General features: G+C 41.0%; 46 protein-coding genes and 1 pseudogene. 36 read left to right on the top strand and 11 right to left on the bottom strand.

All coding sequences use genetic code 11. The features are described 5' to 3' along the window. Positions 1-287 precede the first annotated feature (287 nt). The 3 genes from JJE29_03580 to JJE29_03570 are packed head-to-tail and all read right to left on the bottom strand — an operon-like array spanning position 288 to position 1,524. On the bottom strand, positions 288-518 hold the full coding sequence (locus tag JJE29_03580; protein MBK5251699.1) for a sulfurtransferase TusA family protein: 231 nt from the start codon (positions 516-518) through the stop codon (positions 288-290). 49 nt (positions 519-567) lie between these two features. Beyond that, positions 568-798, bottom strand: coding sequence for a sulfurtransferase TusA family protein (locus tag JJE29_03575; GenBank protein ID MBK5251698.1), 231 nt, complete (start codon positions 796-798; stop codon positions 568-570). 24 nt (positions 799-822) lie between these two features. Next, on the bottom strand, positions 823-1,524 hold the full coding sequence (locus JJE29_03570; GenBank protein MBK5251697.1) for a YeeE/YedE family protein: 702 nt from the start codon (positions 1,522-1,524) through the stop codon (positions 823-825). Positions 1,525-1,820: 296 nt separating this feature from the next. On the opposite strand from JJE29_03570, the gene JJE29_03565 reads away from it, so the two are divergent. Further along, on the top strand, positions 1,821-2,717 hold the full coding sequence (locus tag JJE29_03565) for a LysR family transcriptional regulator (protein MBK5251696.1): 897 nt from the start codon (positions 1,821-1,823) through the stop codon (positions 2,715-2,717). Positions 2,718-2,721: 4 nt separating this feature from the next. On the opposite strand, the gene JJE29_03560 is transcribed toward JJE29_03565, so the two are convergent. Further along, complete coding sequence (locus JJE29_03560) at positions 2,722-2,940, bottom strand: sulfurtransferase TusA family protein (GenBank protein ID MBK5251695.1); 219 nt, start codon at positions 2,938-2,940, stop codon at positions 2,722-2,724. Positions 2,941-3,000: 60 nt separating this feature from the next. Here JJE29_03560 and JJE29_03555 point away from each other — a divergent pair, with 60 nt between their 5' ends. The 7 genes from JJE29_03555 (at position 3,001) to JJE29_03525 (ending at position 9,634) form a co-directional block, all read left to right on the top strand. Continuing rightward, on the top strand, positions 3,001-4,014 hold the full coding sequence (locus JJE29_03555) for a dTDP-glucose 4,6-dehydratase (protein MBK5251694.1): 1,014 nt from the start codon (positions 3,001-3,003) through the stop codon (positions 4,012-4,014). Continuing rightward, positions 3,998-5,158: a dTDP-4-amino-4,6-dideoxygalactose transaminase gene (rffA, locus tag JJE29_03550; protein MBK5251693.1), complete on the top strand. Its 1,161-nt coding sequence runs from the start codon at positions 3,998-4,000 to the stop codon at positions 5,156-5,158. The genes JJE29_03555 and rffA overlap by 17 nt, the downstream gene beginning before the upstream one ends. Beyond that, complete coding sequence (locus tag JJE29_03545; GenBank protein ID MBK5251692.1) at positions 5,159-5,917, top strand: glycosyltransferase; 759 nt, start codon at positions 5,159-5,161, stop codon at positions 5,915-5,917. Beyond that, positions 5,917-7,158, top strand: coding sequence for an ATP-grasp domain-containing protein (locus tag JJE29_03540; protein MBK5251691.1), 1,242 nt, complete (start codon positions 5,917-5,919; stop codon positions 7,156-7,158). Before JJE29_03545 ends, JJE29_03540 begins: the two co-directional genes overlap by 1 nt. A gap of 30 nt (positions 7,159-7,188) precedes the next feature. Next, positions 7,189-8,121: an ABC transporter substrate-binding protein gene (locus JJE29_03535; protein ID MBK5251690.1), complete on the top strand. Its 933-nt coding sequence runs from the start codon at positions 7,189-7,191 to the stop codon at positions 8,119-8,121. Between the two features lie 83 nt (positions 8,122-8,204). Further along, positions 8,205-8,885: an ABC transporter permease subunit gene (locus JJE29_03530; GenBank protein MBK5251689.1), complete on the top strand. Its 681-nt coding sequence runs from the start codon at positions 8,205-8,207 to the stop codon at positions 8,883-8,885. Further along, positions 8,882-9,634 carry an ABC transporter ATP-binding protein gene (locus JJE29_03525; protein ID MBK5251688.1) on the top strand — a complete coding sequence of 251 codons (753 nt, stop codon included), beginning with the start codon at positions 8,882-8,884 and terminating at the stop codon, positions 9,632-9,634. The genes JJE29_03530 and JJE29_03525 overlap by 4 nt, the downstream gene beginning before the upstream one ends. A 25-nt stretch (positions 9,635-9,659) precedes the next feature. On the opposite strand, the gene JJE29_03520 is transcribed toward JJE29_03525, so the two are convergent. Beyond that, the gene (locus tag JJE29_03520; GenBank protein MBK5251687.1) at positions 9,660-11,207 is read right to left on the bottom strand and encodes a glycosyltransferase family 39 protein; all 1,548 of its coding nucleotides are present in this window, start codon (positions 11,205-11,207) and stop codon (positions 9,660-9,662) included. Positions 11,208-11,395: 188 nt separating this feature from the next. On the opposite strand from JJE29_03520, the gene JJE29_03515 reads away from it, so the two are divergent. The 7 genes from JJE29_03515 to JJE29_03485 all read left to right on the top strand — a co-directional run bounded on the left by JJE29_03515 (position 11,396) and on the right by JJE29_03485 (position 17,833). Next, positions 11,396-12,307 carry a sulfurtransferase gene (locus tag JJE29_03515; GenBank protein ID MBK5251686.1) on the top strand — a complete coding sequence of 304 codons (912 nt, stop codon included), beginning with the start codon at positions 11,396-11,398 and terminating at the stop codon, positions 12,305-12,307. A 188-nt stretch (positions 12,308-12,495) separates the two neighbouring features. Then, complete coding sequence (locus tag JJE29_03510; protein MBK5251685.1) at positions 12,496-13,470, top strand: rhodanese-like domain-containing protein; 975 nt, start codon at positions 12,496-12,498, stop codon at positions 13,468-13,470. A 264-nt stretch (positions 13,471-13,734) separates the two neighbouring features. Then, on the top strand, positions 13,735-13,962 hold the full coding sequence (locus JJE29_03505; protein ID MBK5251684.1) for a ferrous iron transport protein A: 228 nt from the start codon (positions 13,735-13,737) through the stop codon (positions 13,960-13,962). 10 nt (positions 13,963-13,972) lie between these two features. Next, positions 13,973-15,979, top strand: coding sequence for a ferrous iron transport protein B (gene feoB / locus JJE29_03500; GenBank protein ID MBK5251683.1), 2,007 nt, complete (start codon positions 13,973-13,975; stop codon positions 15,977-15,979). Positions 15,980-15,989: 10 nt separating this feature from the next. Then, positions 15,990-16,175 (top strand): FeoB-associated Cys-rich membrane protein, encoded by a 186-nt coding sequence (locus JJE29_03495; protein ID MBK5251682.1) that lies wholly within the window; start codon positions 15,990-15,992, stop codon positions 16,173-16,175. 79 nt (positions 16,176-16,254) lie between these two features. Continuing rightward, positions 16,255-17,127 (top strand): alpha/beta fold hydrolase, encoded by an 873-nt coding sequence (locus tag JJE29_03490; protein MBK5251681.1) that lies wholly within the window; start codon positions 16,255-16,257, stop codon positions 17,125-17,127. 85 nt (positions 17,128-17,212) lie between these two features. Beyond that, positions 17,213-17,833, top strand: a complete 621-nt coding sequence (locus tag JJE29_03485; GenBank protein MBK5251680.1) for a TVP38/TMEM64 family protein — start codon at positions 17,213-17,215, stop codon at positions 17,831-17,833. Positions 17,834-17,940: 107 nt separating this feature from the next. On the opposite strand, the gene JJE29_03480 is transcribed toward JJE29_03485, so the two are convergent. Next, positions 17,941-18,846, bottom strand: a complete 906-nt coding sequence (locus JJE29_03480) for a LysR family transcriptional regulator (GenBank protein MBK5251679.1) — start codon at positions 18,844-18,846, stop codon at positions 17,941-17,943. Positions 18,847-19,052: 206 nt separating this feature from the next. Between JJE29_03480 and JJE29_03475 the strand changes: the two genes are divergently transcribed. The 6 genes from JJE29_03475 to JJE29_03450 all read left to right on the top strand — a co-directional run bounded on the left by JJE29_03475 (position 19,053) and on the right by JJE29_03450 (position 22,829). Next, positions 19,053-19,400 (top strand): cupin domain-containing protein, encoded by a 348-nt coding sequence (locus JJE29_03475; GenBank protein MBK5251678.1) that lies wholly within the window; start codon positions 19,053-19,055, stop codon positions 19,398-19,400. Positions 19,401-19,415: 15 nt separating this feature from the next. Continuing rightward, positions 19,416-19,703: a hypothetical protein gene (locus JJE29_03470; protein MBK5251677.1), complete on the top strand. Its 288-nt coding sequence runs from the start codon at positions 19,416-19,418 to the stop codon at positions 19,701-19,703. A gap of 123 nt (positions 19,704-19,826) precedes the next feature. After that, a complete protein-coding gene (locus JJE29_03465) occupies positions 19,827-20,642 on the top strand; it encodes an amino acid ABC transporter substrate-binding protein (protein MBK5251676.1) in 816 nt (271 codons plus the stop codon). A 3-nt stretch (positions 20,643-20,645) separates the two neighbouring features. After that, positions 20,646-21,299, top strand: coding sequence for an amino acid ABC transporter permease (locus tag JJE29_03460; GenBank protein ID MBK5251675.1), 654 nt, complete (start codon positions 20,646-20,648; stop codon positions 21,297-21,299). A gap of 14 nt (positions 21,300-21,313) precedes the next feature. Further along, positions 21,314-22,069, top strand: a complete 756-nt coding sequence (locus JJE29_03455) for an amino acid ABC transporter ATP-binding protein (GenBank protein MBK5251674.1) — start codon at positions 21,314-21,316, stop codon at positions 22,067-22,069. A 208-nt stretch (positions 22,070-22,277) separates the two neighbouring features. Continuing rightward, the gene (locus JJE29_03450; protein MBK5251673.1) at positions 22,278-22,829 is read left to right on the top strand and encodes a helix-turn-helix transcriptional regulator; all 552 of its coding nucleotides are present in this window, start codon (positions 22,278-22,280) and stop codon (positions 22,827-22,829) included. Positions 22,830-22,880: 51 nt separating this feature from the next. Here JJE29_03450 and JJE29_03445 read toward each other — a convergent pair whose 3' ends face one another. After that, on the bottom strand, positions 22,881-24,635 hold the full coding sequence (locus JJE29_03445; GenBank protein ID MBK5251672.1) for a sigma 54-interacting transcriptional regulator: 1,755 nt from the start codon (positions 24,633-24,635) through the stop codon (positions 22,881-22,883). Positions 24,636-25,537: 902 nt separating this feature from the next. On the opposite strand from JJE29_03445, the gene JJE29_03440 reads away from it, so the two are divergent. The 14 genes from JJE29_03440 (at position 25,538) to JJE29_03375 (ending at position 43,345) form a co-directional block, all read left to right on the top strand. Further along, positions 25,538-25,852 carry a YhdT family protein gene (locus JJE29_03440; protein MBK5251671.1) on the top strand — a complete coding sequence of 105 codons (315 nt, stop codon included), beginning with the start codon at positions 25,538-25,540 and terminating at the stop codon, positions 25,850-25,852. A gap of 52 nt (positions 25,853-25,904) precedes the next feature. After that, entirely contained in the window at positions 25,905-27,407 is a 1,503-nt protein-coding gene (panF, locus tag JJE29_03435) for a sodium/panthothenate symporter (GenBank protein MBK5251670.1), read from the top strand. A 38-nt stretch (positions 27,408-27,445) separates the two neighbouring features. Beyond that, entirely contained in the window at positions 27,446-29,044 is a 1,599-nt protein-coding gene (locus JJE29_03430; protein ID MBK5251669.1) for a D-aminoacylase, read from the top strand. A gap of 856 nt (positions 29,045-29,900) precedes the next feature. Further along, positions 29,901-30,989, top strand: a complete 1,089-nt coding sequence (locus JJE29_03425) for a histidinol-phosphate aminotransferase family protein (GenBank protein MBK5251668.1) — start codon at positions 29,901-29,903, stop codon at positions 30,987-30,989. Positions 30,990-31,004: 15 nt separating this feature from the next. Next, positions 31,005-32,357 carry an aspartate aminotransferase family protein gene (locus JJE29_03420; protein MBK5251667.1) on the top strand — a complete coding sequence of 451 codons (1,353 nt, stop codon included), beginning with the start codon at positions 31,005-31,007 and terminating at the stop codon, positions 32,355-32,357. A 63-nt stretch (positions 32,358-32,420) separates the two neighbouring features. Further along, on the top strand, positions 32,421-33,536 hold the full coding sequence (locus JJE29_03415; GenBank protein ID MBK5251666.1) for a hypothetical protein: 1,116 nt from the start codon (positions 32,421-32,423) through the stop codon (positions 33,534-33,536). A gap of 226 nt (positions 33,537-33,762) precedes the next feature. After that, positions 33,763-34,338, top strand: coding sequence for a hypothetical protein (locus JJE29_03410; protein MBK5251665.1), 576 nt, complete (start codon positions 33,763-33,765; stop codon positions 34,336-34,338). Positions 34,339-34,463: 125 nt separating this feature from the next. Beyond that, complete coding sequence (locus JJE29_03405; GenBank protein ID MBK5251664.1) at positions 34,464-35,207, top strand: peptidylprolyl isomerase; 744 nt, start codon at positions 34,464-34,466, stop codon at positions 35,205-35,207. 80 nt (positions 35,208-35,287) lie between these two features. Next, positions 35,288-36,622, top strand: a complete 1,335-nt coding sequence (locus tag JJE29_03400; protein MBK5251663.1) for a Na+/H+ antiporter NhaC family protein — start codon at positions 35,288-35,290, stop codon at positions 36,620-36,622. Further along, positions 36,591-37,826 (top strand): NAD(P)/FAD-dependent oxidoreductase, encoded by a 1,236-nt coding sequence (locus JJE29_03395; GenBank protein MBK5251662.1) that lies wholly within the window; start codon positions 36,591-36,593, stop codon positions 37,824-37,826. The genes JJE29_03400 and JJE29_03395 overlap by 32 nt, the downstream gene beginning before the upstream one ends. Positions 37,827-37,906: 80 nt before the next feature. Then, complete coding sequence (locus JJE29_03390) at positions 37,907-38,443, top strand: cob(I)yrinic acid a,c-diamide adenosyltransferase (protein MBK5251661.1); 537 nt, start codon at positions 37,907-37,909, stop codon at positions 38,441-38,443. Between the two features lie 14 nt (positions 38,444-38,457). Continuing rightward, positions 38,458-39,027, top strand: a complete 570-nt coding sequence (locus JJE29_03385) for a nitroreductase family protein (GenBank protein MBK5251660.1) — start codon at positions 38,458-38,460, stop codon at positions 39,025-39,027. Positions 39,028-39,272: 245 nt separating this feature from the next. After that, entirely contained in the window at positions 39,273-40,115 is an 843-nt protein-coding gene (locus tag JJE29_03380; protein ID MBK5251659.1) for an MBL fold metallo-hydrolase, read from the top strand. A gap of 56 nt (positions 40,116-40,171) precedes the next feature. Beyond that, positions 40,172-43,345, top strand: coding sequence for a PAS domain S-box protein (locus JJE29_03375; GenBank protein ID MBK5251658.1), 3,174 nt, complete (start codon positions 40,172-40,174; stop codon positions 43,343-43,345). Positions 43,346-43,390: 45 nt separating this feature from the next. Here JJE29_03375 and JJE29_03370 read toward each other — a convergent pair whose 3' ends face one another. Genes JJE29_03370 through JJE29_03360 form a run of 3 tightly spaced genes read right to left on the bottom strand, consistent with a single transcriptional unit; the run spans position 43,391 to position 44,905 of the window. After that, positions 43,391-43,627: a DUF3343 domain-containing protein gene (locus JJE29_03370; protein MBK5251657.1), complete on the bottom strand. Its 237-nt coding sequence runs from the start codon at positions 43,625-43,627 to the stop codon at positions 43,391-43,393. A 1-nt stretch (position 43,628) separates the two neighbouring features. Further along, positions 43,629-43,835: a sulfurtransferase TusA family protein gene (locus tag JJE29_03365; protein ID MBK5251656.1), complete on the bottom strand. Its 207-nt coding sequence runs from the start codon at positions 43,833-43,835 to the stop codon at positions 43,629-43,631. Next, complete coding sequence (locus tag JJE29_03360) at positions 43,832-44,905, bottom strand: YedE-related selenium metabolism membrane protein (protein ID MBK5251655.1); 1,074 nt, start codon at positions 44,903-44,905, stop codon at positions 43,832-43,834. The genes JJE29_03365 and JJE29_03360 overlap by 4 nt, the downstream gene beginning before the upstream one ends. 181 nt (positions 44,906-45,086) lie before the next feature. Between JJE29_03360 and JJE29_03355 the strand changes: the two genes are divergently transcribed. After that, complete coding sequence (locus JJE29_03355) at positions 45,087-46,244, top strand: aminotransferase class V-fold PLP-dependent enzyme (GenBank protein ID MBK5251654.1); 1,158 nt, start codon at positions 45,087-45,089, stop codon at positions 46,242-46,244. A gap of 45 nt (positions 46,245-46,289) precedes the next feature. Here JJE29_03355 and JJE29_03350 read toward each other — a convergent pair. Further along, a pseudogene (locus JJE29_03350) lies at positions 46,290-46,475 on the bottom strand (asparaginase). Positions 46,476-46,700: the final 225 nt, after the last annotated feature.

Below are 46,700 nucleotides of genomic sequence, written 5' to 3'. Positions count from 1 at the left end.
GCAAATATGAAAAGAATAATTAAATTGATGGGGAAATAGGCATCTTTTTCTAGCGAAAATTTATATACAAAACGAATAATTGTAATTGGATTTTTGCAACAAAAAATTTACGCTAAAATAGGGTGCTTTTTCAGTGGCCTCTGGATTACCAGTGGATGCCAAGGTCACTATCTGCAGAATAGACAAGAGAACGGCGCCTGTTATATAGGTATAGGAATTTTTGAACCATTTTTTATAAAACTCATTATTTTTGATATCCAAAGCGATACCTCCCGATATGGATTTGATTAAACGGCTTTTTCAACAAATACTTCCCATTCGCCGTCGTCTACTTCTTCGATTTCAACGTTGTGCCCTTGCTTTCTTGCCCACTCGGGAACATTTTTCATTGCGCAGCTGTGGTCGATTTGAACGATTACGAGATCACCGATTTCGAGCTCATTCAACTTGTTTTCCAATTTTATCAAAGGCACTGGGCACGCTTCGCCCATGCAATCCAATTCATATTCTTTAGCCATGTATAAATCCTCCTATTGTTATGTTTTTGATATTCGCAGGCAAATATGTTTATACTGCTTTTTCTACGAATACTTCCCATTCGCCGTCGTCTACTTCTTCGATTTCAACGTTGTGGCCTTGCTTTCTTGCCCACTCGGGAACATTTTTCATTGCGCAGCTGTGGTCGATTTGAACGATTACGAGATCACCGATTTCGAGTTCGTTCAACTTGTTTTCCAATTTAATCAAAGGCACCGGGCACGCTTCACCCATGCAATCCAATTCGTATTCTTTAGCCATTTATAAATCCTCCTTTAGTGTGTTTTAGAGAGCTTCGTCGTTTCTGTGTTCCCATTTTTCAGCAGCTATATATAGAGCTGCCAAAAGAAGCAATTGAATTACAACCGCTCCGAACCATCCGAAAACATCCGGAAGGAATACTGCTTTTCCTTTGGAGATGACGTTTAATTTCCACCATCCGAAGTCATGTGCGCCCCATAGGGAGCCTATAATGAAGAAGATAAGAGACAAGACTTGCATGGCAAAACCTTCGCCGACTCTCATAAGAGTTCCGGAGGCGCAACCGCCTGCTATGACCATGCCAATCCCAAAGATGAATGCGCCTGCTGCAGTAGCAAAGCTGATAGGTACAACGTAGCTCATGCCGGGAATCGGCAAGCCTTTAATGAAGTAGCCGTATTTGATGGCAGTAAAGCCGACGGTCGTTATTGCGAAAGCAATTAAGACGGCGCGGGTTACACTTGTGCTGCCGGTCAGATAGGGGTCTCTCATGGATGCTGTGAAACAGAATTTAGCTTTTTGAAGTACGAAGCCAAAGCCTAATCCTATGATCCAGAATAATGCAAGCGTCTCAGATATGAAACTGAGCCCCAAACCAATCGCTATGACTACCCCTAAGGTTATATAAGCCTTTGGAAGCTGGCTTTTTTTGGGTTTTCTAGTACGAGTGGGTCTTGAGGATCTTCTGCTGCTCAACGAAGATTGGGTGTTGTTAGTTTCTGTCATTGGATCACTCTCCTCAACTAATTAGATATATAATTAACAATGGTACATGAAAAGAATAGCATAGGAAAGAGGTTACCTATTAATGGATATGGTGATATAACATTACAATAATTTATGAGGAGAGCCGGAAGGCCCGTGACTTTAGTCGTGGGAGGTTCAAATCTAGCTGTGTTGATTATAGGAAGGCCAGAAGGGTAGAATATTAAAAATATGCAAATTTAAGCAACGAATCCTTAAATCTGTTACAATGGTGTAAATATTAATAGTTATTAAATGAGGAATAGGGGGGTTTGGAAATGCATATAGAGAGTTTGAAGTATTTTTATGAAGTGGTTAGAATAAAGAGCATTTCGAAAGCGGCAAGCAATGCACATATTTCCCAGTCTGCATTGAGCCAACAAATTCAGAAGTTGGAAGATAGTATGGGACACAAGCTTTTGATAAGAAGCAACAAGGGTGTTGAACTTACACCAATGGGGAATATTGTTTTAAAATATGCCGAAAACATATTCAGGACATATGAAAAGATGCAGGAGGAAATGAAAAACGCCGAAAAATCCGATCAGCTGATCAAGATAGAGGCGTGCTGGTCCATTTCCGATTATGCACTTCCCTGCGCGCTTTATGTTATAAAAAAGAAATTCCCATACCACAACTATGAAATGGTATCGAACTCGTCTTTTAACATAGAGGAAGAGGTAATGAATGACTTGTGTGATTTCGGATTCATGTGTACAGAGCCTTTGCTTGAAGAGTTGGAAGTAATGAAGGTTGGCAATGACGAATTGGTTTTGGTTGCACTCAATTCGGATCAATTTCCCGATTCCGTTTCAATCAAGGATGTGGTCAAACTGCCGTTCATAATGCTTACTGAAAAATTCAACATAAGAAGAAAAATTTTGGACGAGTTCAAGAAGGCGGGATTTGGCTTTAACGATTTAAATACAGTATTTAGCCTTGATTCAATGGAATCAGTAAAAGCTTCGGTCCAAAAGGGTTATGGGGTATCGGTTGTGCCGTATATGGCTGTAAAGAAGGAATTGTATACAAAGAAGCTTAAAGTCATTGATATCGTGGATAGAGATTTGAAATATGACATATTCTTCATACACAAGAAGGGTACGGATTCCAACACCGTTGAGAAGGAGTTTATGGAAAGATTTAAGGAATTAGGGAAGAAAAGCTTCTGCTGATTTGTTAAATTCGCGTAAAAGTAATCTCCCATATGCCGTTCATAACCTCGTCAACGGACAATGATACTGATTTATTTTTGAAATGGTCCTGCACGGATTCAACCACGCAGCTGTGGTCGCTTACGAGCATGAATGATTCTCCGGGAGAGGATTCGTCGTATGCCTTTTGTGACCTGAGAATTGGTATTGGGCACATGTCTCCCAAGCAGTCAATTTTTTTCAATAGAACCTCTTCCTTTCAACTTTAATTTTCAATAATTATAACATAAAAAAGGATGGTTATATGAAGACCTATTTTATTACAGGGGGGGCTGGTTTCGTAGGCTCCCATTTTGTACACTATTTACATGAGACAGACCCAGGTGCCATGATTTGCATTATTGACAAGATGACCTATGCTGGAAGCATGGCCAATATTGAAAGCTTTGCAGCTTCCCCAAGGCATTTGTTTTACCATGGAGACATATGCTCGGAAGAAGTTATGGAAATGCTTTATGAGCGCCATAGGCCTTACGCCGTAATCAATTTTGCGGCTGAATCGCATGTTGACAGAAGCATTGAAAACAGCAGGGAATTCATAAGGACAAATGTGGAAGGCTTGCGGAATATGCTTGACATTTCTGTAAAGTATGGTGTTAAAAGATTTATGCAGATTTCAACGGATGAGGTCTATGGATCAATCGCTAATGGGTCCTTTACGGAAAAAGCATGCCTTAATCCTAAAAATCCATATGCCGCTTCGAAGGCGGCAGGAGACCTATTGGCATTGTCATATGGGTATACCCATGGATTGCCGGTGCTTGTTACTCGCTCGGCGAACAACTTTGGAGAAAGCCAGCACAGCGAAAAACTTATTCCCAAAATCATCGAAAACGCATTTAAACTGAAGAAAATTCCCATTTATGGAGACGGAAGGCAGAAGCGAGAATGGATCTATGTTAAGGACCATTGCTCAGCAATTGGTAAATTGCTTGAAAACTTTAAATCGGGCCAGATATACAATATCTCATCAGGTTTGGAATTGAAAAACATAGAATTGGCGAAAAGGCTTATACGGGAAACGGCATCGAGGCTAAAAGCTGGAGACCCAAGAATAAAAAGCATGAATGACAATCTAATAGAATTTGCCCCGGACAGAAAGGGCCATGACTTCAGATATTCGGTTCAGTGGGACAAGCTGAGAGAAGATACTGGATGGAAGCCTTCATATAGTTTTGAAAAAGCGATTGCAAAAACCGTAGATTGGCATGTGGAGCGTGAAAGACTAAGAGATGATAAATATGAAAATTCCCTTTAATAGGACTATTATTGGAAGAAAAGAAAAAGAGGCGGTCTTATCGGCATTGGAAAAAGGATCGATATCCGGAGGGGGTATCTTTACCCGGCATGTGGAAAAAAAGCTTAAAAGACTCCTAGGAGGAAGAACGGTCCTTGCAACTACATCAGGAACCCATTCGCTCGAAATGGCGGCCCGCCTTTCCGGCCTAAAGCCGAGAGATGAGGTTGTAATGCCTTCATACACATATCCTTCAACTGCAAACTGTATTCTTAAAGTAGGCGCGAAACCAATCTTTGCAGATGTCGCGGCGGAAGGCATGAACGTCGGTTTCGATGAAATTAAAGAAAAGATTACAGGAAGAACGAGGGCAATACTTGCGGTCCATTATGGAGGGATTTCGAGGGATGTAAAAGCTCTTCGTGAATTGGCAGATAGCCAAGGGCTCATGCTGATTGAGGATGCTGCCCAGGCGTTGGGGTCGGAAGAAAGCGGTCGCCAATTGGGAACATGGGGAGATTTTGGCTGCTTTAGTTTCCACGCCACAAAAAACTTCAAAGCGGGAGAGGGCGGAGCACTGGTCATAGGGAAAAGCCATGAAAACCTATTAAGCAGAGCCGAAGCCATAAGAAATGGGGGAACCGACAAGGCGCGTTTCCTTCGAGGCGAAACAATCAACTACCAATGGGTGGAAGAGGGATCCATGTATCTTCCTTCTGATTTGCTTATGGCATTACTTGGACCTCAATTGGATGAAATGGATTCGATAATCAGAAAACGCATATTCGTTTTTGAGGCATATGAAAGGCTTCTTGAAAAATATAGAGGCTGCAAATTTATAATAGAGCATTCGCAAAGCCCTGCTGATGGGAGAGCCTTCAACGCACATCTGTTTTTCATAGTGTTTGAATCACGGGAAGCAAGAAGGTTTTTTCAAGGCGAAATGGAGAAGGCTTCGATTCAAGCGTTCTCGCATTTTTGGCCGCTGCATTCTTCGTCCATGGGTATAGCCATGGGGTATAAGGACGAAGATCTTCCAAGGACATCCGAGAAGGCGGCGGGACTCGTGAGACTTCCGCTATATGAAAACCTCCGCGCGGATGAGCTTGAATATGTAATTTCAAAGGCAGATAGAATTCTAAATGAAATGGCAAGGGGTGAATGAATGAAGCCTAAAGAAAAGTTATCCGTCGTTGTTCCGGTTTACAATGGGTCGAAATCTTTAAAAACACTATGTAAAAATATTTTTCATACGGGAAGAAAAGGTTTTGAATCTGTAGAAATTATACTTGTTGATGATGCAAGCGTGGACGACAGCTACAGTGTGATGAGGGAGCTTAGAAACTCGGATAACAGAATAAAACTGATAAAGCTGAGGCAAAATGTAGGTCAGCAAAACGCTACCTTTTGCGGGATGCAATATGCTGCAGGAGATTTGATTGCAACACTGGACGATGACCTTCAACACCCGCCCAAAATACTTTTGTCAATGAAGAAGGAAATCGACAAGGGTGCCGAATTGGTTTTTGCGGTCCCGAACCAGCAGATGCAGAAGAGATACAGGCGTCTCGGATCTAGATTGACTTACCTTGCCTTCAATTTTATATTAAAGAGGAATAAGCCTGTCCGAATAAGCAGCTGCAGGATGTTTGCAGCCGGCCTAAAACCGGAACAGTTAAATGGAAATACGGCCTTTGTATATGTGTCCGCAGAATTGATGAAAAAAACTGACAGTATAGCTTGGGTGCCCTTTGGCCAAGAGGAAAGGGTTCACGGACAGTCCAACTATACATTTTCTAAGCTGCTTAAAATTTTCGCGAATCTGATAATTTACTATTCGGAGTTCAAGATTCTGAGAAGATTTCGCAAGCGTGGCAAGCTATATGAGATTGAAAGATTGGAAATGGAAGGAGATGCGGAATAATGAGAGTAATGATGCTGGGAGCCGGTCCGTGCCAGGCAAACGCAATCAATAGGCTTGAAAACGAAATGGGCCACGAAGTTGTAGCCGTCGACTACTACCCAAACGCCCCCGGAAAGGCCTTTAGCACTTTCAAGAGCGATGCGAGCACATTTGACACCGAGGCCTGCCTGGAAGTGGCAGGCAGGTATAATGTTGACGGCGTAATGACTACGGGTACAGACCAACCGGTATATACGGCTGCCGCAGTATCGGAAGCATTGGGACTCCGGTTTTTTTTTAATCCTGAAAAAGCTCTCGATGCTACGGATAAAAGAAGAATGAAAACAATCATGGCATCAGGTGGCGTTCCGACGCTGCCGCATGCGTTCATAGGCAAAAGATTCAAGGACAGCGAAATCGCACACCTTAAGGCTCCCTATGTCATAAAGCCACTTGATAGCCAAGGGCAGAGAGGGGTGTTCCGTTTGGACTCCGTTGAAGCTGTACGGAGCAGTATAATGGAAACGCTGAGCTACTCAAGGCAGTCGGAGGTTCTCATAGAAAACTATTATCCAAACGACGAAATAACTGTGAGCGGCTGGGTTGTTGACGGCAGGGCCAAGATTCTTACTGTTGTTGACCGCATAGTCATGGAAAGAGGCATACACATAGGCATCTGCACAGCTCACCAATTTCCGTCAAGGCATATGTTTTCCCGGGAAAAGGAAATACGAGAATTGACTGATATTACGACAAGGATTTTTGGTATAAGGAACGGTCCCATTTACTATCAGATGCTTGTGGGGTCGGAAGGTATAATGATAAACGAAATTGCTTGCAGAATAGGAGGCGCCTATGAGGATATGACAATACCCGAATTGACTGGAGTGGACATACTTAAGCTGCAGACCGATTTTATACTTGGCAGCCCCATTTCATATGAAAAACTTTTGAATCACGATGCCTGGAAAATAAAAGAGCATCTTTCAGCCCAGCTTTTTTTTGCATTGCCGGGAAGGATTTGCGGACAAACTCCCCAGGAGGAGCTACTCCAAATAGAAGGCGTGTTCAAGGCTGGATACCATTTACAAGATGGAGAGAGGTTGGGCAGTATTGAAAATGCAACCCAACGGGCCGGTTACTTCCTTGCAAAGGGCATGGACAGGGACGCCTTAAAGGCAAGCGTGGATGAAGTATACGAAAGGCTCAAATTCTTTGACGAAAGTGGAAAAAACATGATAATAAAGGGACCGTTTCTGTAGAGTGAAAGGATTGATGTTGTGAAAAGATATATGGTTAAAGAAATCATTGTGGCATTTGTTGTTCTTATTCTTCTTGCAGGATGTTCGCAGGAAAGAAAAGGTTTTTCGGTTGCAGAGCAATACGGACTGGCATATGCGCCGGTGACAATAATGAAGGAAAAAGGATTTCTAAAAGACTCTTTGCCGGGCGTGGAGATAGAATGGAAGCAGATGGCAAATACAACATCCATAAGGGAATCCATGGTAGCAGGAGACCTTGATATAGGATTCATGGCGCTTCCGCCATTTTTTATAGGAGCGGACAAGGGCATGGAATGGAAAATACTATCAGGGTTATCCGAGGTTCCGCTTGCCCTGGTTAGCCTTGATGAGGACATACAATCACTTTCGGATTTCGACGAATCGGATCGCATAGCACTCCCACAGCCGGGAAGCATTCAGCACATGCTTCTATCCATGGCTGCGGAAAGAGAGCTTGGGGACGCGAGGTATTTCGATGACAGGATTGTTTCAATGACGCATCCGGACGGAATGCACGCACTGCTTGCGAACATAGACATAGCAGGCCATTTTACGAGTCCCCCGTACATTTTCATGGAGCTTGAAAATCCAAAGGCTCATGTAGTTTTGACAGGAAAAGAGGCCATGGAGGAAAGGTTCACCTTTGTGGTAGGAGTTTCTACGGACAAATTTTCAATGACGAATCCGCTCTGGGAGGATGCATTTAAGGATGCATTGGCCGAGGCGGTATCATTCATAGAAAAAAATCCATATGAGGCGTCTCAGATTCTATCGAAATCCTATGGTTTGGATGAAGAAAAAATTTACGAGTACATCACAAGAGAAGACATGTTGTATACCCTGGAAATCAATGGTATGAAAAAAATCCATGATTTTATGAAAGGCGAGGGATATATAGATGATCTCGGAGAAATCGATAAGCTTGTTAGGGGCGAGGGATAATGAAGGGAATGAAAGGAATAGGAATAATTATTGCATTGATTGCACTGTGGCAGGCGTGTTCTGTATCAGGATGGTTGAATCCGATGGTTTTTCCCTCGGCTTTTGAGGTTGCAGAAAGCCTCAGAGAGGGTATTTTTGAGGGAAATCTAATTGTTCAGATACTCTATTCTCTTGAGCTTATTGGAAAGGGGCTTTTAATCAGCGTTTTTTTGGCCATGTGTGTCGGTTATGTTTGTCTCAAGGCCTCAGGCTTCAAGAAAATATTTGAAACTATAGTCGCACTTCTTCACCCATTGCCGGGTGTTGCGCTTCTTCCCCTCGTAATACTCTGGGTGGGGACCGGCAAGACTGCAATTACTATAATAATAGTGCATGGAGCCTTTTGGCCTCTAATGCAGAATGTTCTTTCCGGCATGGCATCGATCCCGGATATCTACTTTAAGGTTGGTGACAACTATGGCTTTTCAACGAGTGAAAAAATCATCCGTATTTTAATCCCGGCTTCGGCTCCATTCTTGATTGCAGGACTAAAGATAGCCTGGGCGAGAGCTTGGAGAGCCCTAATAAGCGCCGAAATGATTTTTGGAGCAGCCGGCCTGGCGGGAGGAATCGGCTGGGCAATATACAGAAGCAGGGTGTTTATGGATGTTGCGGGAATAGTTTCGGGTCTTGCCGTCATAATAATAATTGGTATAGCAGTCGAAAAATTTGTATTTGGATTCATAGAGAACAGGACAGTCAAGAAATGGGGAATGACCGAATGAAGGCGGTATTGGAAGCCAGAAACATCGTAAAGCATTATATGAAGGATGGAGTTTCAAAACTGATTCTTAAGGATTTTTCGCTGGAGGTTGACAAGGGTGAGATAATTTCAATACTTGGTGCGTCTGGTTGCGGAAAGACCACGGCACTGAACATACTCGGAGGATTCGAGGATACAAAGTCGGGGGAGGTTCTGCTTTATGGGAAACCAATAAAAGGGCCCAGCTTTTACGCGGTAATGGTTTTTCAGGATAACCACCAATTGTTTCCGTGGCTAAGGCTTGGAGACAATGTGGCTATGCCGATCAGAAAACGCCATGAAAAGCGTTCAGAGGCTTTCTACGATGAAAAGACTTCGGATATCTTATCTCAGGTTGGCCTTAAAGGCTACGGCAATTATTTTCCACATGAATTGTCGGGAGGGATGCGCCAAAGGGGCGCCATCGCAAGGGCCCTTGCCTCCGAGCCTGACATACTTCTTATGGATGAACCATTTGCCAGTGTTGACGCCATAACGAGGGAGTCATTGCAGGAATTGCTGCTTGCAATATGGAATGAAAAAGGCTTGACCGTAGTATTCGTAACCCATGATATTGAAGAGGCGCTTTACATCTCGGATAGGATTCTGATAATGGGTAAGGAATCCGGCATAGTAAAGCGAATAATAAATAATAGATGGAAGGGTCTCAGGAAGACTGGGGAAGCCTATTTCGACGAGAAGGAAAAAATCAAAAAAGACATAACCGCTTGACTTAAGTCATTATTTACTCGGCAAGCTATCGATCAAGGACCTTGTAAATGCGTAGGGTCCTTTCCTTTTGTCCCATAAGCCTTACTATTCGAACTGGATAGGTGTCGTCTGTAAAGGTTCCAACAAGCATGCAGTCTTCTTCGAGGAAGGTTTTCATAGATTCATAATAATCCGCAGGGTTTCCATAGAGGCTGTTGTAGACTGGACGGGTATTCCATATGATATCCATTTCCTCGGGGTAGAGTATAAATTCTATCTGATTCATATCTATGTAATCCTCGAAGCTGAGCGAGTTTTCTTTAAGATGCGCAAGGTTCCTGTAATCGCGAAGATTGTCCGGGTTGAAATAGTATCCTGTGTTAAGATTTGCGAGCACCCTAGCATCTTTGGGAACCTGGCTCGATATTTTTTCTAGGTAAGAAGAATAGTCTTTTCCGGGGTGTGCGGCTATTTGAAAACAACTTATCGAGAGTGTTGCCGCAACAAGAATCCCAAGTAATGCATTGCGCTGTTTCGTAAGCGGGTACAAAAGCTCTGCCGTCAGCAAATAGAACCATGGAAAAAGAAAAACTATGCTCGTCTGGTTGTAACGGCCGACAAGCAAATACCCAAGATTTATTCCCAAAAGACCCAATAGGGGATATGCCTCACCGGAGGTTCCTTTTGATTTTACAAGCCTCGCTATGCCCCAAAGAGAAGCCGGAATCATGAGCAGAAGCTGAAGCCTTATGTCCGGTGTGTAGTATGTTCCGCTCACCTGAAGAAAAAGCTTCTGGTAGAACAGTTTAATCTGTAGAAGCTTGGAAACAAGACTTTCGGCAACGCCCAGGGTTTCGCCGTAGGCTGCGTAGTTCCCTATGAAGCCGGGGTCCATGCGAAGACTCAGGGCTATGAAAAAGGCGGCTGCAGCGCCAAGTACGACCGTGAAGGCCAGAAGGTCTACGCCCCTAGCCCTGTTATTCAAAAATCGATAAAAAAGCATTAAGCCGAAAGGGATTGAAATGATGAAGCTGTTTGGATGAATACCTATGCCCAGAGCCAGTATGACTGCAAGCATGGCGGCGCTCCTTGTTGTCGGCGGATTTTTTCTAATGAAATAATCGTATGCAGCGAGACTTATGAGCAGCAAAATGCTTTCCTGCCTTGCCAAATGCGATGCATATATGAATTGTATGTCAACGGCCAGAAGACCTGTGGCAAGCAATGCGAATTTACTGTTCCCGAATCGTGTCATGACAATTCTGTAGAAAAGACAAAGCGAAAATAGGCCGGAAACCAGTGAAATCATTCTCATATTAAATAGGCTGTGACCGAATAGATTGATTACAAATGCTTGAATGGCCACAAAAAATATTTTAATGGCATGTGGATTTCTAGGATAAAGATTGAAGAAGGGTTCAGTTAAATCAAAGCGCCCTTCCTTCAATACAGTTTGGGAAAACCCGCTGAGCCAAGATTCGTCTGAATGCATAAAGGGGAATTGCTCAAGAAAAAACACATTGGCTATGGCGTATACAAAAAGCATCAATATGAATATGCCGTGTTTTTTTATAAAAGAATTGGATCTTTCCATTTGATGTTCCCCTCCTTTGGAATTTCTGTGATTATTATACCATTACATTCAAAAAACATTTTGCATTTAATAATCAGATGCAATATTAAAGAAATGGATACCGGATATCTGGATGCGTCTTGTATACTATCAGTGATGTTTGTTGTTAAATTAACAATCATATTATAGAAAAGGATGGAGGATTATACATGAAAAAATACGCAAAAGCGGCAGTGCTTTTAACCTTGGTCTTGGCTTTGGGAGCTCTTTCAGGATGTTTGGGAACTACAGGACAGGCAGAAGGACCGTATATAATTGAAGCGGAGCGGGCCATTTCAATGGTAAAAGACGGAGCGGTTCTGGTTGACGCCCAAATGGCGGATGCCTACGAAGCGGCTCATATTGAAGGCGCCGTGAATATTACACGAGGAGACATAGTAGTCAATGAACCTTTTCCCAACATGGTTGGAGGAAAGGATCAGATCGAGAAAATACTTGGAGAAAGCGGAATCGACAACGGAGTGCAGATAATTGTATATGACGATAACAATCACATGGATGCTGCAAGATTCTGGTGGACGCTGAAAGCCTACGGCAATGATCAGGTTAAGGTCGTTAGTGGGGGTTTGAAAGCTTTGGAGGCATCCGGAATGAATAGTTCAACGGAAGTTCCCAATGTGAAAAGTGTTTCTTATGAAGCCGGAGAATTTGACGAGACAATGATTGCGACTGTGGACACCGTAATAGAACAATTAAATTATCCCGATCCCGATACCTTCTTGATAGATACAAGAACAATTGAGGAATATGAAGAGGGAACAATCCCTAGTTCGATTCATATTAATTATGTTGAAAACCAATACAGCGACGGAACCTACAAGTCGGCTCAGGACATTGCAATAATGTACATGGAAAATGGAATAGAAAAGGATTCAACCGTAATAATGTATTGCAAGACATCCATAAGAGGGGCGCAAACCTATCTTGCGCTTGCAAATGCAGGGTATGAAAACCTCAAGCTTTACGACGGAGCATGGTTGGAATGGTCTTCCGACAAGGCCCTTCCGGTTCAGCTGCCAAGTGGCGAAAAAGTTGAATTTAACGAACAGGATGCATCATAAAAAGTTATTAAACTCCTTCATATATTAAAAGCCAAGCCGCTTACAAGTGACTTGGCTTTTAATAATAAAGAATTGGCTAATAAGTTTTCTAATGTTGCATTAGCAAATTGTTTTATTGAGACCGTATAAAAATTGGTATAATAAATTTGTTAATTAAATAACACAAAATATGAGGAGGAATTCTATTTATGTTTAAAAAGAATAAATTAATACTTGTGATTGTGACAATGCTTATATTAGCTCTTGTTGCAGGATGCGGCACTCCGGCACCGGAGACTCAAACCGAGCCGGCAGAAAAAATCGAAAAAACTGCACCCGTCGAGGTTTCTGTTTCGAGCGAGACGGGTGCCATGGAGCTGGCTGTTGAAAATTATTTCGCAGACAAGCCTGCCCATAACTACAAAATCGCGCAGGATGCTTTTGTAGAAAAGGTTAAAAATGAAGAGGACATGTTTGTACTCGACATCAGACAGCCTGACGTTTACGCTGAAGGCCACATCAAGGGAGCTATAAACGCACCTTGGGGCGTTGCAATAAGCGACAATCTTGACAAGCTCCCAATGGACAAACCCGTTTATGTATATTGCTACACGGGTCAAACTGCAGGACAGACTGTTGCGCTTCTCAATTTTGCGGGATTCGAGGCATACTCGGTAAACCTCGGTTGGAATCTTGGAATCAGCAAGGTTGCAGGAGTTGAATCCGTTACTGTAACGGAAGCTTCCGATTTTGATTCTGCTGTAAATACGGAAATAGATAAAGATATGATGACTGCAATAGCTTCATACTATGAAGGTTTGGCTGATGTAAGCGATACCATCTACAAGAACTACAAGATAAGCGAAGACAACCTCAAGAAACTGATTGACGAGAAAGACGACAGCATATACATTCTTTCAGTAAGAGGCGCAGATGCCTTTGAAAGCGGTCATATAGCCAGGGCATTCAATATACCTTGGGCTGCCGGAATGCAGGAATCCTTCAATACAATCCCTAAAGACAAAACTGTAGTTGTTTATTGCTACACGGGTCAAACCGCGGGTCAGACGGTGGCCGCGCTTAGAATGCTTGGATACGATGCCGTTTCATTAAATGGTGGAATGGGAATGGAGGCTAATGCTCCTTCCGGTTGGAGCAACAAAGGCTATGAAACAGTAAAATAATTTTTTAAAATAAAAGCGCATTGCCTTAGAGGCAATGCGCTTTTATTTTTGAGAAGTGCCAGAATACCCGTGACTTTAGTCATAGGATGTTCAAAAGTTTAATCATAAAGAAAAAGGTATTATGGACATATGTTCAAAATGGTGGCATAATATTAAGGAACATTATTTTAAGAGAGGTATTTACAACCATCGAAAAGGGTGGTAAAATTGTCTATATACAATGATAATGATTATCAATATCAAAATAGAACAGGAGGCAGACTTATGGTTATTGCAGAAGCGGAAGCCAATTCCTTTGTGATAATTGATTGCATACATTCGGGGAGAAATCTTAAGATGAGGCTTTACAACATGGGTTTGACACCAGGGGTTAAAGTAAAGGTGCTTTCCAGCGAGAAAAACAACGCAATTGTCATTAGCGTAAGGGGATCAAGGTTGGTTCTTGGAAGAGGAATCAGCGAAAAAGTAGAAGTGAGAAATTTGGGGAAATAGGGGTAAGTAAATGGATAAACAGATAAAGGTGGCGCTTGCAGGCAATCCCAACAGTGGCAAAACGACTCTTTTCAATGAGCTGACAGGTGCACGCCATTATGTTGGGAACTGGCCTGGAGTTACCGTTGAAAAGAAGGAAGGCCGTTTTGAACACGGTGAAGAAAATATTCTTTTGACCGACTTGCCGGGAATTTACAGCATATCTCCATATACAATGGAAGAGATAGTAACAAGAAAGTACATCATAGACGAAAAACCCGATGTAATACTCAATATAGTGGATGCGTCCAATCTCGAGAGGAATCTGTATCTCACCATACAACTCATAGAAATGGGAAGGCCAGTGATAATCGCCCTTAACATGATGGATGTGGTTGAGAAAAAAGGGATAGGAATAGATATTGATGCTCTTTCAAAAAGGCTTAACACACCCGTTATTCCGATAACAGCATCGAAGATGGGTGACAAGGATAGGCTGCTTGATGCAGTAGTAGAAACGGCGAAGAGCTCGTACATGTATTTGCCCATAGAAGTAGACTATGGAGAGGATATTGAGGATAGGATAGAGGACACGCATTCTCTCATTGACCACTTGGCATGTCTCAACAAGTTTAACCACAGGTGGCTGTCTCTCCGAGTTATAGAGGAAGATCTTGAAATAATGAACTTGATGGGAAAGGGTCAAAAGGCCTATCTCAATCCTGAAAACCGTCATGGGGAAAGATACGAAGAATTGATTGTCAAAAAGAAATACGAACTCATTAACGATATTGTCGACGAAATCCTAATTGACAAGGAACGCGACATGGAAACGGTTTCCGACAAGATAGACAAAATAGTAATGAACAAGTATCTTGGAATGCCGCTTTTTATATTGATAATGCTCGGCGTTTTTGCATTTACATTCGATGTGGTGGGAAATAGGCTTTTGACATTGGTTGATGTGTTTTTTTCCGACATACTTGCAAACGCGGTATTTGGGTGGCTTGCGAGTGCGGGCGTATCGGACTGGCTCATATCTTTGATAGTGGAAGGAATCATCGGAGGGGTCGGGGGTATATTGGTATTTTTGCCAAACATAGCAACGCTTTTCTTTGCGATATCTATCCTTGAAGATAGCGGATATATGGCAAGGGTCGCCTTTATAATGGACAGAACCATGAGGCGCATAGGTTTGTCGGGCAGGGCTTTTATTCCGATGATTCTTGGTTTCGGTTGCAATGTGCCTGCAATAATGAGCACGCGCACGCTTGAGAACAGACAGGACAGGATGACGGCGATACTCATAAATCCTTTCATATCCTGTTCGGCAAGACTGCCGGTTTACACACTCTTCGCATCTGCTTTTTTTCCTAGGAGCAAGGTTATGGTAGTATTTTCGCTCTATTTCTTGGGAATAGCAGTAGCGGTTATGGTGGCATTCGTATTCAAGAGAACAATCTTTAAAAGCGAACCGAATCCTCTATTGATAGAATTGCCGCCCTACAGGATTCCAACCGCAAAGGGAATAGGGATACATGTATGGGAAAGAGTCAAGGAGTTCATAGTTAAGGCTGGAACTCTAATATTTGCGGCTTCCATAGTTATTTGGTTTTTACTTAACTACAATCTTGGAGGACCGGCCGCCTTTGCGGACAGTTTTGCAGCATCTATAGGTAAGCTCATAGCTCCAATATATGCTCCACTTGGTTTTGGGAATTGGAGGGCATCGCTTTCGCTTCTGACGGGAATTGTTGCTAAGGAAGTAATTGTAAGCAACATGTCCATTGCATATGGCGCCGGGGCAGGCAGCGGGGTAAGCCTTATGGAGGCTCTTTCCGGTTCTTTTACATCGCTTAGCGCCTACAGCTTCATGGTGTATGTCTTGCTTTACATCCCTTGCATAGGGGTTATTAGCGTAATCAAAAAAGAAACTGGTTCATGGAAATGGACTGGCTTTTCAGTTGCATATCAATTGATAATAGCTTGGGTTATCTCTTTTGGAGTGTATCAAATCGGCAGCTTGTTTGTCGGATAGGAGGCTTTAAATGGGTCAGATACTTACATTCATAATAGCCGGTGCAATTCTCATATATGCCTCTTATATAATATGGAAAAATTTTGTGAGGGTAAAAAAGGGACAGTGCCCGGGAGGCTGCGGAACATGCGGCAAGAGCTGCGCATACAGAGACGAGGATATTAAAGATGGCCATGCAAAAGATGATGAAATATAGACCGCAGCGCTTTTTTGAAAACGCTCATTTTAATACTATTTACCATTCTCAGATCCGAAGTATTTCGGATCTGAGCTATGTGCGGAAAAGGCTTGAATTGGACGACGGTGATTTTATGGATCTGGATTGGTCTATTGTGGGAGGAACGACGCTTGCCGTTATTCTCCATGGACTCGAATCGAGTGCAGATAGACCGTATATGAAAGGCATGGCTAAAACCCTGAATGATTCGGGGATGGATACATTGTGCATGAACTTCAGGGGCTGCGGAGGACAGACTAACCGTCTATTGCGTTTTTACCATAGCGGGGATACAAATGATGTGAGACAGCTGCTTCAATATGTTTTGAATGAAACTGATTATAAAAATATTTTTATGGTCGGGTTTAGCCTAGGAGCCAATGTTCTACTCAAGTTTTTGGGAGAGGAAGGGGCAAATGCTAGGGATAGCTATTTGATATCGAAGGCGGCTGCTGTTTCCGCGCCCTATGACCTTGCGTCAGCCTCGATAGCTTTGGATTTGCCAAAAAACCTTTTTTATAGAAAGCGTTTTCTGAGGAAACTCGGCGAGACCCTTAAAAGGAAGAAAACTACTTATCCCGATGAAATCGACCTAAGCGGTTTTCGAAACATACATACAATAAAGGGTTATGATGACAGATATACAGCACCGATTCATGGGTTTAGGGATGCGATGGATTATTATGAAAAGGCAAGCTCCAAGCCGTATCTGTCGGAGATTTCAGTGCCTGTAATGATAATTAATGCATTGGATGATCCTTTCCTAGGACATGAATGTTATCCGGATGAAGAGGAAATGAAGGTAAACGATTGCATAGACTGGGTTATTACCGAATTTGGAGGGCATGTGGGTTTTTCCCACACAGGGAAAGGTGCATTTTGGCATGAAAAAAGCATATGCAAGTATTTTATTGACGGGCAGGGTCAATAATCGATTTACCCATGGCGAACAGGTTTCCCGGATGAACTTTTGTGGTATATTCATCATATAAGACTTATTTGGAGGATTTGCCGTAATGGATTCGTTGGTCGGTTTAATAAAGGAAGTAATGACATACATTAACGAAGAAAACCTCGTGGCGGCTATAGGGTACTTGAGGGAATTCGGATTCATTTTGGGTATTGGACTTGTTTCAATAGAGGCCTTTTTACCTTTCCTTCCGTTGGTTATTTTTGTGACAGTAAATGTATTTGTTTTTGGATTTTTCTTCGGGTATATCTATTCTTGGGTTGGAACATCGATAGGAACAATACTGGTTTTCATGCTGCTTAGAAACTTTGGAAGCCATGGCCTGTTCAATAAAATCTACGCAAATGATAAAATGGCCCATAGGTTAGAGAGATTAAAGGAAAGAGGCTTCACTCCTTTTTTCTTGTTGTATTGCTTTCCGTTTACTCCAAGTTTCCTTGTTTCATTCATAGCCGCATTGTCAGATCTTTCGACCGAGCGATTTGTGGCTGCAACACTTGCCGGGAAGCTGGTGATGATTCTTTTCCTAAGCATCATAGGGTATAATTTCAAGGCGATGTATGACAATCCTGTTCGTTCTATCCTTGTAATTACGCTTATGGTTTTTGTGGGATATGTTTCAAAGGTTTTTCTTGAAGGGTATGAAAAGAAGCATTTTAAATCGTGAAACTTTAACAAAAGCTCCCTAAAAGGCAATTGCCTTTTAGGGAGCTTTTGTGTTAAGAACCAATCACATTATTGCCATTTATGAGAAGCGCCAAAATACCCGTGACTTTAGTCGTGAGATGAATGGCAGCACCTGTTGATGACGAAGGTCTTAAAAGCTTCTGCCAAGGGTGAAAGCGCTATTGTCCGGTTGTAGACAAAATAGAAATCTCTGAAGATATGCATGTCCTTTACCGGAATTATTATAAGAGAGCCTTCGTTCAGGTCCTTAAGGACGGCGTGCCTCGAAATGAAAGTCAGCCCCATATTTTTCTTGAGGCATTGCACAATCGTTCTGTTGTTTTCGATGAAGGCTCGTATGGTTAGATCTGAAATGAAAATGCCTTGCTTTGAAAGTGCTTCCTCAAGAGCTTTTCTTGAGCCGGAGCCTTTTTCACGCAAGATGAATTTAAAGTTTTTCAATTCATCAGGAGTAATCTCTACCGATGAATACATATCTAATGGTGGAGCTGCCAATATGATTTCATCGCTCATAATCTTCAGATATTCCAGTTTTTTGGAATCTATTTTCGAACCCACTATGCCAAAATTGATTTCTCCCTGAAGAATTTTGTCAATAACAATGCCCGAATCGTACTTGAAAATCTTGTAGTTTACATCGGGGAAAATCTCATTGAACGACATAAGCATATCCGGCAGCAAATACTCCTCCGGCACCGAACTGGCCGAAATCTCCAGAAGACCTTCTATTCTACCGTTATAGTCATTCAGTGAATATATTGCATAATCGCGACTATTCAAGATATCCACGGCGTATTTGTAAAGGATATCTCCCGCCTGCGTAAGATAAATTTTCTTAGATGACCTATCAATAAGGGTAGCATTCAATTCATATTCAAGATTTTTGATATGAGTGCTAATTGTGGGTTGGGTAATGTAAAGGGATTCAGCGGCTTTGGAAAAACTCTTGAGCTTTGCGATTGCTACAAAAGCCTCCAATTGTTTGATATCCATGTGCAAGGTTCCTCCTAAATGCGTCGCTATAAGTATATCACGGGGTTTGAATCAATTGAATACTTTCAAGCTTGTTTTATTAGTTGCGGGGTAAAAAAAGCATAGGACCCCGCGGAGGCGGCGCCGGCCCGAGCGTTGCTGATAAAAGATTTTACGGAATGGACTGAAATGGTATATAATAAAGAAAAAACTGAGAGGTGATATTAATGATTGTTGCAAATATGGATTCGGTAAAAGAGATTAAGGTTACAAATCCTGAGGCTAAAGATGCCTTCATGAAGGTCTTGATAGGCGCTGATGAAGGTTGGTCGGATTATGTTATGAGGGAATTTGAATTGGGTGTGGACGGCTTTTCGCCAAAGCATGTGCATGACTGGCCCCATATAAACTATATAATTGCAGGGAATGGAGAGCTCCAAGTAGGCGACAAGGTTTATGCCATAGAGTCCGGCGGATACGCGTATGTTCCTTCAGGAGAACTTCATCAATTCAGAAACATAGGAAAAGACAGATTGAAATTCATTTGTATAGTACCTAAAGAAGGCCATAAATAGAAAGGGAAGTGACATATGACTGGTAGGGATTTGGCCATATTGGTTGTTCCAATGCTGCTCTCTCTGATAATCAGCTTGGGATATGCCAAAAGCATGGCGGAAAAAAAGATGGAATTTCCCAAGATTTTCACAAAAGCGCTAAGCATCCATGGGCGTATAATGCTTTTTTCAGCAATAGGATGGGCTTTATATGCTAAGGAATGGAACACTAAAATGATTGGTGCCTTGTATCTAGGAATAGGATTTCTGATTATAGGAATGATAGAATATGTGTCCATAAATAAAATGACTAAGAAAATATGAGAAAGACCCAAGGGCCTTTCTCATATTTTCTTTTTCGCATTAATGCTTTACAAATTTAGTTCGCTAAAGTATAATACTTTTGTGCTATAATTCGAAACAATAAAAAGTAAAGGGGAAATTAATTTGAAAAAAATTCTAGTATTGTTGATGGTATTGGCCATGGTCATGGCTGCCTTTAGTGGATGTACACCAAAGGAAGAGCCTGAGGTCGTTGAAGCGCCGGATTCTTTGCAGGCAATAATGGATAAAGGTGAATTTGTTCTTGGTTTGGATGACAGTTTCCCACCAATGGGATTCAGGGACGACAATGGAGAAATTGTTGGCTTTGACATCGATTTGGCTAAAGAGGTTGCAAGCAGAATGGGCATTGAAGTTGTTTTAAAACCGGTAGACTGGGATGGAATCGCTCTTAGCCTTAAAAATGGCGATATTGATGTAATATGGAACGGACTCACGATTACCGACGAGCGCAAAGAAACAATGGGCTTCACAAAGCCTTATCTTAATAATAGACAGATCATCATAGTTAGACTTGACTCCGACATAGCGGCAAAAGCGGACCTTGAAGACAAGGTTGTCGGTGTTCAATTGGGAAGCAGCTCCGATATTGCATTAAACGATGAGGCTGCAGTTGCCGAAAAACTCAAAGACATAAGAAAATATTCAAATAATGTTGAAGCGCTTCTTGACCTTGCCAATGAGGGAACTGACGCTGTAGTTGTAGATGAGATTGTTGGAAGATACTATATCGCCAAGAAACCTGACATGTATAAAGTTTTGGATGACTACTTCACAGACGAGGAGTACGGAGTTGCATATCGCAAGGAAGACACTGCCTTCGGCGAAGAGCTCGATAGAATCTTGGATGAAATGAAAGCCGATGGAGCAGCCGATGCCATTTCAGAGGAATGGTTTGGGGAAGCGATAGTAGTCAAATAGGAGCTGGAGAATTTGGATAAGCTTTTAAGCATAACCTTATATATACTGAAAGGCAGCGGGGTCACCTTGGGGCTTTATGCCGCAACGGCGGTTTTCTCACTGCCTCTTGGGCTTATGTTTGCTTTAGGAAAAATTTCAAAGAACAAGATTTTAAGCAGTGCGGTAGGCATATACACTTGGGTTTTCAGAGGGACTCCCCTTCTGCTCCAACTATTTTTCACTTACTATGGCTTGCCGGTATTTGGAGTGCGCTGGAGCGGACCGTTTATTCCGGCTGCATTGACATTCATAGTCAATTACGCGGCATACCTGACGGAAATTTTTAGGGCGGGAATACAATCCATTGACAAGGGACAGTATGAAGCAGCAAAGGTTCTTGGAATGAATTACAGCCAGACAATGCGAAAAATAATCATACCGCAGACGATAAAAAGGATTCTTCCTCCTTTGGGCAATGAGGCCATAACTCTAGTCAAGGACACCGCGCTTGTTTCGGTAATCGCATTGGCGGAAATATTGAGAAATGCCAAGGAAATTGTTACCAGGGAGTTTATAATCACGCCTTTTTTCATAGCGGCAGCGATTTACCTCGTTTTTACATCGGTGATTGTTTTGACATTCAGCCGCATGGAAAAAAAATATTCGTACTATGAGTAGGTGTATTCATGAAAATGATTGAAATAAAAAATGTTTCGAAAAATTTCGGACCATTAAAGGTGCTTGATGGAATCAATTTGGAAGTAGATCGTGGAGAAATCATATCGATCATAGGCCCTTCCGGAGCCGGGAAAAGTACACTTTTAAGATCTGTAATACAATTAGAGTCCATTGATGAAGGAATAATGGAAATTGAGGGCCTCAAGATTGTGAGCAGAAAGAATAGGGAAGATGACGGGATAATTAAAAAAAATACCGTCAGTGATGGTCTGGCAAAAATGGGAATGGTTTTTCAGGGATTCAATCTGTTTCCGCATTTGACCGTTTTTGAGAATGTTATGGTTGCTCAAACCCTTGTCAAGAATAGGAGCAAGAGCCAAGCAAGAGAAAAGGCGAAGGCTATTTTGGATAAGGTGGGCTTGATGGACAAGGAAAACAGCTACCCTTCACAGATTTCGGGGGGGCAAAAGCAGCGCGTGGCTATCGCCAGAGCATTGGCTATGGATCCGGATATAATGCTATTTGATGAACCGACATCCGCACTTGATCCCGAATTGATAGGGGAGGTACTCGGAGTCATAAAAGCCCTTGCGGCGGAACACATGACGATGATGATAGTCACCCATGAAATGAACTTTGCCCGGGAAATATCGGATCGCGTAATATTCATGGAGGACGGAAAAATTGTAGAAGATGGACATCCCGACAAGATTTTTGTCAATCCCGAGCATCCGAGGATAAAAATATTCCTCGACAAAATACTATCTTGATTTTATGAAGCGGCCGCAATTTTGCGGTCGCTTTTAATTTTGATGTGAAACACAAAGAAATCAATGGGCAATTGCCCGTATTTTTAGGAAATATGTGGATAATAAAATAATCTTGTGGTAAAATAATAGTGAAAAAGAGTTGGATTCATGAACTATTTATTTATTTTATCTAAGCAGTCGTGCAAAAAGAATGCATTGGAGGTTGTATATGATAGGTGCAAAGATAAGAAAGCTGAGACAGGAAAAAGGTATGACATTGAGCGAATTGGCAAAGCAGGTTAATTTTACTGCGAGTTATATTTCTCAGATTGAACGAAGCATTATTGATCCTTCACTTTCTTCGCTTAGGAAAATCGCGTTGGCGCTGGACACCCCGATTTACAGTTTTCTTTCAGAGGAAAATGCCGATCATTTTCTTATAAAGGCAGAAAAGCGTAAAAAATTGGCGTTGCCTAACAGTACAATGATATATGAATTCGTTACTCCGATGGCCTCAAACAAGACGATAAGACCCAAGATGGAAATCATCTATATTCATATGGATGCAGAAAGCTGGAGCAATGAGGATTACTTGTCCCACAAAGTCGATGAATGCATTTTTGTTTTGCATGGTTCTTTTCATGTATATCTCGGGGAAGAAAAGTATGTTCTTGAAGAGGGAGACAGCATCTACATACAGGAGAATGTAAGCCACAGGATATACAATCCATTAAAAACAGTTACAACTGCAATTTCGTGTTTTTCTCCTTCATTGTATTAATAGATATTTGTGCGTCAAAAGGTCTGCCCTGCAAAAAGGACAGATCTTTTTTTATGCTCTTACAATGCCGTATTTTTTCATCTTTCGATATATTGTGTTTCTGGATATTCCAAGAACCTCTGAAGTTTGTTTTATATTGTAACCGTTCTCTTCCAAGGTACTTAAGAGTAGGTCCATACTGGAATCCTCCAGTCTTTTGGTTTCATCAGGCGTTTTTTTAGTGCATTCCAGACCGGCTTGAATAAGATGGCTTTTTTCAAGGAAGCCACCCCCTGACATGAACATTGCAATTGAAAGTATGTTTTCCAATTGACGTATGTTTCCTGGCCAGTCATATGCTCGAATCAATGAAAGCGCTTCGTCCGAGAGCCTGGAGACAGGCTTCTCCATTTCCGGATTGATTTTTTCGATGAAATGTTCGCAAAGTTCTTTAATATCTTCTTTTCTTTCTCTGAGTGGCGGGATCTTTAGATATAGGATTTTAAGCCTGTAGTAGAGATCCTCCCTAAATTGTTTTTTTTCGATCATGGATTCCAAATCCCTGTTGGTTGCTGCAATTATTCGAACATCTGTGGTTATTGTCTTGTTGCTGCCTAGTCGAGTAACCTGCTTTGTTTCGATGGCTCTTAGCAGTTTTGCTTGCATCTGCATGGGCATTTCGCCTATTTCGTCGAGAAAAAGGGTTCCGCCATCGGCCAATTCAAATTTACCGGATTTTCCGCCCTTCTTGGCCCCTGTAAACGCTCCCTCATCGTAACCGAATAATTCGCTGTCAAAAAGATCTATAGGGTAGTTTGCGCAGTTTATTGCCACAAATGGGCCCGATTTTCTGTCACTGAAATTATGGATTGATTGTGAAAAAAGTTCCTTTCCTGTTCCGCTTTCACCCTCGAGAAGGGTGTTTTTATTTATATTTGAAAATTCCTTTGCAAGATTTATCTTGTTTTGAAGAGCTAGGCCGCTGCCAATGAAGTCGTTGAATTCGTAAATAGCCCTATGACCTGCCATATTACTGGCAATTTGGTACGAACGCTTTATCCTGCTGAAAATATCTATTGCACCCATGATATTTCCGTCATTGTCAAATACGGGATAAGCAGAATTCATGAGATGTGACGGTTTTCCCTTGTAGTTGAGATTATATTCAAAGTCCATCTGCGTTTTTTTTGATTTTAGTATCTGTACAAGTATAGTGTCCTTGAAAGGGGGGTGGTTGAGGTTTTTGCCGATGACCTTGCTCTTGTCGACTCCAAGCAAGCTGCAGGCGCTTGAGTTGATGTAGGTTACATTTCCATCCTTGTCGCAGGCGGATATGCCGTCGTCTATGGCATCGAGATACTTTAGCAGAATCCTGTAGGACCCATTTTGCCTTTCATTTTCAAGCGCAAGGGTTTCAAGACTCTTGGATATCCGATCCAAATCAAAAAAGGCTTCGGGTATCTCGTTTTCTGATATGAGCAGAAGAGAGTATCTGGGTTTCTTTAGCATGTGTGGAATATTCTTTAAAAGGTATAGTGTTGTCTTGCCGTATCTTATCATGAAGTTATGTTTTTCTAAAGATGACTTAGCGAAAGAAAACATCCTGTTTTCGAAATTGCATTTTTTTAAATCTGCGTCACGGGAAACAATGGACAATATTCTGTCTTCCCTGTCCACCAAAAGCAATGCGCTGCTTTTAAGAGGGTATATGGATGCAATGGAAGGGAAAATTTTGTTGATGAAAAATTCATCCAAAGATCCATTACTTTTGGGCTTAGTCGATTCATGGGTGAGAGCATACAAGGTTTCGCATAGAAGTTTTGACATATCATTTTCTCCTTAATTATATTGTGTTACATATATGGTACATGTTACATTATGCAACATGCGTTGTAAAGTATAATTTAATAGTAAAAGTATTAATGAAAAGCGTTGAAAATAGAGGGGAATTTCAGAAAATACGGACGGATTCGTTTTTTAACATCCCTAAAATGAACGAAAAAGACCGAATATAGTGCTCCAAAATGTGACATGAAGCTCATTGTGGCGGTGGGACGATAAGTGTATTATAAGGTGGATTAAAATTGTTTACCTGGTGAAACCTTGTGTTTGCAATGCTTAGATAAAAAACGAAACACGTATCATGCAAAGTGGCATGGTATTTGCTTGTATATAAGAAATGAATGAATGGGGGTGTGGCAATTTTATCTCCAACCTGTCTGGCAGATAATCCCTGATCATGATAAGCAGCAATCATTCCTCTTTGATCTAGTCTTAAATGTTTGAAACTTCTTGGTACTGTGGTATGCTGTGTTTGTGCCATAGTCCCAATCTCCGTATAAGATTTATTGTCTTAAATCAATCATACACGGTAATGGGGTTCTGGCACATTTTTATTTTGCACCAATAAAGGGGGTGCATTTATTTAATTATACAATCAAGCGGCAAATGTTTCATATTTGCGATTGATGTAAAAAGTCCGTGCAACATTTCGGAATCTAGGGCAGTATTAATCTGAGTCATTTGGTATTTCCTCCTCGGATTGATGGCTTATAGACAACTCTATTTTACCCGAGGTTGATGCTGAATGGCTCATTTTTATTAATTTCACCATTATACGCATTTAATCTTTCCTTATAATATATTCAAGAGGGGAGGTGATATTATATGTGAAATTTATAGTTTTTTAAACATTGTATTTTAAACCAACTTAAAAGGAGGTCACTTAAATGACAAAAGAAGAGTATTATGACACAAATTATGAATTGGACGAAATCGAGGTTGATCCACGATTTGTAATTTGTGAAAAAGAAATGAAATTAGTTTTTAGTATACAATTGGCGTTCACAACTGTAATGATAACTTTGGGATACTTTTTAGGAAGAGGCGATCCAAAAGATTATACATATATTTTGGGAATGCCTACTTGGTGGTTTGTATCAATTGTGACAAGTTTTATCTTTTTTGGAATTATTGTATATGTGGTTAAGTTCAAGTTCCAAGATATGAGTTTAGATGATACAATTGAAAGTACTGAAGGGTGATAAACAAATTATTACTGTATCATAAATACATTTAAATAAAGGAGTGGAAAAAATGTTTGAGGTAGGTAGAAGTGCTAGAATTGCCATAATTATTACTTTTATAATATATTCCATATTCATGATTGCTATAGGTATATACTCGAAAAAAGTAATGGACAAAGCAAAAGATGATAAATATATGGATGAATATTTTACGGGTAATCGTACGATGGGTCCACTAGTTGTTGCTATGATGATAGCGGCCGGACTATGTAGTGCGGGTACATTTCTTGGAGGGCCGGGATTGGCTTGGAGTGTTGGACTTACTTGGGTGTTAGCAATTTTAGCACAAAGCTTTATGAATTTTGCAATTCTTGGAGAAATAGGGAAAAAGGTTGGAATCGTATCAAGAAGAATTGGTGCACAATCTTATTTAGACTTATTTAGCTCTCGATATAATAACAATAAGTTAATTGGGATTTTTGGTGTTTTAGCAATTTTGATTTTTTTGGGCGGTTACGATGTTGCCCAATTTGTAGGTGGTGCGAGGCTATTTGAATCGATGACAGGTTTGCCTTACATATTAGGACTAGTTATTTTTGCAGGATTAGTATTAATAACCGCTGCTTTGGGTGGCATAAAAGGAGTTGCAACGGCTATAGCTTTTCAAGGAGTTATTATGACAGTAGCTGTAGTAACATTATTTGTAGGGGCCATTAAGTATGCTATGCCATTGCAACAAACATATGAAACTCTAATTAGCATTGATCCGAAATTAGTGACTCCATGGAGTTGGAGCATTCCTTATCAAATTTCTTTGTGGATTACATATGGACTTGTTTTTATAGGCCTACCACATGGTGCTATGGGAGCTTTAACATATAAGGACACAAAATCTATGCACCAATCAATTATTTTGGGCGGAGGATTTGTGTTAGTGTGGTCAATAATACTAATATGGGTAGGGAGTTTAGGCCGTGCCATGTTCCCGGAATTAACAGTGGCTGACCAAATAATTCCTGCAATAACTATGACAGTATTACCGCCATGGATGGCAGGATTGACGTTAGCAGGTGTAGCTGGTGCTATACAATCAACAGTTGGAGCAATGATTATCGTATTAAGTAGTACATTCGTTAGAAATGCATATCAAACATTTATTAATCCAAAGGCTGATAGCAAAAAGTTGAAAAAGGTAGCCATAGCTTCAACAACGATCATTACTCTTTGCATATTTGCTTTAGCAATTAATCCGCCAAATAGTTTGCAATACATAATAACATTTGCAATAGGTGGTTTAGGTTCAGCATTCTTTTGGCCAATGTTATTAGGCGTATATTGGAAAAGAACAAATGAATACGGGGCAGCAGCGGGCATGATAGGTGGAATGGTCACTTATATTTTAGGAGCAGGGAATTTTTTAAATATAACTATGGGTATGAATGCAATTGTAATTTCACTAATAATTTCAGGAATCTTAACTGTTTTAGTTAGCAAGGTAACACCTAAGGCTCCTAAGGGAATTATTATGATATGGTTTGGCAAGACTTATCCTAGCGTTATTACAGAAAGATAATTTAAGTCAACTAATAAAATTTTATTGGAGGTAATTATATGTATAACTTTGATTTGTTAATAAAAAATGCAAAGATAGTAGACGGATCAGGTAATCCGTGGTATTTGGGTGATGTTGGTCTAAAGGATGGAAAAATCGCATATGTGGGCAAATTATCCGAAGATGCCTACTCCGGTGAAACAATTGATGCAAAGAAGCAGGTTTTATCACCTGGTTTCATTGACTGTCATACACATTCCGATTTTGTGCTTTTAAGAGATCCTGGGATGCTATCTAAGTTAAAACAAGGTATAACGACTCAAATGATTGGATGTTGTGGGATATCTCCAGCACCAATAAGTCCAGACAAGGTAGAACTTCTGGATAAATATGTAGGAGCTTTTAAGGGTGGGGCAAACCCTGAATATAATTGGGAAAGGTTTGGGGAGTATTTAAATGTAATTGATGATTTAGATCTTGGTACTAATATTGGTGCATTTGTTGGGCAAGGGACAATAAGAATAAATGTGATGGGGTTTGATTCAAAACTTCCTACAAAGCAAGAAATTAAAGAGATGCATGATCAACTAGAAGAAGCGATGAAAGATGGTGCATTTGGCCTTTCTTCTGGATTGATTTATCCTCCTGGTATATATTCACAACCAGAAGAGATAGAGGAAGTTGCTAAAGCTTTAAAAGAATTTAACGGAGTTTATCTTTCGCATATGCGAAATGAATCATATGATTCGGTTAATTCAGTTAAAGAGCTTATTAAAGTTGCAGAAGTAGCTGGCATAGCAGTACAAGTTCATCACCACAAAGCTGTGGGGATAAAAAATTGGGGAATTGTGAAGGAAACTATTAAGTTAGTGGAGGATGCCAGAGATAGGGGGATTGATGTTACAATTGATCAATATCCATATACTGCTGGTAGTACTACACTAAGAGCTTGCCTTCCACCTTGGGTGCATGAAGGTGGAGTAGATAAAATTATTGAAAGATTAAAAGATTTAGATACAAGAAAACGAATAATAGAAGAGATTAATACAAATGATGAATGGGAGAATTTTATTAAGGAGTGTAATGGTGCTGAAGGAGTACTGATTTCTTATACACCTGAAACCTCTGAATATGAAGGTAAGACCCTTGCCCAAGTTGGTAAAATGTTAGGAATAGACCCACTGGAAGCACTACTTGATATAATTATAGCTAATAAGGGAATTGATGCTGCGTGTTATTTCATGCTAGCCGAGGATGATGTTAAGTATGTAATGCAAAGGCCATACACTATGATAGGTTCAGATTCTATTGCAGCTGCGCCAGGTGCTAAATGTCATCCGCGTTCGAGTGGTACTTTCCCAAGAGTTCTTGGGAAATATGTAAGGGAAGAGAAAACATTGAGATTAGAAGAAGCTGTTAATAAAATGACAGGTTTTACAGCAACAAGATTTAATCTTCAAGGAAAAGGCTTGATCAAGGTGGGCATGGATGCTGATCTTGTAATATTTGATCCTGATACAATTATTGATGGTGCTGATTTTAAAGACCCATTTAAAGACCCTATAGGAATAAACTATGTATTCATTAATGGGGAAATTATAATAGACAATGGATCGTATACAGGAAAAACTGAAGGAAAAGTTTTAAGAAGAATTTAATATGTTATCTAAAAAGAGTATTATTTTTACCTAAATTGCAACAACAAGTTGAACTAGTCTTTCTGTAATATCAATTAATCTCAGCTGTAAAGTAATATTCTGAGCTGGTCTTCGAAAGCTTCATCAGAAATCTTATATCTGAGAATCTTTCGAAGCAGCGTATTGCACCAAGTTTGAATATGGGGAATTGTTGCTATAGAGTATTAGTTCATATGTTTTCCCTTAGGTATAAAGTGTCTAATCAAATCGTTATGGCGCTCGTTGGTTCCACGCTCGCTTTGAGGTATGTGGATGAGTGAACTGTATGGTTGTTGGAGGTTCTAGCGTAATATATTTAGAGAATTCGGATTATTTACTAGACAGGGATTAAGATTTCTGTTATTCTAACATCATACTAAAATTTTAGAAGACTAATTAATAAACGAAAATGTTTTGGCAAAAGTGTAAAATAGGGTAATACTGTAAAGAAGAAATGGGAACGATGTTCAAGAGCTTTGGACCGGAGCGTGATGCCCAGTTCAATAGCGATAAAGGAAGAGAGTATGCTTTAAATGAGCTGATTAATCAGCTCATTTATCTATATTCGATGTCAAACAGAATGGATAGGGAAGAGATTTTAAGTCGTAACTTGAAACTGTAAAGGGCAACATACTCAAGTAGTATGCAGCAAACAAGACGATTTCCAAATACCGGAAAGCGTCCGCGCCAAACATATTATTGTAGATAAAGAAATAAAGGTAAATGATATAAAGATTGAAATAGCTGATTGACTAGCCTTGGCGAAAACGTTGTCTGTGGCGCTAAAAATGGCACGGTATTTGCGTGTATTAAGGAGTGAAAGAATGGAGGGGTATAGATGTATCACATTAGAAAACATTTAGAAAAAATAAAGCATGAAAGTTATGCAAATGTACCCGAGGATTTCGCCGCCGACGGCATAGATTGCTCTTTAGGTATTAATCCATACGGATTTCCGAAGGCAATCAATGAAGCTGCAAGGATGATGAACCTCGATTTGATAAGCCAATATCCTCACGGCGATTCGAAATTGAAAAACGCAATCATGGATTATTGGAAGGATTGTGCATCCATTGATATGGGGCAAATCGAATTGGCTTGCGGGTCCATGGATTCACTGACAAAAATCAACAAGATGTTTATTGACAAGGGAACGGCGGTCATAGGCCATGGCCCACAGTTTCCTGATTTTGGGATGGATGTGGAGGCTATGGGAGGCATATATGAAACGGTGGACATGTTCGGAAACAATGGAAGGTTCAACGGCCAAAGGCTCATAAACGCAATTGAAAGCAGACATGCCATTTGCTATATAGACAATCCCAATAATCCGACGGGACAAATAATTCCCATTGAGACCATCTCAAAGATTGTAGAGAAAGCAGCCAAGCTCGGGGTTTGTGTTCTTGTAGACGAAGCCTATGGAGATTTCATGGAAAAAAAGAATTCCGCTATCAATCTTATGGAAAGGTACGACAACATAATGGTGGTAAAATCTTTTTCGAAGGGATTTGGAATGGCAGGTATGAGGGTTGGATACGCTGTAGGACCGGTGGAACTCATGGACGTCTACAGAAAAGTTGCTATTCCATTTTGCGTAAGCGGAATGGGGGCGGTTTTTGCTCAAGAGGCTTTGAAAGAGGAAGGGTTTTTGGAAGAGAGCAGAGAGAAAATCGCCGTTGCAAAGAAAAAAGTCATTGAATCGATGAAGACGATTGGAGTTCTCGAGACGAGTCTTACGGTTCCGATAATGACTATGGTTCATGAAGACAAGAAAGTCGATTTATATAGTGAGTTGCTTAAAGTTCAGGTATTGTCTGTTCCGGGATGCAATTTCGAGGGTTTGGGCAAAAACTGTGTTCGTCTCAGAATCAACGCGGATGTGGATGTTCTTGTCGAAAGAATCGAGCAGCTCGAGAAAAAATAGGATGGAGGAATAATAATGAGTTTTAAATTGACTAAAACGCAAGAAATCATAGACAGGGATGCTAAGGTATATCCGGAGTTTGCTAGGATGCCATATTATCCTTTGGCTGTTGCAAGGGGCCATGGAGCTATACTAGAAGACTTTGACGGAAACGAATTCATAGATTTGTTGTCGAGTGCATCTGCTCTTAATACTGGGCATGCGCATCCGAGAATAGTAAAAGCGATAAAAGAACAAGCGGAAAAATACATAACATATACGGCGGCCTATATGTATTCAGAGCCCCTTGTTAAATACGCAGAGGCCCTTATAGAGGTTACGCCAGGGGACTATGAAAAAAAAGTTGCATTTGGCAATAGCGGTTCCGACGCAAATGACGGAGCAATAAAGCTTGCAAGGGCTTACACCGGAAGAAAGAAAATAGTTTCATTCATAGGAGCGTATCACGGATCTACTTACGGAGCATTGTCCCTAAGCGCAATAAGCCTTAACATGCGAAGAAAGATAGGACCGCTTTTGGGGGAAATAGAGCACATCGAATACCCCGATTGTTACAGATGCCTATATGGCAAGAAATGCGAAACCTGCGATTTGGAGTGCCTGGGCGCTTTCAAGAAAGCCATGAAAACTTTCATGCCGCCTGAAGAAATAGCGGCCGTTATAATAGAACCAATACAGGGAGACGGTGGACTTATCGTTCCGCCCAATCGCTATATGAAAGCCTTGTATGAACTATGCAGTGAGAATGGAATACTTTTCGTGAGCGAGGAAGTGCAGCAAGGCTTTGGCCGCACTGGGAAATGGTTTGGAATAGAACATTTCGATGTGGTTCCCGATATGCTGATTCTAGGCAAATCCATTGGTTCAGGGGTTCCACTAAGCGCTATAGTAGCTAGAAAAGAAATAATGGATTCTATGGATGCTCCCGCGCATCTCTTTACAATGAGCGGGAATGCATTGGCTTGCGCGGCGGCATATGCGACGCTCGAGGTAATAAAAGACGAGAATCTTTTGGAAAAGAGTACCGAACTTGGCAATTACGCCAAGGGGCGCTTCGAAGCGTTGATGGAAGAGTATGAAATCATAGGCGATGTAAGGGGCTTGGGACTTTCCATAGGTGTGGACTTGGTAAGAGACAGAATTTCCAAGGAAGGCTACAGAGAAGCGGCGGCTAAAATTTGCTACAGATGTTGGGAAAAAGGGGTAATCATAATTTTCTTGGGAGACGGCGTACTAAGATTCCAACCGCCTCTCGTAATTACCCGTGAAGAGATAGATAAGGCAATTGATATCATAGAGGAATCAATGAAAGAGTTCTTGGCCGGGGATATTCCCGACGAGGTACTCAAAACTGCAAAGGGGTGGTAGAGAACAAAAAGCTTGGCTGTTAAAACCGCAATCATACTAAAATTGACTTAAGGAGGAACACACATGAATTTTGTAAAATCGGATACATTTAAGAAATATTTTGTTCCGGGTATCGTTTTCCAATCCGTTGTTATCGCAGGAGGCTACGGAACGGGACGTGAGCTTGTAGAATTTTTTCTAAACTTTGGAACATTGGGCGGCCTGATCGCCATGGTATGCATATCGACAGTAATTTGGTCGCTAGTATGTGCCGTAACCTTTGAATTTGCAAGGGTATTCAAGGCGTATGACTACAGAAGCTTCTTCACGAAACTGCTCGGCAAGGCATGGTGGCTTTATGAAGTATGTTATTTTGTATTGCTTCTCATCGTTCTCGCTGTAATCGCATCGACAGCAGGAAGCATACTTAATGAAATTTTTGGATTGAATTATTATGTTGGAGTTGTCGGAATGATGGTTGGAGTAGGACTTTTGGTATTCAACGGTTCAGATACCATCGAGAAATTCCTTTCATACTGGTCTTTCCTGCTTTATGCAGTTTACATCGCATTCCTGGTTGTTTGCTTCACTAAGTACGGCGACGGCATCGTGAACTCTGTATTCCAAGGAAACATTAAGCCCGGCTGGGCAATGGGCGGATTTAAATATGCATTCTACAATTTGGGAATCATCCCCGCCGTTCTTTTTTCAACTCGTCATATAGAAACAAGAAAAGAAGCAATCGGATCTGGCATCATGGCCGGAATCATCGGAATCGTTCCAGGAATACTTCTTTACCTGGCAATGATAGGCCTCTATCCGGAAATCTTGACAGTTGCGGTTCCGACAAATCATATTTTGGGAGTATTGGGCTCGCCCTTCTTCCAAATAACATTCCAAATAGTTCTTTTCGGAACACTTATAGAAACCGGTACAGGATTCATATTTGCTGTTACTGAGCGTATCAATTCAGTATACAAAGAAAAAGGCGAAACAATGCCGACCAAATTTACAACATCACTTACTATAGCCCTTCTCGTTGTTGGAGCTGGAATAGCCCAATTCGGATTGATAGGTCTCATAGCTAAAGGATACGGAACCATAACATGGGGCTTCTTCGCATTCTATGTAGTTCCGGTTTGCACAATCGGAGTTTGGAAAATCATGCAACAAGATAAGGCTTTGGAAATCAAAAAGTAGGATAACAATTAAAGAGCCATTAAACCCCCTTACCCCCCATTTGCGATTGCCTATGCGAATGGGGGGTAACTTTATGTCTTGCTGAAGCCTGATGAAAGTGGCTACTATTCTATTGATGCAATTCTGGAAAAGCCACCGTAATGGAGAAATCTGTTTCGGTGTTTTTTTTGAAGCTTGTGGCGGGGATATGCAATTTGTGGTTTAATGTATTAAAGAGGTGAAAAAAATGAAGGATACTTTTAATAAGATGTGCGAATTGTTCAATGAAAAGAGATATGAAAAAATAATGATTAATTCCCTCTTCAATCAAATGTCTCTAAGGCTTCCGGAAGATTCATTTTGGAGAGTTAGAAAAAACCGTTTGGAAATTATTGTTCACCGGGAGACAGCCGAAGGCTATGGGACGGTTCTTGGAAGCGAAGGAAATTCTATGGAATTCCTGAACAACCGCAGAATTGTATTTTCGGGAGGAAAGATGACCGACATAAGCCATTTGGATAGTCATGCGTGCATTTCGGAAAATTTTCCAGAGAAGAATCTAAACAGAGTGGCCGGCTTTTTCATAGAGGAGGACGGCATGCACATGCGCATGGGCCTTGTGCTCGGGGGAATGGAGAAAAGGGGCCTTTTGAATGGAGACACAATGACTGACGGTGTATTCATCATGAAGGGCGGCAATTTGTGCGAGACATCAATGAGGCTTTACATGGACATGACCAATGTTAGGGTGGATGCGGTCAAGCCGGGAGGTAAGATAGAAGCTCTTCTTAGGGATAGAAATTGGATTTTTGAACAAAATTAAAAACGCAATCCCCTTCTATAATCTCCGATATAGCTGCGAAGCAGTTTACAAGGGGAGGTTCACATGAACAGGGATTAAGCTTTCTGTTACTATGGCATTAGACTAAATTTAAAGGAGACTATTTAATGAATAAAAATGTTTTGGCAAAAGTGGGAAATAGGGAAATACTGAAAGAAGAAATGGAAATGATGATCAAGAGCCTTGGACCGGAGCGTGCCGCTCAGTTCGACAATGAAAAGGGCAGAGAATATGTTTTGAATGAGTTGGTAAATCAGGAGCTCTTTTATCTATATGCGATGGCAAGCGGAATGGATGGAGACGAATTATTCAAGTCGCAACTTGAAACTGCAAAGGTTAACATACTCAAGCAGTATGTCGTAAACAAAACAATTGCAAACGTTGCTGTCGAAGAAAATGATGCTGAAGAGTACTATGAAAAAAATAAAAGCAACTTTCAAATGCCGGAGAGCATACGTACCAAACATATTCTTGTGGATAGCGAGGAAGCGGCTAAGAGCATACAGGCGGAAATTGGTGGAGGTCTTGCATTCGAAGATGCTGCAACAAAATATTCAAAATGCCCGTCAAAAGAAAACGGTGGAGATTTGGGTATGTTCGGTAGAGGGAAAATGGTCCCAGAATTTGAGGCTGCAGCCTTTGCCATGAATGTTGGCGAAATCAGTCAACCTGTAAAGACACAGTTCGGATACCATATCATCAAGGTTGAAGAAAAGCAGGAGCCATCCGTAAGAGCCTACGACGAGGTAAAGAATGAAATTGGCCAAAGGCTCGTAGCTGAAAAGCAAAGGGATGTATACATGGAAAAGATAAGTGAGTTGAAAAAACAGTATGAAGTGGAAATTTACTAAAAGAGCCGAAAGGCTCTTTTTTTTTACCCTAAGGAATGTTACAATTTCATGGGAGAGATTAGATGAAAGGGTGGGATTAAATGCATTTGCTTGGTGCTTCAATAATACTGTTTGTTTTGCTTATTTTAAGCGTAGCAAGTGGAATAAATTTATTAATTCCACTTGTGATTGGAATATTGTTGTTCGGATGGATAGCTTTCCGTAAAGGGTTCTCTGTTGTGGATATATTTAAAATGATGATTTCTGGAACAGAAGGGATATTGCTGATTGTGCAGATATTCATATTGATAGGAGCAATAACATCGTGTTGGATGGCTGCAGGCACAATTTCCGCGATTGGTTATTACGGTTTGATATGGATGAATCCAAGAATATTCATATTGTTTGCATTTCTAATGAGCTCGATGATGTCATTTTTGCTGGGGACGGCATTCGGCACGGCAGGAACAATAGGGGTCGTGTTGCTTGTGATGGCAAAATCTGCAGGCGTTGCGCCATATATCGTCGGCGGAGCCGTGATTGCGGGTGCATATTTTGGTGATCGATGCTCCCCTATGTCTTCGAGCGCAAACCTGATTTCGGTTCTTACCTGTACCGACCTATACATAAATGTAAAAAATATGTTGAAGACTTTGGTGCTACCTTTTGCGGCTTCAATAGCATTCTATTTTGTTGTTTCCCTTTTCAATCCATTGGATAAAGTCGATGCGGTTTTTCTTGAAAGCATGCGAGACGAATACCGAATTGGAATTTGGGCGTTTTTGCCAGCTTTGCTTTTGTTTGTTGCCGCGGCATTTCGCATAAAGGTAAAGCATGCAATGTTCTTGAGTGTTTTAGCAGGGGGAATTGTCGCCGTTTTATACCAAGGTGAAACCTTCGGCGCGGTGCTTGGCTACATCATGACAGGCTATAGCTTGTCGGGAGAAGGCATGCTTTCGGATATAATGAAAAGCGGCGGGATTGTATCGATGATAAATATATCTTTCATCGTATTGATATCGGCAGCATATTCGGGCATATTGGATAAGGCTCGTTTGATGGAGGAAACCGAGGGTAAAATAAAGACATGGATGGAAAAGTCGGGGCCATTCACAATAATGATATGTATAAGTGTATTTGCTTCTATAATTGGCTGCACTCAAACTCTAGCAATTATAATTGTTTTTCAGCTCATGAAGAATCAAGAACCATATACTGGCAAGGGAAGGGAACAGTTCGCGTTGGATATTGAAAATTCGGTTGTGCTTATTGCACCCCTGATTCCATGGAATATTGCCGGAGCGGTTCCTGCGGAATCAATAGGTGTGAGTAGCCTTTTTATACCGTTTGCATTTTTCCTGTATATGCTGCCGATTTATTATTTGCTTAAGAGGGGTAAAAATCATGGAGTACGGGGCAAAAAAAGTGTTGTATGACGCCATCGTTATAGGTGGCGGGCCGGCGGGCATGTTCAGTGCGCTTGTTCTAAAAAAGCATTTCAAACATGTTGCTCTGCTTGAAAAAAACGATCATTTGGGAAAAAAATTGCTGATTTCGGGGAATGGCCAATGCAATTTAACTCATGAAGGAAACCCTGATGAATTATTGTATAAATACGGCGAAAAAGGAGCTTTTCTAAGGTTGGTCATAAAAGGATTCGACAATGCCGACCTTATTGGATTTTTCGAAAAAAAAGGTTTGGAATTTGAAAAGAGGGCCGACGGAAAGTATTTTCCTTCAAGCGGTAGGGCTTCCGATATACTGGGTGTTTTGGAAAAAGAACTGAGACGATTAGAAGTGGATGTGCTTTGCAACGAAAAAGCAACGAGTGTTTTAAAAGACAAGAATGAATTTCGGATTTCAACCAAAACCGGGGGATATAGTTCAAAAGTGCTGGTTTTAGCCACTGGCGGACTATCTTATCCTTCAACAGGTTCTTCCGGTGACGGTTATGTTTTTGCCGAGAGGTTGGGTCATGGCATAACTGCAACAAAACCGGCTCTTGCGCCTGTTTTATGCGATAATTTTTTGCAGGAACATCTTGCCGGACTGTCTTTTGAGACGGTAAGCCTAGGCCATTGGCGCAATGGCCGAAAAAAAAATTCTTTCCAGGGAGCGTTGCTCTTCACCCATGATGGATTATCAGGACCTGTAATCTTAAACAATTCAAGAGCTTTTGAGGCTGGGGATAGGCTTATAATCAATTATCTGCAAGGTCGCGACAGGGTTTCATTTGAAAGGGAACTGACAGATAGAGCGTCGCAAAAAAATCCTCCAAGAATCAAACGATATTTAAAGTCATTCGGCCTTACCGAGCGGTTTTGCATTGACCGCATGAAGAACGCAGGCATAGACGAAGATTTGCGTATATCGGAATTGGGGAAGGAAGCCAGGAAAAGCCTTGCTGGGTATCTGACCGAAGATGTTTTTGTAATTAAGGAAGTCAAAGGATTTCATATTGCAATGGTGACAGCAGGTGGCGTTGAAACAAAGGAAATCAATCGAAAAACTATGGAATCAAAAAAAGCCAAGGGACTTTTTATTGTCGGAGAATTGCTGGATATAGATGGCGAAACCGGAGGTTATAATTTGCAGGCCGCCTTCTCAACTGCTTGGGCGATAGGCAATCATTTCAAATAATATTTTATGACATATTGCGAATGGATATATATGTAAGGAAGATGATGCAATTGAAATTATAAAAAAAGGAGGTATTGGGGATGAAAATCTATACAAGGGGCGGAGATGGTGGAGAGACCGGTTTGTACGACAATACCCGCGTGCCAAAGGATGATATTAGAGTCGAAAGCTATGGGACGATTGATGAGCTTAATTCTGCTTTGGGTTTGTCTCGGGGATTCATTGACGACGATTCAATAAACAATTTGATAATCGGGGTACAAAGGGAATTGTTTAATGTTGCCGGAGAGCTTGCCACAGAAGACTATTCCAAGTTTCCCGAAAGAATAACCGAGGAAAAAATTAAAATTCTAGAAAATGAAATAGATTCAATGCTTGAAAAAATCAACAAGGAACAGCAATTTAAATTCATCATACCGGGTTCATGCCATCGTTCTGCTAGCCTTCACCTTGCAAGGACAATCTGCAGGAGGGCAGAAAGAAGGATTGTAACACTTTCCCGGGAAGCGGATATAAGACCGGAAGTCGTAAAATATGTCAACCGTCTTTCCGATTGGATTTATGCATTGGCGAGGACGCTTGAATGTTCTATTGATTATGTTGGTTTCAAAAAATAAAAAGGGGTGGTTAAATGCGCGATTTCAATTATGATATTCATGAGATTATCAAGAGTAGATGGTCGCCTAAGGCTTTTAGTGAGGAAGCTGTTGAATATGAAGATGTCATGGCTATTCTTGAGGCGGCGAGGTACGCCCCATCGTGTTTCAATGAGCAGCCATGGGAGTTTCTTGTTGCATTTGACGAAGAGGAACTGTCCATAACAAGGCAGTGTATAAATGAAAGAAACAGGCTTTGGGCGGACAAAGCTCCAGTGCTTATCGTGGTCGCTGCGCGTCCGATTTTCAAAAAAAATGAAAAAGTCAATAGATGGGCGACATTCGATGCCGGAACGGCGTGGGGCTACATGTCTATCGAAGCGGAAAAACGAGGATTGATATCCCACGCGATGGGGGGCTTCAGCCGGAAGAAACTGAGGGAACTAATTAGCGTGCCGGAGGAAATGCATCTTTTGGCGATAATTGCCGTAGGCAAGATGGGGAACAAGGATGACTTGAATGAAATGTTCATTGAAGAGGAAAGGGCTAACGAAAGGAAACCTCTGAAGCAGGTTTTTACACGAATAAAGGAAATGGAGAGGTGATTTGATGCAGATTGCATTGACAGCTCACGATAGCAAAAAAAGTGCTATGGTTGCCAATTCCAATCCTTGCGTTGCACGATAAAAGGATGTTAGATCAGAAAAAACCAAATAAAAAACTAGCTAAAACCGACTTTTGCGAATGCAAGTGTCGGTTTTAGCTGTATTTAATTCGAAAAATTCAGGAAATGAAAAAATTAATGATAGAATAATAATATGATTTTATAAAAACAATAAAGGAGCCGGCAATGAAAATAAAAGTGCTTGCAGACAACAATACAATTATAGACAGATATTATCTAGGAGAACCGGGATTGTCATTTCTTGTTGAGGCGGATGGAGAGAAAATACTCTTTGACATGGGTTATTCGGATGCCTTTATTAAGAATGCCTTCAAGATGGGTGAAACACTCAGAGACATAGACAAGGTTGTTTTTTCTCATGGGCACATGGACCATACATGGGGACTCGATCCATACATAAGGATATTGTCAGAATGTGAGACTGAAAAGCTTGAATACACAAAACCAAGCCTTGTCGCGCATGAGGAGCTTTTCCTGACGCGCAGGTTTGAAACACTCAATGAAATTGGAAGCCTCGTATCTGAAGAAAAAGCTGCCAGACATTTTGATATGAAATTGACAAATAAACCTTTTAAATTAACCGATAAGCTGTGGTTTCTTGGAGAAACAGAAAGAAAGCATGATTTCGAAGGGAAAACGGCAATAGGCGAGATTTATAGAAACGGAAAGTGGGAGCCCGATGTCATCGTTGACGACACTGCTATGGCATATGAAACCGATGAAGGCATAGTGGTTATAACGGGATGCTCGCACGCTGGAATTTGCAACATAATTGAGCAGGCAAAAAAAGTTACCGGAGAAGAGTGTGTTGCCGGAGTCATAGGGGGCTTCCACCTAATGGATGGAGAATCGGCTCAGGTTGTGAAAACGGGAGAGTATTTTAGGGATAATGGTATAAAAGAAGTCTATGCCTGCCACTGCACATGTCTGGCGGCTAAAATTAAACTTTCTGAGTATATAAGGGTAAACGAGGTCGGATCGGGAATGCTTATCAAGGATTGGAAGTAATAAGAAAATTTCTGCATGATTAAACGGATAAAAAATTGTAGAGGAGAAGAGTAAAGATGATTAATGCTAATGATAAAACTGTTTTAAATGAAATCGTGATGCCGATTATGAGCTTTGAAAACGGAGAAGTCATTTGGATTAATAATCGAGGAAAAGAAATTTTGAATATTAAAAGCATCGCCGATTTAAAGAAAATAAATTTCTTGGAGTATTTAGACCACCGTCAGATCGGTCAAAAATCTTTAAGGGAAGTGGTTTCCGAGGTTTCGGCGGCTTTTAATAAGAAAGATGTGATCAGCAATAAAGTGAAAGTTGCGATCAAAATTAAAGGCATCCGCATGGAAACTATTCTTACAATCGTTCCGTACGAAAGCGATTTTCCGAACAGCGGAACGGTTATTTTTGATCGACTTAGGAGAAAGGAAGATGTGCAGGTAAGGAGAGAGACCGAGCATTTCTATGGCAATCTCTTTAAGCAAGTTTCAACACCGATTATGATATGCGATAGTTCAAGCAAGATTGTCGAGATTAATGACGCTTTCCATGATTTATTCGGGTATCTTTGCGAGGAGGCTGTAGGCAAATATTGTTACGATTTGATTGCTATTCCGGACGGAAAAATTGCTTTTATGGAAATATGCGAAAAGATAAATTCGGAAGGTGTACTTAATAAAAAAATGAAGGTTATTGACAAATGGGGCGGATTAATAGATATAGAAATTACAGCGCACCCCATTCTTCAAGACGGCAAGGTTGTTGGCACATACAGAATATTTGAGGACGTCAGGAAAGAAAACAGCGTAAGAAACGAACTCGCTCTGCAAAAAAACTATTTTGATGGGTTATTGGGCACTTCGACCGAAGCCTTGGTGTTGCTGAGCAAAGATGACAAAGTGGTTCATTTCAATTCTGCTTTCGAGGACCTTTTTGGGTATAAGCTTGAAGATGCCAAGGGTAGGCTAATAAACGATTTGGTTGCGAAGGGAGAACTTAGGGGCGAAGCAGACGAAATTTCTAAAAGGGCTTTAAATGCGGAAAGTGTAAATGAGGAAACAATCAGGTATCATAAGGACGGAAGGCCCATTCCAGTCGAAATTTCAATCAATCCTGTTACAAAGAAAGGGGAACTGCTTGGCATATATGCAATCTACAAGGATTTGACAGAAAAAAGCCGAATCAAGCGCGAGCTTAGGATTCAGTTGGAGTACTTCAAACAGCTTTTTGAAGGTTCCATGGACGCGATAGCTCTTATCGATACGAATCAAAAGATTGTCGATAGCAACTTGTTTTTTGAAAAGATTTTTGGATACAGCGCTGAGGAAAGCAAAGGGAAGAGCATTGAGGAATTGATAGTGCCGAAGGAGTATTTGAAGGAATCAACAGGGTTAATGAAAAAAATTTTAACGGGGAAACCGATAAAGGAAGAAATAAAGCGTATTTCCAAGAACGGCGAAGTGATTGAAGTGGAGGTTGCGGGACATCCCATATTGGTCGATGGCGAGGCGGTAGGCATTATTGTGAATTATAGGGATATACGCGAACGGAAACGTATGCTTGAAGAGATCGAAAAGCAGGGGGCTTACTTCAAGCAATTGTATGACAATTCGCCTCTAGGCATAGTCATTATAGATACTCAGGAGAGAGTAGTGGATGTCAATAAGGGCTTCTGCAAAATATTTGAGTATGAGAAGGCGGAAACAATTGGTGAATTCATCAATGATTTGATTGCACCCGAAAGCCTTTTGGATGAAGCGGAGGGTTTGTCCGCTAAGTTGATAGGGGGGAGCGTTGTAAAATATGAAACCAAACGCAGAAGCAAAACCCATAAATTGATAGATGTGGATATTTTGGCATATCCGGTTAAACTCAATAAAGAGAATGTAGGCGGTTATGAAATATATTCCGATATAACCGAAAAGAAACAAGCAGAAAAGGAAATTGAAACTTTGGCATTCAAAGATAGTTTGACGGGGCTTTTTAATCGCAGGGTTTTTTACGACAAGCTCAAGGAAAAGATTCAAAACATAGGGAAAGGTCAGAAGTTTGCTGTTTGCTATATCGATCTTGATGGATTCAAAAGAGTAAACGACAGTTTGGGACACAATATTGGTGACGAGCTCCTTCGGTATGTGGCTAAAAATATTAAAGACAGCATGGAAAAAGAAGATGTCGTAGCCAGAATGGGCGGAGATGAATTCGTTATTTTTACAGATTGTGCTGATCATGAAAAAATCGGTGCAAAGATGGAAAGCATTATTGAAAGATTAAATAGTGGATTCAAGATTTTCGATTACAGCATCAAAATTTCGCTGAGCATAGGTGTTGCAATTTATCCAGACCATGGCAATAATGTGGAAGAAATCATCAAGAATGCCGATACTGCAATGTATATAGCTAAAAGAAACGCCTTGAGAGGATATCTAATCTTTACTGCTCAAATGGAGGAAAACTCTAATGACCGTTTCAAATTGGAAAACAGGCTCAAGATGGCGTTGGCGAACGGGGAAATAGAAATGCATTATCAGCCTATTTTGTCTATGAATGGACGCGTAAAGGGTTGCGAAGCATTGATGAGATGGGAAAATCCGGCCATTGGGAAGGTGCCCCCTAATGTTTTCATTCCCATAGCAGAAGACAGCGGTGAAATCCATCAATTGGGAGCATTTGCTTTAAACCAAGCGTTAATTGTTTTAAAAAAATGGAAAAAAAGATTCGGTGACGATTTTTTCATGTCAATTAATCTCTCAGTAAAGCAAATGGAGAGGAACAATATAGTAGATGCAATTACTGAGATTATGAAAAAGAACGGGATTGAAGGGAAAAATGTCCATTTGGAAATAACTGAAAGCCGTTCGACGGAGAATGTTACTAACTTGAATGGGAAACTTTCAAGGTTAAATAAAATGGGTTTTGCCATATCGATTGATGATTTTGGAACGGGATACTCTTGCTTTACGCAGCTAAGGGATTCCTATGCGAGTTTTCTCAAAATAGATAGAAGCTTTGTGGGCAGCATTGAAAAAAGAGGAGACAACAGAGCAATAGTGAAAGCTATAGTGGCAATGGGGGAAAGTTTGGGAGTCGAAATAATTGCCGAAGGCGTAGAAACCGAGGAAGAACTTAAAATTATAAAGAGCTTGGGCTGTGGCATGTATCAGGGTTATTTGTCGCAGCGTCCGGAAAACGAAAAAATTATTGAAGCTTTCATAAAAAAGAATTTCAAAGATTGATTAAAAAAAGGGCTGTGTTTTCTAAAATGAAAACACAGCCCTTTTTTATTCTGCTGAATATGCGAGCTCAAAGGAGTTGCCGGTATGCCTAAAAATTTTTTCGGTATCAGCTGAAATTATATCATCCAGAGAACTTTCATATTCTATTTTTGCTCCGATGCCGCAATTTGAGCTTAATTTTCTTGGAACCGGCATTAGTTCGCAGAAAAAACCCAGGTTTTTCATGTGCCTGTCAAATTTAACTGCGCCGGAGTGTGTAAAAAAAACAATAGTATAAATCATACTACTTTCTTGCCTTTAAGAGAAATTCATCGTCATTTTCTTCAATTGCGACAGAAAAAACCTTTGATTCAAGAAAACGCTTAATGTTATTCTTTGCGGTCTTGTCTCCAACCAGTATGTCGAGCCCTTTTGGGTTTTGTTCGATCGCTTTTTTGGTCATAAGAACAGGCTGTGGGCAGGACATTCCTCTTGTATCTATTTTATTCATGATATGTCTCCCTTCGTTTTAAATGGTGTTTTTTCGATGTTTGCAACTGAGATTGCCAGCAATATTGCAAAACATATAATAACTGCTATTTGACCGTTTGGAGTAGCACCTTTTGGGCTGGCAGCCAAGGCAAAGTTATGAGCAAATCCTGCTCCAACCAACATTCCGAAAAATGTTAAAGCAGAATCCGTGTTGCCTTCACCGGCAAGTATAAGCTGTCTAAGAGGACAACCGCCAAGCAAAACGGATCCCCAACCGACGACGGCCATTCCAAGAAAGTTCCAAAGTCCGTCGGTATGAGCAACCGGCTGGCCTTCAAAACCTAAGGTGAACATGCCGGTGGCCATATTTCCAATGGCTGCAAAAACTAAAATTGATAAAAATCCAAGTAGAAGATAATTGTCTCTAAAAAGAATCATGTCGCGTGTTCCGCCAACACAACATAGTCTGGATTTTTGTGCAAGAAATCCTACAAATAGTCCGGCAGCGAGAGCTATTACTATGGGAGCGGCCATTGAGCCTGGACCTGATTCACTGAAGATAATGAAGGCCGGAGCACAAACCAGCAAAATTATAAGGAAAACATTAAAAAGGGGAAATGCGTAGCCTTCGAAATCGGGAAGCCTATATGTTCGTTTAAGACTGAAGCCTTTGTTCAGGAACAAAACCCCTATGTATATACCGGCTACAAATCCCAATATTCCGACAAGCGCGTTCAAATCGCCTCCGGCAAGCCGTAATATCATTCTGAGGGGACAGCCGAGAAACATTAGAGCTCCTATCATGACTATTATACCGAGAAAAAAGCGAGTCATGGGGGATGAGCCGCCACGAGAGGAAAATTCCTTGCCGGCTTTTGCCGCTATGAATGCGCCAAGTACGAGTCCCATTATTTCGGGTCTTAAATATCGAACGACTGCCGCTTGGTGTAAACCAAGACCTCCGGCAATATCCCGTATGAAACAGGCAATACAGAAGCCCATGTTTGCGGGGTTGCCCATCTTGACCAAAAGTACGGCTATGAGGCCAATGGCCGCACCTGTTGCAATGATGCCTTTTTTGCTTTGCATTAATTTATCTCCTTTCAAATCATAATGTATTTGATTGCGTTTTCATTTTAACAATGATGTGCCATGCGGGGAAATAAAGATTATCAATAAGTGGAGTCGTTGCATAAAAAAATACTATGACAATCGAAATAGGAATACATTATAATATAGAAGGTAGACAATGCAGTGAAAGGAGAATTCTATGAATAGAAGTGTTTACATGGATAATGGAGCAACATCTTTTCCAAAAGCCCCGGGTGTTGCCGAAGCAATGAACCGTTACATAACCGAGGTTGGAAGCAGCGTCAATAGGGGAGCGTATGACAGTGCTTTTTCAGCAGAAAATGTAGTTTTCGAGACACGGGAGAAAATTGCCGAGCTGTTTAATTTTGACAAGCCTGAAAATGTTGTATTCACCAAAAATATAACAGAAAGCCTAAATGTATTAATAAAGGGATTGCTTATAGCGGGAGACCATGTGGTGGTTTCTTCCGTGGAGCATAATGCGGTGATGAGGCCTCTAATGGCACTTAAGAAAAGAGGAGTCGATTTTAGCCGCGCGGCGTGTGACGATGAAGGGAACCTTGACATAGAGGACTTTAAAAGACAAATAAAGGAAAACACGAAAGCCGTAATAATGACACATGGTTCAAATGTAAGCGGGACCATTCTTGATCTTGAATCTGTAGGGGTTGTTTGCAGAGAAAAAGGAATCCCGTTTATTGTCGATGCTGCTCAAACAGCTGGATTTTTGAATATTGACATGCAAAGGATAGGCGCAGACGCCATTGCTTTCACTGGGCACAAGAGCCTTTTGGGGCCACAGGGTACAGGGGGATTCGCAATAAGGGACAGCCTTGTAGAAAGAGTTTCAACCTTTATTGAGGGAGGAACCGGGAGCCTTTCGGAGATGGAGGAACAACCTACATATATGCCTGACAAATTTGAGTCGGGAACGCCAAACGTTGTTGGAATCTTCGGACTCCATGCGGCGCTTTGCCACATTGAAAAAACCGGGGTAGAAAAAATTGCGATGCGCGAGCTTGAAATGACAGGGCATTTTATAGACGGCCTTTTGGAAATTCCAGAGGCGAGACTTGCAGGAAGAAAAGACCTTTTAAAACGAACTGCGGTTGTATCTATTGATTTTGAAGGGCGGGACAATGCACTCATTGCCCATGAACTTAGCAAGAGATATGGAATAAGTACAAGATGCGGACTTCACTGCGCCCCTGCAGCCCACAAGACCTTGGGGACATTTCCGCAGGGAACGGTGAGATTTAGCTTGGGATATTGGGCGACAATGGAAGAAGTCGACTATGCACTTAAAAGCATCAAAGAGGTCTTGAAGCTTTTTTAGTGAGTTTCCAAAGGTTGTAGCCAGACTCTTGCGGTTGATATGGGCTTTTTCATTGTAAACAACCATATTATCTACTATTTTGGCTACAAAGGGATAGTTTATGCTTTCGAATGCGTTGTAACTTTCGGTGCGAAGCTTCTCGGCTCGCGAACCGCTTATTACCTTTCCGTCAAAAACAAGGTAGACTCCTCCTATGCCTTCTCTGGCAAAATAAATAGCATCAGTTAAATGATGATGTTATTGTACAATCTGTTTCTGCTATTTAAGTTTTGAAAGGAATGACCTGAATATTTCAGCTCTAATGTCGCTTCAAGACGAGGCTTATTAAGCACTTTCAAAATTAAGAGCTATTAGAATATTTAAAATGTTGTTGTTGAAGGGGGGTGCAAGAAATGTTAAAATATAGAAGTAACTGCTTCAATTCCTCGTAAAACACATGAGAATAGCGAATTTGAT

It is taken from the genome of Peptostreptococcaceae bacterium (assembly GCA_016649995.1).
GTDB lineage: Bacteria > Bacillota > Clostridia > Peptostreptococcales > BM714 > BM714.
Note: the sequence above shows the minus strand (reverse complement) of the source record. Positions and strands in the feature narration are given on the sequence as shown.

Coding starts and splice junctions, on each gene's coding strand:
- JJE29_03380 (MBK5251659.1), top strand. CDS start 39,273: ATGAAAATAAAAGTGCTTGCAGACAACAATACAATTATAGACAGATAT.
- JJE29_03445 (MBK5251672.1), bottom strand. CDS start 24,635: ATGTCAAAACTTCTATGCGAAACCTTGTATGCTCTCACCCATGAATCG.
- JJE29_03440 (MBK5251671.1), top strand. CDS start 25,538: ATGACAAAAGAAGAGTATTATGACACAAATTATGAATTGGACGAAATC.
- JJE29_03510 (MBK5251685.1), top strand. CDS start 12,496: ATGTTTAAAAAGAATAAATTAATACTTGTGATTGTGACAATGCTTATA.
- JJE29_03530 (MBK5251689.1), top strand. CDS start 8,205: ATGGTTTTTCCCTCGGCTTTTGAGGTTGCAGAAAGCCTCAGAGAGGGT.
- JJE29_03485 (MBK5251680.1), top strand. CDS start 17,213: ATGGATTCGTTGGTCGGTTTAATAAAGGAAGTAATGACATACATTAAC.
- JJE29_03415 (MBK5251666.1), top strand. CDS start 32,421: ATGAATTTTGTAAAATCGGATACATTTAAGAAATATTTTGTTCCGGGT.
- JJE29_03405 (MBK5251664.1), top strand. CDS start 34,464: ATGAATAAAAATGTTTTGGCAAAAGTGGGAAATAGGGAAATACTGAAA.
- JJE29_03370 (MBK5251657.1), bottom strand. CDS start 43,627: ATGATTTATACTATTGTTTTTTTTACACACTCCGGCGCAGTTAAATTT.
- JJE29_03455 (MBK5251674.1), top strand. CDS start 21,314: ATGATTGAAATAAAAAATGTTTCGAAAAATTTCGGACCATTAAAGGTG.
- JJE29_03365 (MBK5251656.1), bottom strand. CDS start 43,835: ATGAATAAAATAGATACAAGAGGAATGTCCTGCCCACAGCCTGTTCTT.
- JJE29_03480 (MBK5251679.1), bottom strand. CDS start 18,846: ATGGATATCAAACAATTGGAGGCTTTTGTAGCAATCGCAAAGCTCAAG.
- JJE29_03575 (MBK5251698.1), bottom strand. CDS start 798: ATGGCTAAAGAATACGAATTGGATTGCATGGGTGAAGCGTGCCCGGTG.
- JJE29_03360 (MBK5251655.1), bottom strand. CDS start 44,905: ATGCAAAGCAAAAAAGGCATCATTGCAACAGGTGCGGCCATTGGCCTC.
- JJE29_03420 (MBK5251667.1), top strand. CDS start 31,005: ATGAGTTTTAAATTGACTAAAACGCAAGAAATCATAGACAGGGATGCT.
- JJE29_03475 (MBK5251678.1), top strand. CDS start 19,053: ATGATTGTTGCAAATATGGATTCGGTAAAAGAGATTAAGGTTACAAAT.
- JJE29_03565 (MBK5251696.1), top strand. CDS start 1,821: ATGCATATAGAGAGTTTGAAGTATTTTTATGAAGTGGTTAGAATAAAG.
- JJE29_03540 (MBK5251691.1), top strand. CDS start 5,917: ATGAGAGTAATGATGCTGGGAGCCGGTCCGTGCCAGGCAAACGCAATC.
- JJE29_03385 (MBK5251660.1), top strand. CDS start 38,458: ATGCGCGATTTCAATTATGATATTCATGAGATTATCAAGAGTAGATGG.
- JJE29_03410 (MBK5251665.1), top strand. CDS start 33,763: ATGAAGGATACTTTTAATAAGATGTGCGAATTGTTCAATGAAAAGAGA.
- JJE29_03355 (MBK5251654.1), top strand. CDS start 45,087: ATGAATAGAAGTGTTTACATGGATAATGGAGCAACATCTTTTCCAAAA.
- JJE29_03515 (MBK5251686.1), top strand. CDS start 11,396: ATGAAAAAATACGCAAAAGCGGCAGTGCTTTTAACCTTGGTCTTGGCT.
- JJE29_03525 (MBK5251688.1), top strand. CDS start 8,882: ATGAAGGCGGTATTGGAAGCCAGAAACATCGTAAAGCATTATATGAAG.
- JJE29_03495 (MBK5251682.1), top strand. CDS start 15,990: ATGGGTCAGATACTTACATTCATAATAGCCGGTGCAATTCTCATATAT.
- JJE29_03570 (MBK5251697.1), bottom strand. CDS start 1,524: ATGACAGAAACTAACAACACCCAATCTTCGTTGAGCAGCAGAAGATCC.
- feoB (MBK5251683.1), top strand. CDS start 13,973: ATGGATAAACAGATAAAGGTGGCGCTTGCAGGCAATCCCAACAGTGGC.
- JJE29_03535 (MBK5251690.1), top strand. CDS start 7,189: ATGGTTAAAGAAATCATTGTGGCATTTGTTGTTCTTATTCTTCTTGCA.
- JJE29_03450 (MBK5251673.1), top strand. CDS start 22,278: ATGATAGGTGCAAAGATAAGAAAGCTGAGACAGGAAAAAGGTATGACA.
- JJE29_03545 (MBK5251692.1), top strand. CDS start 5,159: ATGAAGCCTAAAGAAAAGTTATCCGTCGTTGTTCCGGTTTACAATGGG.
- JJE29_03400 (MBK5251663.1), top strand. CDS start 35,288: ATGCATTTGCTTGGTGCTTCAATAATACTGTTTGTTTTGCTTATTTTA.
- JJE29_03505 (MBK5251684.1), top strand. CDS start 13,735: ATGGTTATTGCAGAAGCGGAAGCCAATTCCTTTGTGATAATTGATTGC.
- rffA (MBK5251693.1), top strand. CDS start 3,998: ATGAAAATTCCCTTTAATAGGACTATTATTGGAAGAAAAGAAAAAGAG.
- JJE29_03430 (MBK5251669.1), top strand. CDS start 27,446: ATGTATAACTTTGATTTGTTAATAAAAAATGCAAAGATAGTAGACGGA.
- JJE29_03520 (MBK5251687.1), bottom strand. CDS start 11,207: ATGGAAAGATCCAATTCTTTTATAAAAAAACACGGCATATTCATATTG.
- JJE29_03580 (MBK5251699.1), bottom strand. CDS start 518: ATGGCTAAAGAATATGAATTGGATTGCATGGGCGAAGCGTGCCCAGTG.
- JJE29_03470 (MBK5251677.1), top strand. CDS start 19,416: ATGACTGGTAGGGATTTGGCCATATTGGTTGTTCCAATGCTGCTCTCT.
- JJE29_03555 (MBK5251694.1), top strand. CDS start 3,001: ATGAAGACCTATTTTATTACAGGGGGGGCTGGTTTCGTAGGCTCCCAT.
- JJE29_03395 (MBK5251662.1), top strand. CDS start 36,591: ATGGAGTACGGGGCAAAAAAAGTGTTGTATGACGCCATCGTTATAGGT.
- panF (MBK5251670.1), top strand. CDS start 25,905: ATGTTTGAGGTAGGTAGAAGTGCTAGAATTGCCATAATTATTACTTTT.
- JJE29_03375 (MBK5251658.1), top strand. CDS start 40,172: ATGATTAATGCTAATGATAAAACTGTTTTAAATGAAATCGTGATGCCG.
- JJE29_03425 (MBK5251668.1), top strand. CDS start 29,901: ATGTATCACATTAGAAAACATTTAGAAAAAATAAAGCATGAAAGTTAT.
- JJE29_03390 (MBK5251661.1), top strand. CDS start 37,907: ATGAAAATCTATACAAGGGGCGGAGATGGTGGAGAGACCGGTTTGTAC.